The organism is Streptomyces coacervatus (assembly GCF_029223485.1).
In the GTDB taxonomy this organism is placed as follows: domain Bacteria; phylum Actinomycetota; class Actinomycetes; order Streptomycetales; family Streptomycetaceae; genus Streptomyces; species Streptomyces coacervatus.
The window spans coordinates 111,991-169,661 of sequence record NZ_JARHTP010000023.1; the positions used below are offsets into that span (position 1 = coordinate 111,991).

At 69.6% G+C, this 57,671-nt stretch carries 44 protein-coding genes and 6 pseudogenes (1 of these 50 running past the window's edge); 27 read left to right on the forward strand and 23 right to left on the reverse strand.

The window, feature by feature from the left end:
- Window positions 1-4 precede the first annotated feature (4 nt).
- From P2Q00_RS42010 to mctP, 5 genes are all read left to right on the forward strand, one after another.
- Entirely contained in the window at window positions 5-415 is a 411-nt protein-coding gene (locus P2Q00_RS42010) for an OsmC family protein (protein ID WP_275779996.1), read from the forward strand.
- A gap of 34 nt (window positions 416-449) precedes the next feature.
- Window positions 450-2,492 carry an FAD/NAD(P)-binding protein gene (locus P2Q00_RS42015; RefSeq protein WP_275780075.1) on the forward strand — a complete coding sequence of 681 codons (2,043 nt, stop codon included), beginning with the start codon at window positions 450-452 and terminating at the stop codon, window positions 2,490-2,492.
- Window positions 2,492-4,144: a histidine phosphatase family protein gene (locus P2Q00_RS42020; RefSeq protein WP_275779997.1), complete on the forward strand. Its 1,653-nt coding sequence runs from the start codon at window positions 2,492-2,494 to the stop codon at window positions 4,142-4,144. Before P2Q00_RS42015 ends, P2Q00_RS42020 begins: the two co-directional genes overlap by 1 nt.
- Before the next feature lie 17 nt (window positions 4,145-4,161).
- Window positions 4,162-5,538: a cation:proton antiporter gene (locus P2Q00_RS42025; protein ID WP_275779999.1), complete on the forward strand. Its 1,377-nt coding sequence runs from the start codon at window positions 4,162-4,164 to the stop codon at window positions 5,536-5,538.
- Window positions 5,539-5,625: 87 nt separating this feature from the next.
- A complete protein-coding gene (mctP, locus tag P2Q00_RS42030) occupies window positions 5,626-7,248 on the forward strand; it encodes a monocarboxylate uptake permease MctP (protein WP_275780001.1) in 1,623 nt (540 codons plus the stop codon).
- A gap of 19 nt (window positions 7,249-7,267) precedes the next feature.
- Here mctP and P2Q00_RS42035 read toward each other — a convergent pair whose 3' ends face one another.
- Window positions 7,268-7,867 (reverse strand): TetR/AcrR family transcriptional regulator, encoded by a 600-nt coding sequence (locus P2Q00_RS42035; protein ID WP_275780003.1) that lies wholly within the window; start codon window positions 7,865-7,867, stop codon window positions 7,268-7,270.
- A 165-nt stretch (window positions 7,868-8,032) separates the two neighbouring features.
- Between P2Q00_RS42035 and P2Q00_RS42040 the strand changes: the two genes are divergently transcribed.
- The 3 genes from P2Q00_RS42040 to P2Q00_RS42050 all read left to right on the forward strand — a co-directional run bounded on the left by P2Q00_RS42040 (window position 8,033) and on the right by P2Q00_RS42050 (window position 9,678).
- On the forward strand, window positions 8,033-8,179 hold the full coding sequence (locus P2Q00_RS42040; RefSeq protein ID WP_275780004.1) for a hypothetical protein: 147 nt from the start codon (window positions 8,033-8,035) through the stop codon (window positions 8,177-8,179).
- A 109-nt stretch (window positions 8,180-8,288) separates the two neighbouring features.
- Window positions 8,289-8,939, forward strand: coding sequence for a peroxiredoxin-like family protein (locus P2Q00_RS42045; RefSeq protein WP_275780006.1), 651 nt, complete (start codon window positions 8,289-8,291; stop codon window positions 8,937-8,939).
- Between the two features lie 106 nt (window positions 8,940-9,045).
- Window positions 9,046-9,678, forward strand: a complete 633-nt coding sequence (locus P2Q00_RS42050; protein WP_275780008.1) for a maltokinase N-terminal cap-like domain-containing protein — start codon at window positions 9,046-9,048, stop codon at window positions 9,676-9,678.
- Here the strand turns inward: P2Q00_RS42050 and P2Q00_RS42055 are convergent.
- A complete protein-coding gene (locus P2Q00_RS42055; protein WP_275780010.1) occupies window positions 9,672-9,830 on the reverse strand; it encodes a hypothetical protein in 159 nt (52 codons plus the stop codon). The two genes, P2Q00_RS42050 and P2Q00_RS42055, sit on opposite strands and share 7 nt — an antisense overlap.
- Window positions 9,831-9,848: 18 nt before the next feature.
- A pseudogene (locus P2Q00_RS42060) lies at window positions 9,849-10,040 on the reverse strand (MerR family DNA-binding protein); the annotation flags it as partial.
- A 298-nt stretch (window positions 10,041-10,338) separates the two neighbouring features.
- On the opposite strand from P2Q00_RS42060, the pseudogene P2Q00_RS42065 reads away from it, so the two are divergent.
- Window positions 10,339-11,187: pseudogene (locus P2Q00_RS42065) on the forward strand (alkylmercury lyase family protein).
- Window positions 11,188-11,192: 5 nt separating this feature from the next.
- Window positions 11,193-11,465: pseudogene (locus tag P2Q00_RS42070) on the forward strand (DUF5990 family protein); the annotation flags it as partial.
- 282 nt (window positions 11,466-11,747) lie between these two features.
- Here P2Q00_RS42070 and P2Q00_RS42075 read toward each other — a convergent pair.
- The 4 genes and pseudogenes from P2Q00_RS42075 to P2Q00_RS42090 form a co-directional block, all read right to left on the reverse strand.
- Window positions 11,748-11,957, reverse strand: a complete 210-nt coding sequence (locus P2Q00_RS42075; RefSeq protein WP_275780012.1) for a hypothetical protein — start codon at window positions 11,955-11,957, stop codon at window positions 11,748-11,750.
- Window positions 11,958-12,330: 373 nt separating this feature from the next.
- Window positions 12,331-15,003: an ATP/GTP-binding protein gene (locus P2Q00_RS42080; protein WP_275780014.1), complete on the reverse strand. Its 2,673-nt coding sequence runs from the start codon at window positions 15,001-15,003 to the stop codon at window positions 12,331-12,333.
- A gap of 505 nt (window positions 15,004-15,508) precedes the next feature.
- Window positions 15,509-15,676: a hypothetical protein gene (locus P2Q00_RS42085; RefSeq protein ID WP_275780016.1), complete on the reverse strand. Its 168-nt coding sequence runs from the start codon at window positions 15,674-15,676 to the stop codon at window positions 15,509-15,511.
- 127 nt (window positions 15,677-15,803) lie between these two features.
- Window positions 15,804-17,192 (reverse strand): annotated as a pseudogene (locus tag P2Q00_RS42090) (YibE/F family protein).
- A gap of 517 nt (window positions 17,193-17,709) precedes the next feature.
- Between P2Q00_RS42090 and P2Q00_RS42095 the strand changes: the two are divergent.
- A pseudogene (locus P2Q00_RS42095) lies at window positions 17,710-19,780 on the forward strand (putative Ig domain-containing protein).
- A gap of 921 nt (window positions 19,781-20,701) precedes the next feature.
- Window positions 20,702-21,850, forward strand: coding sequence for a PDDEXK family nuclease (locus P2Q00_RS42100; protein WP_275780018.1), 1,149 nt, complete (start codon window positions 20,702-20,704; stop codon window positions 21,848-21,850).
- On the opposite strand, the gene P2Q00_RS42105 is transcribed toward P2Q00_RS42100, so the two are convergent.
- The 3 genes from P2Q00_RS42105 to P2Q00_RS42115 all read right to left on the reverse strand — a co-directional run bounded on the left by P2Q00_RS42105 (window position 21,822) and on the right by P2Q00_RS42115 (window position 23,173).
- A complete protein-coding gene (locus tag P2Q00_RS42105; protein ID WP_275780020.1) occupies window positions 21,822-22,130 on the reverse strand; it encodes a hypothetical protein in 309 nt (102 codons plus the stop codon). The two genes, P2Q00_RS42100 and P2Q00_RS42105, sit on opposite strands and share 29 nt — an antisense overlap.
- A 352-nt stretch (window positions 22,131-22,482) precedes the next feature.
- Entirely contained in the window at window positions 22,483-23,055 is a 573-nt protein-coding gene (locus tag P2Q00_RS42110) for a hypothetical protein (RefSeq protein ID WP_275780022.1), read from the reverse strand.
- Window positions 23,036-23,173: a hypothetical protein gene (locus P2Q00_RS42115; RefSeq protein ID WP_275780023.1), complete on the reverse strand. Its 138-nt coding sequence runs from the start codon at window positions 23,171-23,173 to the stop codon at window positions 23,036-23,038. Before P2Q00_RS42115 ends, P2Q00_RS42110 begins: the two co-directional genes overlap by 20 nt.
- Before the next feature lie 203 nt (window positions 23,174-23,376).
- On the opposite strand from P2Q00_RS42115, the gene P2Q00_RS42120 reads away from it, so the two are divergent.
- Window positions 23,377-23,613, forward strand: a complete 237-nt coding sequence (locus P2Q00_RS42120; RefSeq protein WP_275780025.1) for a hypothetical protein — start codon at window positions 23,377-23,379, stop codon at window positions 23,611-23,613.
- Window positions 23,614-23,721: 108 nt separating this feature from the next.
- Here the strand turns inward: P2Q00_RS42120 and P2Q00_RS42125 are convergent, their stop codons facing one another.
- Genes P2Q00_RS42125 through P2Q00_RS42145 form a run of 5 tightly spaced genes read right to left on the reverse strand, consistent with a single transcriptional unit; the run spans window position 23,722 to window position 29,146 of the window.
- Entirely contained in the window at window positions 23,722-24,450 is a 729-nt protein-coding gene (locus tag P2Q00_RS42125) for a response regulator transcription factor (RefSeq protein ID WP_275780026.1), read from the reverse strand.
- 56 nt (window positions 24,451-24,506) lie between these two features.
- Window positions 24,507-27,155 (reverse strand): FtsX-like permease family protein, encoded by a 2,649-nt coding sequence (locus tag P2Q00_RS42130; RefSeq protein WP_275780029.1) that lies wholly within the window; start codon window positions 27,153-27,155, stop codon window positions 24,507-24,509.
- On the reverse strand, window positions 27,152-27,814 hold the full coding sequence (locus tag P2Q00_RS42135) for an ABC transporter ATP-binding protein (protein ID WP_275780031.1): 663 nt from the start codon (window positions 27,812-27,814) through the stop codon (window positions 27,152-27,154). Before P2Q00_RS42135 ends, P2Q00_RS42130 begins: the two co-directional genes overlap by 4 nt.
- On the reverse strand, window positions 27,801-28,523 hold the full coding sequence (locus P2Q00_RS42140; protein ID WP_275780033.1) for an ABC transporter ATP-binding protein: 723 nt from the start codon (window positions 28,521-28,523) through the stop codon (window positions 27,801-27,803). The genes P2Q00_RS42135 and P2Q00_RS42140 overlap by 14 nt, the downstream gene beginning before the upstream one ends.
- A complete protein-coding gene (locus P2Q00_RS42145) occupies window positions 28,514-29,146 on the reverse strand; it encodes a hypothetical protein (RefSeq protein ID WP_275780035.1) in 633 nt (210 codons plus the stop codon). The genes P2Q00_RS42140 and P2Q00_RS42145 overlap by 10 nt, the downstream gene beginning before the upstream one ends.
- 156 nt (window positions 29,147-29,302) lie before the next feature.
- Here P2Q00_RS42145 and P2Q00_RS42150 point away from each other — a divergent pair, with 156 nt between their 5' ends.
- On the forward strand, window positions 29,303-30,625 hold the full coding sequence (locus P2Q00_RS42150) for a sensor histidine kinase (RefSeq protein WP_275780037.1): 1,323 nt from the start codon (window positions 29,303-29,305) through the stop codon (window positions 30,623-30,625).
- A gap of 40 nt (window positions 30,626-30,665) precedes the next feature.
- On the opposite strand, the gene P2Q00_RS42155 is transcribed toward P2Q00_RS42150, so the two are convergent.
- Window positions 30,666-31,874 (reverse strand): hypothetical protein, encoded by a 1,209-nt coding sequence (locus tag P2Q00_RS42155; protein WP_275780039.1) that lies wholly within the window; start codon window positions 31,872-31,874, stop codon window positions 30,666-30,668.
- Between the two features lie 201 nt (window positions 31,875-32,075).
- Here P2Q00_RS42155 and P2Q00_RS42160 point away from each other — a divergent pair, with 201 nt between their 5' ends.
- Together P2Q00_RS42160 and P2Q00_RS42165 are read left to right on the forward strand one after the other, a co-directional pair.
- Window positions 32,076-33,899, forward strand: a complete 1,824-nt coding sequence (locus P2Q00_RS42160; protein ID WP_425579660.1) for a phosphatidylglycerol lysyltransferase domain-containing protein — start codon at window positions 32,076-32,078, stop codon at window positions 33,897-33,899.
- A gap of 50 nt (window positions 33,900-33,949) precedes the next feature.
- Window positions 33,950-34,264: a hypothetical protein gene (locus tag P2Q00_RS42165; protein WP_275780041.1), complete on the forward strand. Its 315-nt coding sequence runs from the start codon at window positions 33,950-33,952 to the stop codon at window positions 34,262-34,264.
- Between the two features lie 78 nt (window positions 34,265-34,342).
- Here P2Q00_RS42165 and rfbD read toward each other — a convergent pair whose 3' ends face one another.
- The 3 genes from rfbD to P2Q00_RS42180 are packed head-to-tail and all read right to left on the reverse strand — an operon-like array spanning window position 34,343 to window position 37,274.
- Complete coding sequence (gene rfbD, locus P2Q00_RS42170) at window positions 34,343-35,191, reverse strand: dTDP-4-dehydrorhamnose reductase (RefSeq protein ID WP_425579661.1); 849 nt, start codon at window positions 35,189-35,191, stop codon at window positions 34,343-34,345.
- Window positions 35,192-35,223: 32 nt separating this feature from the next.
- A complete protein-coding gene (gene rfbB / locus P2Q00_RS42175) occupies window positions 35,224-36,210 on the reverse strand; it encodes a dTDP-glucose 4,6-dehydratase (RefSeq protein WP_275780045.1) in 987 nt (328 codons plus the stop codon).
- Window positions 36,207-37,274 (reverse strand): glucose-1-phosphate thymidylyltransferase, encoded by a 1,068-nt coding sequence (locus P2Q00_RS42180; RefSeq protein WP_275780046.1) that lies wholly within the window; start codon window positions 37,272-37,274, stop codon window positions 36,207-36,209. The genes rfbB and P2Q00_RS42180 overlap by 4 nt, the downstream gene beginning before the upstream one ends.
- 194 nt (window positions 37,275-37,468) lie before the next feature.
- Here P2Q00_RS42180 and P2Q00_RS42185 point away from each other — a divergent pair, with 194 nt between their 5' ends.
- From P2Q00_RS42185 to P2Q00_RS42195, 3 genes are all read left to right on the forward strand, one after another.
- A complete protein-coding gene (locus P2Q00_RS42185) occupies window positions 37,469-39,478 on the forward strand; it encodes a glycosyltransferase family 2 protein (RefSeq protein WP_275780048.1) in 2,010 nt (669 codons plus the stop codon).
- 27 nt (window positions 39,479-39,505) lie between these two features.
- Window positions 39,506-40,102 (forward strand): dTDP-4-dehydrorhamnose 3,5-epimerase, encoded by a 597-nt coding sequence (gene rfbC / locus P2Q00_RS42190; RefSeq protein ID WP_275780050.1) that lies wholly within the window; start codon window positions 39,506-39,508, stop codon window positions 40,100-40,102.
- A gap of 153 nt (window positions 40,103-40,255) precedes the next feature.
- Entirely contained in the window at window positions 40,256-41,515 is a 1,260-nt protein-coding gene (locus P2Q00_RS42195; protein WP_275780052.1) for an alpha/beta hydrolase, read from the forward strand.
- Between the two features lie 11 nt (window positions 41,516-41,526).
- On the opposite strand, the gene P2Q00_RS42200 is transcribed toward P2Q00_RS42195, so the two are convergent.
- From P2Q00_RS42200 to P2Q00_RS42210, 3 genes and pseudogenes are all read right to left on the reverse strand, one after another.
- Window positions 41,527-43,383, reverse strand: coding sequence for a terpene synthase family protein (locus P2Q00_RS42200; protein WP_338059407.1), 1,857 nt, complete (start codon window positions 43,381-43,383; stop codon window positions 41,527-41,529).
- A 499-nt stretch (window positions 43,384-43,882) separates the two neighbouring features.
- A pseudogene (gene ispG, locus P2Q00_RS42205) lies at window positions 43,883-44,758 on the reverse strand (flavodoxin-dependent (E)-4-hydroxy-3-methylbut-2-enyl-diphosphate synthase); the annotation flags it as partial.
- Window positions 44,755-46,590, reverse strand: coding sequence for a 1-deoxy-D-xylulose-5-phosphate synthase (locus P2Q00_RS42210; protein ID WP_275780054.1), 1,836 nt, complete (start codon window positions 46,588-46,590; stop codon window positions 44,755-44,757). The gene P2Q00_RS42210 and the pseudogene ispG, both read right to left, overlap by 4 nt.
- A 575-nt stretch (window positions 46,591-47,165) precedes the next feature.
- On the opposite strand from P2Q00_RS42210, the gene P2Q00_RS42215 reads away from it, so the two are divergent.
- From P2Q00_RS42215 to P2Q00_RS42235, 5 genes are all read left to right on the forward strand, one after another.
- A complete protein-coding gene (locus P2Q00_RS42215; RefSeq protein WP_275780055.1) occupies window positions 47,166-48,575 on the forward strand; it encodes a family 2B encapsulin nanocompartment shell protein in 1,410 nt (469 codons plus the stop codon).
- A 10-nt stretch (window positions 48,576-48,585) separates the two neighbouring features.
- Window positions 48,586-49,743, forward strand: a complete 1,158-nt coding sequence (locus tag P2Q00_RS42220; RefSeq protein WP_275780056.1) for a family 2 encapsulin nanocompartment cargo protein terpene cyclase — start codon at window positions 48,586-48,588, stop codon at window positions 49,741-49,743.
- Between the two features lie 30 nt (window positions 49,744-49,773).
- Window positions 49,774-50,625, forward strand: coding sequence for a geranyl diphosphate 2-C-methyltransferase (locus P2Q00_RS42225; protein ID WP_275780057.1), 852 nt, complete (start codon window positions 49,774-49,776; stop codon window positions 50,623-50,625).
- 103 nt (window positions 50,626-50,728) lie between these two features.
- A complete protein-coding gene (locus P2Q00_RS50875; protein ID WP_338059405.1) occupies window positions 50,729-50,893 on the forward strand; it encodes a response regulator in 165 nt (54 codons plus the stop codon).
- A gap of 290 nt (window positions 50,894-51,183) precedes the next feature.
- The gene (locus tag P2Q00_RS42235; RefSeq protein ID WP_275780058.1) at window positions 51,184-51,537 is read left to right on the forward strand and encodes a VOC family protein; all 354 of its coding nucleotides are present in this window, start codon (window positions 51,184-51,186) and stop codon (window positions 51,535-51,537) included.
- 218 nt (window positions 51,538-51,755) lie between these two features.
- Here P2Q00_RS42235 and P2Q00_RS42240 read toward each other — a convergent pair whose 3' ends face one another.
- Window positions 51,756-52,523 carry a calcium-binding protein gene (locus tag P2Q00_RS42240; protein WP_275780059.1) on the reverse strand — a complete coding sequence of 256 codons (768 nt, stop codon included), beginning with the start codon at window positions 52,521-52,523 and terminating at the stop codon, window positions 51,756-51,758.
- Window positions 52,524-52,967: 444 nt separating this feature from the next.
- On the opposite strand from P2Q00_RS42240, the gene P2Q00_RS42245 reads away from it, so the two are divergent.
- The 3 genes from P2Q00_RS42245 to P2Q00_RS42255 all read left to right on the forward strand — a co-directional run.
- Window positions 52,968-55,448: an MFS transporter gene (locus tag P2Q00_RS42245; RefSeq protein ID WP_275780060.1), complete on the forward strand. Its 2,481-nt coding sequence runs from the start codon at window positions 52,968-52,970 to the stop codon at window positions 55,446-55,448.
- A gap of 515 nt (window positions 55,449-55,963) precedes the next feature.
- Entirely contained in the window at window positions 55,964-57,382 is a 1,419-nt protein-coding gene (locus tag P2Q00_RS42250) for a DEAD/DEAH box helicase (RefSeq protein ID WP_275780061.1), read from the forward strand.
- 133 nt (window positions 57,383-57,515) lie between these two features.
- Window positions 57,516-57,671, forward strand: partial view of a RodZ domain-containing protein gene (locus P2Q00_RS42255; protein ID WP_275780077.1) — the beginning only. It continues 1,242 nt past the right edge of the window; the window shows 156 of its 1,398 coding nt (coding positions 1-156); its start codon is at window positions 57,516-57,518; the stop codon falls past the right edge of the window.

The window sequence follows — 57,671 nt, forward strand, 5'->3', positions numbered from 1 at the left end:
CGCCATGCCCGAAATAGGTGTGTCCCTACGTCCCGTCGGCGGCAGCGTCGTCGTGGGCCAGGCCAGAGATCACACGGTCACCATCGACCGGCCCAAGGAAAAGGAGGGGACCGACGCCGGTCCCATGGGCGGGGAGCTGCTGCTTCTGGCTCTCGGCGGGTGCTACGTGAGCACCTTCCTAGCGGCGCTGAGGGCAGCGGACTCGCAGGCCGACGCCTCCGAGGTCGGCTTCCAGGTCGACGGAACGCTCGTCAGCGCGCCGGCCCGCTTCTCCGAGATCACCGTGCGTGTGTCGGCACCCGCCGCCCTTCAGCACCTGATCTCCAAGCCTCTGCTCAAGGCCGAGCGGGGCTGCATCGTCCACAACTCGATCCGTGACGCCGTGACGGTCCGCTTCACCCACGAGTGGCGCTGACTCTTCCCCCACCCAAGGAGACAAGACCGTGGAAATGCAGCACAGCACGATGCAGGTCGGCCTCGGCCAGGACAGCGGCGCGTCGGACATGGCGATGCACGCGAGCAGCATGCAGCACGGCTCCATGGACGGTGCGGCTCCGGGCACGCGGCGCGTCACTGTCGTCGGCGCCGGCTTCTCCGGCACGCTCACCGCCATCCGGCTGCTCCACTTCGCCGACACGCCCTTGGAGATATGCCTGATCGAGCGGGAGGAGGGATATCGCTACGGCGGTATCGCCTTCGGTCAGGCGTCCACCAACTGGGAGCACATGCTCAACATCCAGGCCGGCCGCATCACCCTGCGCCGTGAGCGGCCGGAGGACTTCCTGGAGTGGGCCAACGAGGAGGCGGACCGCTCCGAGTGGCCGCAGAAGTGGCAGTACCACACGTTTGGCGTGGCCTGCGTCGTGCCGCGGCGGATCTTTAGGCAGTACCTGGCCGAGCGGCTGCGTGGCGCGGCCGCCGACGCCCACGCCGAGGTGACCCTGCGGGAGCTGACCGGTGAGGTCATCGACGTACGCGGCCAGGGCGGCGGCTACGTCGTCAAGTACGCCGACGCCGGACCCGAAGGTGGCGTACACGACCTGCCGTCGGATCAGGTGATCCTCGCGACCGGTCACCTCTCGCCGGTGCAGGCGCCTTTCTACCACCGCATCAAGGACTCCGACCGCTTCATCGCCGACCCCTATGCCCCCGGTGCCCAGGAGTGGTTCCGGGCGGTCGGCGCCCAGGAGAGCGTCCTCGTCACGGGCTCCGCACTGTCGGCCTTCGACACGGTGATCTCCCTCGTCCATGCCGGTCACCGAGGACAGATCCTGATCTGCTCGCGCGGCGGCCACATGCACGGCACCTACCCCGCCGACCACGAGCACGACATCTGGCAGGCCCGCCGACCGCCCTTCCTGGACGCCGAAAAGCTCACCCCCGAGGCGGTCGTGGAGGGGGTCAAGGCGGAGTACGCGCACCTGCGCGACGAGCAGGGTGTGGAGCCGGGCAGCGCGCTGGAGGCCGTCTTCCCCGAGCGCGTCATGAAGGCGTGGGAGCCGTACGTCATCGAGCTGATCTCCCGTATGGAAGCCCGCGACGTGCGCATGCTGCTCGACCGGTACAAGAGTCTCATCGTCACCAACCGCACCAGCACCGTGCGGGAGATCGGCGGTGTCGTGCGCAGCCGGATGCGGGGATTCAACGGCGCCCCCAAGACCGTCGACGTCCTGCCCGCCGGCATCCAGGACATGCGCCCCGTCGAGGACGGCACGAAGATCCGCGTGATCTTCGCCGACCAGCCGGACATCGTCGTCGACCGCGTCGTCAACTGCCTGGGCAACACGACCGATTACGAGCACGCCGACCACCCCCTGTGGAACGGCCTGGTCAACGCACATGGCTACGCGCAGCCGCAGACCAAGACCCACCGGGGCATCGAGGTCGGCCCGCACGGTCAACTCATCGCTGCCGACGGCGAGATGGCACCGGGCCTCTTCGGCGTCGGCCCGATGCGCCAGGGCGATGAGACCACCCGCCGCGGCCGGCTCGGCGCGTTCGTGTTCAGCATCGGCACCCTGCGCAACCAGTGCTTCGACACGGCGATGGAGGTGCTGCGCGGGGCCAGGTCCGCGAGCGACGAGGAGCAGATGGACATCCCCGACGGCATCCACCACTGCCTGATCCGCAGCAGCGACTGGATCGCCGCCGACCTCACCGCCGAGGAGCCGCAGGCCACCCGCCTGCGGGAACGCCTGCAGGACTACGCCCGCGAGAGCGCCTACCCCAACGCCGTCAACTACCTGCAGGCCCAGGACCGCACTGAGCGCCGCAAGTACCGCGGCATCCTGGACGACGACCTGGCCGACTTCGGCGTGGCCCTGGCCCGCGAGTTCGACCTCACCGCCCAGCAGGCCCGGCGGACCGTCTCACTGCTGTCCACGCTGGTGGAGAAGCACGCGGTCCACAACCTGTGCGACATCACCAAGCTGGCGGGCTGGGACTCCCAGTACGGCGGACAGGTCAAGCACGCCCCGAAGAAGGGTGCGTGATGACCGACGACAGCCAGCAGGAGCTGCTGAGCCGGCTGTTCATGGTCCGGCACGGCGAATCGACCTGCAATTCCGTGCACCGCATCGCGGGACAGCGCGACGCACCCCTGACCTTTCTCGGCCGGATCCAGGCCGAGAAGGTCGCCAAGGGCCACCGCGACCAGCACTTCGACCGCGTGTACGTCTCTCCGCTGACCCGTGCCTACGAGACCGCCGACATCGTCTTCGGTATCGACGACCCCGACGCGCGGGATCCCGAAGTCGTGGTCGACGAGCGCCTGATGGAACGCGACTTCGGCAGCTACACGCTGGAGAGCAAGTCCATCCTCCAGCGCCGCCACGGCATCGCCGAGTACGAGCGCGCCATGAACGCCGACAGCGAAACCATGCACGGTGGCGAGACGTTCCAGCAGTTCAGGGACCGCGTCCACGCCTTCTACGAACAGGAATTGCTGCCCGCGCTGCGCCGCGGCGAGACGGTGTGCGTGGTCTCGCACAAGTACGTCGTCGAGCTGATCTGCCGGTTCATCCTGGACCGGCCGGCCGAGGAGTCGTACGACCTGCGGCTGCCCAACTCCCAGATGCTGCAGGGCGATCGGATCCACAGCTATGTGAAGAACGAGAACGAGACCATGAACATGGTCTACGACTGGATCGTCGTCAACCATCCCGTGGTCTTCTGCGCGGGCCTGGCGGCGGGTCTCCTTGCCAACGTGGCGGGACTGCGCGTGGCCACCTCGCCGTACCTGCTGCTTCTGCTCCTGGTGCTGGCCAGCGTCATCACCATGTGCCGCATCGAACTGGAGAACGCACGAGCGTTTGTGACCGACCGCGGCACGCTCCGGTCCGTCGCCCTGCGCTACCTCGCCCTGCCGATCGTCTTCGCGGCCCTGGTGCGCTGGTCGGACGCGGACAGCACGAGTACGGCGGCGATCGCCGCCGTGTTCCTCGCCACCCCAAGCTCCGTGGTGGCGATGACCGTCAGCCGCTGCCTCGGCGGAATGATCATGCCGACGTTCGCGCAGGTCCTGCTCTCCTCACTGGCCGCGACCGTGTCGTTCTCGGCCGTCCTCGCCCTGACTCTGCGCGAGAACGTGGCACCGGCCGTCGCCATCAGCGCCGCCACCTCCACCGGCGTCGTCACGGCGGTCTACCTCCTGGTCAAGCGCCTGCGGGAGCGGTCTCCCATCCGCACGGCCAAGTACGGCGAGCGCAACGGATATGTGGCGGTGCTGCTGCTCACCGCGTTCATCGTGCTGGTCTGCCTCAAGCTCGACCTGGATGGCTTCACCACCTACGCGCCACCCGCGGCGGGCATCGCCGTCGGCCTGCGACTCGTCGCTGCCCTGCTCAAGCGCCGACGCCACGTACAGACGCTCGACGACTACACCGCCATGACCTACCCGAACGTGTTCGTGGTGGTCATCATCGCCGCGCTCACCGGCAATGGGCCGCTGGAGCAAGTGGCGATCTGGACCCTGCTGCCGATGTTCGTCCTGTCGTTCTTCGACAGTTGGTACTCCCGCTTCCTCGTCGTCGCCCCCGACGACGCGCGCTGGCCGACCGTCCTCAAACTTCCCGCGCACCTGCCCGTGCGTGGCCGACCGGCCACCGAGGATCCGCGCGAGCCCTCCGTCCCCGCCCATTCCTGATGACCACGGGAGCTGTTGTGCACCCCACGCACCCCGCCCACCCTGCCCATCCCACGGCCTATCTGGCCGCGACCACCGACAAGAACCTCGAACTCGTCCTCCACGTCCTGCCCGCGATCGTGGTCATCCTTGCCGCCTCGGCCCTCTGCGGACGCCTCGCCCTCCTGGTGAAGCAGCCGCGGGTGCTGGGGGAGATGGTGGCCGGCGTCCTCCTCGGCCCCACCCTGTTCGGCGCGCTGTTCCCCGCGGCGCAGAAGGCGGTCTTCACCCCCGAGGTGAAGCCCGTCCTCTACGTCCTGAGCACCATCGGCCTGACGGTCTTCATGTTCCTGGTCGGCGCCGGCCTCGACCATGGTGGCGGCAACGGCAAGAAGGACACCAGGAACGCCGCCGTCCTCGCCGTGTCGGGCATCCTCCCGTCCCTCCTGCTCGGTGCCGGAGCCGCGTATCTCCTCTACGACCGGCTCTCCCGCCCCGACGTCTCCCCGTTCGAGTTCGCGCTCTTCATCGGCGGCGCCCTGTCGATCACGGCGTTCCCGATGCTCGCCCGCATCCTCTACGAGCGGGGGCTGCAGAACTCCCCGCTCGGCCGGATGACCCTGCTGGGCGCCTCGATCGACGACGCCGCCGCATGGTGCTTCCTGGCCGTGCTCTCGGCCATGCACACCGGCGCCGGCGCACTCCACGTCCTGCGCACGATCGGCCTCACGGCCCTGTTCGCCGTCGTCATGCTCACCGTGGTCGCCCGGCTGCTGCGGCCGATGGGCGCACGGGTCGAGCGCACCGGCCACTTCGGCTTCGACCAGATGTACATCGTCGTGGCCATCGTCCTGCTGTCGGGACTGTTCACCGACTACATCGGCATCTACTCCGTCTTCGGCGGCTTCATCGCCGGACTCGCCATGCCGCGCAACCCCGCCTTCCGAGCCGCCCTGCACAGCCGCATGATGGACGTCGTCTGCGTCCTGCTCCTGCCGATCTTCTTCGCCTTCTCCGGCCTCAACACGGAACTCGGCGGCATCGCCGGATGGGCCATGATCGGCCCGTTCCTGCTGATCCTGGCGGCGGGCTTCGTCGGCAAGTACGCGGGCTGCGCGACCGCCCTGCGCGCGGTCGGCTTCTCCTGGCGCGAATCCTGGGCGGTCGGCGGCCTCATGAACGCCCGCGGCCTGATGATCCTCATCTTCATCAACATCGGCCTCGCCCAGGGAATGATCACCAAGGACGTCTTCGCCATGCTGGTCCTGGTCGCGGTCGTCACCACCGCCGGCGCCATGCCGCTGTACCGCTGGGCGCTGCCCGAGCGGCTCGAACAGGGGATGTCCCCTCCGGCACCGGATCCCAAGGCCGCCTCCGGACCAGCCCCGGCCGAGGCAGAGCCAGTTCATGCCTGAACCACGGGCCGGCCGGACGCGTGAGCGCCCGGCCGGCCCGCACGTGTTCACCCGCCCGAAGTCCTTCGTCCCCGCACGGGAGCAGTCATGCCCAACGGCGTGAACGGCGTCGCCCTCGCCGTCTTCATCCTCTTCTTCCTGGCCGTCACGGTCATGGGCTTCCTCGCCACACACTGGCGCAAGCCCGAGAACGAGCACAGCCTCGACGAATGGGGCCTGGGCGGACGGTCGTTCGGCACCTGGATCACGTGGTTCCTGCTCGGCGGCGACGTCTACACGGCCTATACGTTCGTGGCGGTCCCGGCGGCGATCTACGCGGCCGGCGCGGCCGGCTTCTTCGCGGTGCCCTACACGATCCTCGTCTACCCGCTGATCTTCACGTTCCTGCCCCGCCTGTGGTCGGTGTGCCACCGCCACGGGTACGTCACCACGGCGGACTTCGTCCGCGGCCGCTTCGGCTCCAAGGGCCTGTCGCTCGCCGTGGCCTTCACCGGCATCCTGGCGACCATGCCGTACATCGCGCTCCAACTGGTCGGCATCCAGGCGGTGCTGGACGTGCTGGGCGTCGGCGGCGGCGAGAACACCAACTGGTTCGTCAAGGATCTCCCCCTTCTGATCGCGTTCGGCGTGCTGGCCGCATACACCTACTCCTCGGGCCTGCGCGCCCCCGCGATGATCGCCTTCGTGAAGGACACGCTGATCTACGTCGTCATCGTGGTCGCGGTCATCTACATCCCGATCAGGCTGGGCGGGTTCGACGACATCTTCGCCGCAGCGGAAAAGAAGTACACGGGGGCCGGTACGGGCGGACTGCTCCCGGCCTCCGCGGGCCAGTGGACGTACGCCACACTGGCGTTGGGCTCCGCGATGGCGATGTTCATGTACCCGCACTCGATCACCGCGACGCTTTCGTCCCGCAGCCGTGAGGTGATCCGCCGCAGTACAACCGTGATGCCCCTCTACACCTTGATGCTCGGGCTGTTGGCCCTGCTGGGCTTCATGGCGATCGCGGCGGGCGTGAAGGTCACCAACGGCCAGCTGGCCATCCCCCAGCTCTTCGAGGACATGTTCCCGAGCTGGTTCGCGGGCGTGGCCTTCGCGGCGATCGGCATCGGCGCGCTCGTCCCGGCGGCCATCATGTCCATCGCGGCGGCGAACCTCTTCACCCGCAACATCTACAAGGACTTCATCAAGCCGGACGCGACACCGGAGCAGGAGACCAGGGTCTCCAAGGTGGTCTCGCTGCTGGTGAAGGCGGGCGCCCTGGTCTTCGTTCTGACGATGGACAAGACGGTCGCCATCAACTTCCAGCTGCTGGGCGGCATCTGGATCCTGCAGACCTTCCCGGCCCTGGTCGGCGGACTGTTCACCCGCTGGTTCCACCGCTGGGCCCTGCTGGCCGGCTGGGCGGTCGGCATGGGCTACGGCACCCTCGCCGCCTACGGGGTCGCCTCTCCCACCCAGCCCCACTTCGGCGGCTCGTCGGCGGCGATCCCCGGCATCGGGGAGACCGGCTACATCGGCCTGACGGCGTTCGTGCTCAACGTGGCCGTAACGGTGGTCCTCACCTGCGTACTGAAGGCGGCCAAGGCTCCCGAGGGCATCGACGTCACATCCCCCGGGGACTACACCGCGGACCCGGCAGAAGCGGGCACGAAGGAAGCTCCCACCCTCCGTCCGGGCACTTCACCCGCCCCCAACCCCAGTTGAGAGCCGGATCCATGGATGCCTACCCCGCCGCCCGGTCGGCGATCGACTCCAGGGCGGCGACCACGGTCCTTTGCAGCGTCGCGGCGTCGGCACCGGCGCGGGAGCGCAGGTTGACCCCGTAGGCGAGCAGCGCCAGCAGATCCGCGGAGGCGTCGGGGTCGGCGCCGGGGGCGAGCTGCCCCTGGTGCTCGGCGGTGACGAGTGCCGCGTACATCGCGTCGCGCAGTTCCCGGTGGTGCTGGTCCAGGACGGCGCGTACCTCGGGATCACTGTTCTCGGCCCCGGCGTGCGCGTTGGAGACCATGCAGCCCCAGCGGGCGTACTCACCCGAGCAGCGGGCCTCGATCAGGCCGCCGAAGAACTCGGAGACGGCCGGCAGGCCCCGCTCGTCCTCGGCCAGGCGCCGGAACATCGGCTGGGATCGCTGCTCCAAGTAGCGGCGCAGCGCGGTGAGATAGAGCTCCTGCTTGCCGCCGAACGTGGCGTACAGGCTGGAACGGTTGAGGCCGGTCGCGGTCACCACGTCCTGGATCCCGGTCGAGGCCACGCCCTGCCGCCAGAACAGTCGCACCACGGTCTCCAGGGTGGCGTCCGGGTCGAAGTGCTTGATGTCCGGCATGTTTCACCCCGCTATCTTGAAATAAGGGTTCCAAGATACTCCCCGTTTACTGCGCCGCAAAGGTGCTGATGAGTGCAGAGCGGGGCGGGCCGCCCACCTGCGCGAAGGCGTCCAGCTTCGTCCACGATCCACCCGAGGCGTACCGCGCGTCGCGACCATGCCCTCATGAATCGCATACCAGCCCTCTGGGCGGCCGCGTACGGGTCGCAGACACCCCGCCTCCGCCGCTTCCTCGCCCGCCGCGCGGTGCATGTTGCCGCCTTCATCAGGGCTCTCGCCCTGGCCGACCACCGTCCGTTCACCAGCCTCTGACCGATTGGCACCTCCGCACGGCTGGCGCGGGGCCGCTCATGCCCTTATCTTGGAACGGTCATTTCAAGATCTGCCTCGCTCCAGCCGTCAGCCAGGAGGAACCAGCGCTATGACCACCCTGAACGCGGAACTGCGCACGTTCTACGAAGCCCGCCAGCAGCAGATCCCCGCCGAGATCCGGGAGATCATGCAGCGGGCCGGCCAGGAACTCGCCGACTCGGGCCAGGCCGACCGCGCCCTGACCGTCGATGCGCAGGCCCCGCGCTTCAGCCTCCCCTCCGCGCCCGGGCAGACCCTGACCCTGGACGACCTGCTCGCCGAAGGCCCGGTCGTCCTGACCTTCTACCGCGGCGCCTGGTGCCCGTACTGCAACATCGCCCTGCGCGCCCTCCAGCAGCACCACGAGGCCATCACCGACCGCGGTGCCCGCCTGGTGGCCGTCTCACCGCAGATCCCCGACGCGTCCCTCACCCTGTCCGAGAAGCACGCCCTCACCTTCGACGTCCTCAGCGACCTCGGCTCCGACACCGCCAAGCAGTACGGCCTCGCCTTCGACCTCCCCGACGACCTCGCCGCCGTCTACGACAAGCTCGGCTTCGACCTCCAGCGCGTCAACGACGGCCACCCGCGCACCCTGCCGCTCCCCGCGACCTACGTCATCGACCGCGACGGCGTCATCCGCTGGGCCTTCGTCGACACCGACTACACCACCCGCGCCGAACCAGCCGACATCATCGCCGCCCTCGATGCCTTGAACTGAGCCGATCGGCGCGATCAGTCCTCGGCGGGAGCGTCGGTCATCGGCACCGAGCCCGGCCCGCCGAGAGGGGACACGCGGCCACTGTCCTTGGGCTGGCGTTCGAGGCATGGCGAAGGTCCACCCAGGCGCAACGCTCGCACCCCATTTCCGCGACTTCCTGCCCGACTGGGTCGCTCGGCAGGAGTGGTATGCCGGAAGCGGCATACCGTCCCTGACGCCAGTCGGGTATTTCCGGTTCGAGGACCCAGCCGGCGAGGTCGGCATCGAGACGCACCTCGTGACCGACGGGACGGCGCTCTATCAGATCCCGATGACGTATCGCGACGCCCCACTGCCGGACACTGCGCCCGGCATCACAGCGCCGCTCATCGCAACCGCGCAGCACAGTGTGCTCGGCAACCGTTGGACATACGACGGGCTGGCCGATCCGGTCTGGAAGAGCGAACTGCTACGCCTGGTCCGCACCAACTCGGTATCCGAGCCGAGCGGTAAGCGAGGTGTGGGCCCGGCCGAGGCCCGTGGGCGCCGACTCCTCCACGGTGACGTGGACGCCGACTCGGTGATCATTGAACTGAAACGCGTGGTCACCGTCGGCGCCCCGGTCGAGGAGCCGGGCTTGCTCGGCGCCTGGCCCCCGGATGGCCCCGGCGCCGTCCAGGTCCACGGCTGTCTTGCTCTGCTGCGCGAGGTGACTCCTGCACATGGCATGCCCGGCGAGGATTGTTCAGCTGATCACTGACTCACCTGGGAAAGGGGCCACGACGTGCCGAACAATCCCGGGGCGCCGATGATGCTGCAGATGTCGACGTCGGTGCAGGTGCTCGGGTCGGTGGCGGCGGCGCGCTCGGCCAGGCCGCGCAGCGCGGTGCGAGTCTTGCGAAGCTCGGCCAAACGCCGTTCGATGTCGGCGAGGTGCTGCTGGATCAGGTCGGTGACGTGGGCGCACGGTGCCGCGCCCGAGTCGCGCAGGGCGAGGACCGAGCAGATCTCAGCGAGCGTGAGACCGGCCGACTGGGCGTCGCGGATGAACGCCAGCCGGGCGCCGGTCTGCGCCGGGTAGTCGCGGTAACCGCCCGCCGTCCGGGGCGGTGCAGGCAGCAGTCCGGCCCGCTCGTAGAAGGCGGATCGTCTTCGGCGTCACGTCGTTCGTGGCGGCCAGTTCTCCGATGCGCATACAGCCGAGGTTACGCCTTGACCTTCCAGTGCACTGGAAGGTCTAACGTCGGTCACAGCCACAGTGACCTGGGAGGACGCGGCCATGCGCATCACACTTCTGACGGTGCCCGACTGCCCCCACGCACCGCTGGCCCGCGAGCGGATCGACCAGGCACTCGACGGCAGGGCCGCCGAGGTGGGCGTGGTCGAAGTGACCGACGAGACGCAGGCCGCACGGCTCGGCATGACCGGTTCTCCTACCGTCCTCATCGACGGCGTCGACCCTTTCCCTGTCCCGGGTACAGCCGCCTCCGTCTCCTGTCGGCTGTACCGCAGCCCCGACGGGCACACCGAGGGGGCGCCAATTGTGGCCGGCCTGCGTCACGCCCTCGATATCGCGGGGGGCGGCTGCGGCTGTGACGAACCGCCCATGGACGCGGCGAGCCGGGGTGGGCAAGGCAGTCCAGCACCCAACGCCGGAGGATTACGCGCCGTAAAGCAAGCCGTCCTGCGGTCCTTCGCACGCACAGGCCGGGCACCCGAAACCGCCGACCTGGAACAGGTATCACGCGACTACGGCCGCGAACCCGGCCAGGTCCTGGCCGAGCTGGCCGCCGAGGACTTCCCCACCGTCGACGACCACGGCCGTATCCAGGCCGCGTACCCCTTCTCCGCCACCTCCACCCCCACCGCCCACCGCCTCCGCCTCGCCGACGGCACCGGGGTGTGGGCGATGTGCGCGATCGACGCGCTCGGCATCCCGGACATGCTCGGCACCGACGCCGTGATCACCTCGGCCGACCCGGTCACCGGCGAGCGCATCACCGTCACCTCCACCGCCGGGCAGATGACATGACAGCCCGCCACGGCCCTGGTCTACGTCGGCCGGCGCACCCGCACCGGCCCCGTCGCCCCCCTCGCCTGCGGCGCCCTGAACTTCTTCACCAGCCACCGCACCGCACGCACCTGGGCCAAGCAACACCCCGACTACACCGGCAAGGTTATCGACCAATCCCGTGCCGAAGCTCTGGGGCGGTCCACCTTCGGCTACTTGCTGCACGCGGAGCAGCGCCTCGAAAAGCGAGGACGATAAGCGGCATGCGCATCCGCATCGACGCCGTCGATCTGCCCGGCCGCACCTGCCCACCCGAAGCGTTCGCCGGCGCCGACGTCCCGGAGTACCGCAACATCAACGTCGCCGTCCAACGCCGGGACCGGCTCGCCGAACTCCCCGACCCACAGCCCGGCGACGCCGCCTCCGCGACCTGGACCCTGGATCGCACCACGGCGGCCACACCGAAGGGCACCGACGTGAAGGGCCCCTACGTACAGGGGCGTCCAGGTGCGAGGCCCATCTACCTGTCTCCTGGTATGGCGCCCGAAGGTGCAGCATCGCACGCCTGTTGACCGTGGTTGACCGGTCTCAAGGGCACGCTATGGGCACGCCGGCGACTCTGAGGCGCTGGGAGGTCCTCAAGGCGGTTGAAGAGCAGGCGACTTCTGGAAGCGAGAGCTGGCCGGAAGGGCGCGATTGCGGGAGCACATGGAAAGCGGTTCAACGGCGGCCGAAGTATTCGGAGCGGAGGCGGGTCGGACGGGCTTGCAATCCGGGCCTGCTTCGGCGATACAACAGACCCAGTTTGCACGCCGTGCCTAGGGCCTGCTCTGTCGTTTCGACGGGCGGCGCCGGTACAGGCCATGCAGGCCGAGGACGACCATCGCGCCTGCCGTCAGCGGCCACCACCACGAGCCCCCGTTCTGGGTCATCTGTATGCCCTTCCACAAGAGAGCAATCGAGAGCAGCAGACCGAGCAGTCCCATGGCGATGTCGAGCGGACCGCCATCCCTGAATGGATTCTGCATCTTCGTGTTCCTCTGCTCTGCGGGCTCGCGCGATCACGGCGCCGGCGAGTGTAGTCACTACCCGCTTGAAGCCATCGTCTGAGTGCAGGTTGAAAAGGGCGCGCATGCGGAGTGACCGCGGGGCAATCCCTCAGTGCCACCGCACCGCTCAACTTCGAAGCCCCGGCTTGACTCGGCGAGGCGTACGCCGTTGCTCAGGAGGCCGCGGCCGAGGGGGTCTCCCCTGAGGTCCCGCTAGCCTGCCTGCGTGAGGGGGGATCCTGAGCTGGCCGATGAGGCCGCAATGGCGAGCTGACGAAGTGTCGAGCGCGACAAGTGGAGGGCCGGGGTAGCCACTCTCCTGGTGGCCGAGCCGTCCTGGCGCGAGCGCGACTCAGCGAGCCGTGCCGAGGTGACCGCGGCGTGTCAGCACTATGGCGCGCCATCGTTCGCGGGTCTGTCGTTCCCCGTCGATCCATCGTGCTCGTACGGTGTTCGGAGGCAGTGGGAGGTCGCCCATGAAGTGCGCGATTTCGACGTAGTAGGCGTAGTAGCCGTTTTGTGTGAGTTCGCCCAAGCGGGCGATGTCAGCCGCGAGGTTGTTCTGGGCATCAAGGACCGCGTGGTGGAAGCACAGAGCCAGTTGCAGTTTGGCCGCGGCGTAGGAGATGCCGGAGACGCCGATTTCTGCGAGCTGGACGGCCGCCCGGTCAGGCAGGTCTGCGGCAAATCCTGCGTCGCGCACGAGTGTGGCGATGTGAGCGGTCATCTCGTTGGAGCGCAGGCTCAGGGGCGACAGCAGCCGGTCCGCGAGGTCGAGTTCGTCATCGGCCCGAAGCGGGTCGACGAAGGAGACGGCGAAGGCGAGATGTGCCTGGACCACGGCGGTCTCGCCGACCACACCGTGTTCTTCGGCCTCGCTCCGGGCCGCCAGATACGCGGCTGCCGCCCGCTCCATGTCTCCCTGCACCCACCACACGTCCCCCAGCACTCGATGGTGCCGTCCTTCCCATCCCAGCCTCTCGGCGGCCTCCACCGCCGCCGGGAAGTCTCCGGACACTCGACTCAGGTGCGCCAGGCCCTGTCGAGCGGCGGAAGCGAGCCGACCGCCGGCGGACGCGACACGCTGCATGCCGCGGCGAGAATCGTCGGTCAGCCCGAGGTCCCGCTGGGCCTTCGCCCGGTAATACGCGGCCAGTTCGACCAGGCCGTCGGGGAGCAGCCCCGATGCAAGGACGGCAGCAAGCCGACTGACGGTGCGTTCACGGTGTTCGTGCTGGCGCCGGGCGATGGCACTGAGCGTTTCCACCAGGGCATCCGCAGCAGTCTGCAGGCCGTCCGACGACGTGGCATCGTCGGCGGGGAGCACCAGCGGTTCCCAGATCGAGTCCCCCACGTACTGGAATGCTGCATCGCCTAGCCAGCCGAGAGCGAGATGGAAGGTCCGTGCGAGGAGCAGCCCTTGCTGGAGGCAGCCGACCAGGACGGTGCGGTCGCGCCGCAGTTCCTGGCGCCACTGCGATTCCAGGGCGTGGAAGGCGCGTTGGGCCGCGCGCTGCCAGTCCTGCTCCGACCAGCGGTCGTCACTGGCGTCGTCCGCGTTGCGAATGGCGGCGCGGATCAGGTCGTGGACATGGAAGGGCCAGACACCGGAGGGGGACTCCCGGATGAAGGGGCGCTCGGTCAACCGCAGGGCGGGCGCATCATGCTGCATGCCGGCGGCTTGGGTGGCCAGGGGCACGGAGAACGCGCTGAGCAGGCTGACCGAGCGGAGTACGTGGCGTTCCTCGGCGGTCAGGTCCCTGAGGGTGCGGGCGATCAGGGCCGGGAAGTCGTGGTCGAAGTCCGTGACCTGCGGCTGTCTGCCGCTGCGCCGCAGCTCCAGGTAGCGCATGACCGACAGGTCCAGGTACAGAGGCAGCCCATGGGAGCGCTCGGCGATGATCCGGCGGACCGGTTCGTCGATCAGCGGCTGCTCGCCGCGGCTGAGCCTGCGGGCCAGGTAGTCCTCGCAGTCTTCGGGGGAGAAGTCGCCGATCAGGATCTGACGGCCGGATGCCCGTGACCGGGTGTGTGCCGTGTCGGGGACGAGGCCGGGCCAGGCGTGCGGCCCGGCCCAGTCGAGTTGGCCTTCCAGACTCGTTTCCGCCCACTGAAGGCGGTTGCGTCCGGTGACGACGAAGAACGCGTTGGGCATGAGCCACACGATGCGCTGGAGCAGGCGTTCGAGGTCGCGGTGCGTGCGGTCGCCGGTGTCCTCGAAGGTATCCAGAAGGATCACCGGTAGTGCGCGCTCGTCAGCCGGGAGATTGGCCAGGTCCCAGGCGAGAAGGTGCGGGTAGAAGCTGAGGGCGTCCAGGTCGGGCTCGGCCTCCAGGAGATCGGCCAGACGGGAGCAGCCGGCGAGGGCGCGTACGGACTGGCGCCGCTCGCGTAACGCCTTGATGAGCGCTCCGGCCCCGTGCCCGAGCGCACTGCCGACGGTGCCGGGCAGCAGCAGGGCCTGGGCGACGTCGCTGAGGGCGGACTGCATCTGCTGCGGCAGGGCAGCAGCGGCGCTGAAGCGGCTCAGCAGCCCGCCCCGGCGCAGGTAGTCCTCGATCGGTTCGCCCGGGTGATTGTGCTCCCAGTAGCGGCGTAGGGCGAGGTCGAAGGCGGGCATCGGCCGGCCGAGCGCGGCGACAGCAACGCGGATGGAGAGGATGACGCGCTCGAAGTCCATGCCCGCGGCACGCGCGAGGTCGATGCGGACCGGCAGAGTCCGCTCCTCGAGGTGGGACGGCGATCCCCATTGCACGGGACGGTGCTCGCTGCTGGCGAGCGACGCCTCGATCTTGCGGGAGAGCGTGGACTTGCCGATCCCGCCCACGCCGTGGAACACGAGGATGTTCCGGCGGGGAGCCTCCAGGTCCTCCACGTCGAAGTCCGCGCGGATCACATGCCGTACGTGCTCGGCGAGGCCGACCGTCACCGCCTGCCACTGTGCCTGCCGGTTCGTGAACGCCTCACTGGCGGCAATGCTCCGGTCGTTCGAGCTGAACAGCGTTCGAAGGTCCCGCCCCGCCACCGCTCCCCCTGACGATCAACTGGAGCCAATCTATGCCCCCTTGATGGCAGGCTGACAAGCGCGCATTCAGGCATGGTCCGCAGGTCGCGCCTGGACCACGTAGTTGAGCACTGGAACCTCATAGCCCAACGCTGTCACGTCGTGCGTGCGCCAGATTCCTCCGGACGAAAAGCGGTCGCTGCCCTTCTGAGGGAGCGGAAATCGGTCAATCCCTGTTCGAGGGATCGCCCAGGCACTTCCCACCCTGGTGGCGGGAACCGTGGTTCAGCACGGCGGTGATGCCCTCGCCGACGCCATTGCCGGATGGCTGAGTTGAGACGTCGAACGCTGCGCATGGTTGGCAGGTGTACAAAGGCTGACGGCCCGGCTCACGACGACGGCGAGCACACCGCACTGACGACACCCCTGCTCCCCAAGACCTGCCCCGTGGCCTTTGCCTACCCGGCGCAGCGCCCGCGGTCCCGGCGGGCAGCCGATCCGACGCCACCCGGGCCTCTATGTTCGTTCAGATCCGGATGCGGGCGGGTGCCTCGACGCCGATTCGGGCGGCAACCATCTGATGGTGGTGCGGGCACTGGGTGGAGCCCTCATGGTCGCAGTCCAGGGCGGACTCGATGATCACAGCGTGGCGCGAGGCCGTCTCGGCGCCGCGGCCCGATGAAGGGACAGGCAAGGGGATCACCATCAAGGCCCGTTCCCGTGGGAAACAAGAAGGCTGTTCCCCGAGGGAACGGACCGCGTGTTCCCTCGGGGAACGGCTCGGAGAGGCAGTGGCCCGGCCCACCTTGAAGGGATCGCTCTCAATGCTTCCGTCGACGCCCGCCCCGGCCTGCAGCCGCTCCGCCAACCGCCACCGCGCCCGCTGTCGCCGTTTCCGCCTGTGGACCGGGCCGGTCGGCCGAGACCACCAGTGACGCGAGCAGTGTCGTGACCGGCACCGAGGCGACCAGGCCGATCGAGCCCACCAGCGTGCGCACGATTTCCTCCGCGACCAGTTGGCTGTTGGCGACCGTGCCCACGCCGCTCTGCGCGATGGAGAAGAGCAGCAGCAGCGGCAGCGCGGCGCCGGCGTAGGCGAGGACGAGGGTGTTGACGACGGAGGCGATGTGGTCGCGGCCGATGCGGATGCCTGCCCGGCACAGTCTTCGCCAGCTCATGGCCGGGTTGGCGTCGTGCAGCTCCCAGACAGCCGATGTCTGGGTCACCGTGACGTCGTCGAGCACGCCGAGGGAGCCGATGATGACGCCCGCGAGCAGCAGACCGCTCATGTCGAGCTTCGGATACAGGCCGTGGATCAGGCCGGTGCTGTCGTCCGTGTTGCCGGTGAGGGCGGCCCAGCCGATGAACACCGAGCCCAGGATGCCGATCAGTGCCAGCGAGAGCGGGGTGCCGAGCACCGCCACCGAGGTGCGGGCCGACGGGCCGTGGCACGTATAGAGGGCGATCAGCATCATGGCGCTCGACCCGATCACCGCCACGAGGAGCGGGTTCGAGCCCTGCAGGACCGTCGGCAGGACGAAGAAGTTCAGCACCAGGAAGCTGATGGCCGGCGCGACCAGCGCCATCACGCCGCGCAGCCTGCCCACAACAACGACGGCGAGTGCGAAGATGCCGGCCAGCAGGCCCATAGGGAAGCGGCGGTTGACGTCGGCGACCGAGTACTGCAGGTCCTTGGGCGCGGAGGGTTCGTACGCGGCGACGACCTTCTCGGCCTGTTGCAGCTGCCGCGACTAGTCGGGCTGCACGATCTCGGTGAAGGTACGGCCCTTGTCCTTGCCGGTGTCGACGCTGATCGTGGCCTTGTGACAGGTGCCGTTCGCCTCCTGCTGTGCCGAGTTGCCCTCGGCGGTGGAGGTGTCGCCGGTCGGGGTCTCGCCGGAGGCGTTCATTGACTTGCAGCTCACCTCGACGACCTTGGTGACCGTCGCCTGCTGGGTCCGCCGGTCGAATCCCACATCGGTGCGCTGGTGCGGCGGGGCTCCGCCCGGCCACAGCACGACGAGCCCCACCACGACCGCGGCGATGAAGGGAATCAGGATCGCCGCGATGACCTTGCGCAGGTGCCGGGAGACCGGTGCGGCGGGCCCATGGCTGTGGGTGTGCGGGTGTCCGTGACCGCCCGCGCCCGCTCCTGGGCCGTGGTCGGGGCCATGTCCGTTGCCAGTCACCGTGGCGTGCCCGTCGCCCATCGCGGGGGTGTGCGCGTGGCCTATTGCCGGGGAGGGGATGTGGCCCGTGCGGGCATCGGGTCCGTAGTCGGGGCGACGAGGTATCGACTCGGGAGGATTCCCGTACTCGTACTCGTGGCCGTACTCGCTCACTCGACCATCGTTGGGGCCCGGCGGGTCGCCGACCCGGTTCCAGTCTCCGGCACTCTGCCGATCAGCGGCGCCCATGCCGTCTCCCTCGCTCACCGCGCCTGGATCACGAGCCCCTTCACCGGCCGCACTCTCCGCACCCCACCTCACCGCTCTCCAATGGAGCGACCAATCCAATCCTATGGAGAGGCAAAGAAATCGCTTGCGGCGCTGCCGGTTCGCGCACTTCAGGCGTACGTTCCTCCCGCACCCTGTCATGTCATGTTCATTCGCCATGTGGGGTGAATGTAATGTCATGCTCATGACTGCGCGGTTCTGCCGCCGCTACGCGCAATCACGGGCCTGCCCATCCAGTGCGAATCCCCACGTCAACCGGAGGCAGTAACCCATGCGTGAGTCACACCCGAGCGGCCGGAGACGGAGTCTGCGAAGTCTCGTCACCGTCGCCTTCCCCGCCCTCGCTCTGACCGTCACCGGATTCACCGCCGCACCGACGGCCGGTGCCCAGCCTGCCGCGACACACCCTCAGACCTCCAAGGTCACGCAGAACAACAAGGCACTGACCGCCCCCCCAGCGGCAGACCTACCACTCCACCGGCAAGGCCGGCCAGAAGGTGCCGACCCAGCACCTGTGCGCCACCGCCGAGCCGGGTCGTGCGTCCTGTTTCGCCCAGCGCCGCACGGACATCAAGCAGCGCCTCGCCAAGGCGCTCGCCGCCGCCGCGCCCTCCGGCCTCTCCCCGGCCAACCTGCACAGCGCCTACAACCTGCCCACCACGGCCGGCTCGGGTCTGACCGTCGGCATCGTGGACGCGTACAACGACCCCAACGCCGAGTCGGACCTGGCCACTTACCGCTCGACGTACGGCCTGTCCTCCTGCACCAAGGCCAACGGCTGCTTCAAGCAGGTCAGCCAGACCGGCTCCACCACCTCGCTGCCGACCAACGACACCGGCTGGGCCGGTGAAGAGATGCTCGACATCGACATGGTCAGCGCGGTCTGCCCGAACTGCAACATCATCCTGGTCGAGGCCAACTCCGCGACCATGGCCGACCTCGGCACCGCCGAGAACGAGGCCGTGACACTCGGCGCCAAGTTCGTGTCCAACAGCTGGGGCGGCTCCGAGTCCTCCTCCCAGACCAGCGACGACACCTCGTACTTCAAGCACCCGGGCGTCGCCATCACCGTCTCCTCCGGTGACTCCGCCTACGGCGCCGAGTACCCGGCAACCTCCCAGTACGTGACCGCCGTCGGCGGCACCGCGCTGACGACCTCCTCCAACTCCCGTGGCTGGAGCGAGTCGGTGTGGCACACCAACACCACGGAGGGCACCGGCTCCGGCTGCTCCGCCTACGACCCGAAGCCGAGCTGGCAGACCGACACCGGCTGCACCAAGCGCATGGAGGCCGACGTCTCCGCAGTCGCCGACCCGGCCACCGGCGTCGCGGTCTACGACACCTATGGCGGCTCCGGTTGGGCGGTCTACGGCGGCACCAGCGCCAGCTCGCCGATCATCGCCTCCGTCTACGCCCTCGCGGGCACTCCGGGCTCGAGCGACTACCCGGCGAAGTACCCCTACAGCCACACCAGCAACCTGTACGACGTGACCAGCGGCAACAACGGCAGCTGCTCCCCGTCGTACTTCTGCACCGCGGGCACCGGTTATGACGGTCCGACCGGCTGGGGGACTCCGAACGGCACAGCCGCCTTCACCTCCGGCTCCAGCACCGGAAACACGGTCACCGTCACCAACCCCGGCAGTCAGTCCACCACCACGGGCAGCTCGGTCAGCCTGCAGATCAAGGCCACCGACAGCGGGGGCGCGGCTCTCACCTACAGCGCGAGCGGCCTGCCGACCGGCCTGTCCATCAACAGCTCCACCGGCCTGATCTCCGGTACGGCGTCCACTGCCGGGACCTATCAGGTCACGGTCACGGCGAAGGACTCCACCGGCGCCTCCGGCTCTACGTCCTTCACCTGGACCGTCGGCTCCGGCGGGGGCGGTTGCACCTCGTCCCAGCTGCTGGCCAATCCCGGCTTCGAGTCGGGCAGTACTGGCTGGAGCGCCACCAGCGGCGTCATCGTCAACGACAGCGGTGAGGCGGCCCACGGTGGCTCGTACTACGCCTGGCTGGACGGCTACGGCTCCTCGCACACCGACACGCTGTCCCAGTCGGTGACGATTCCGGCCGGCTGCAAGGCCACGCTCACCTTCTACCTGCACATCGACACGTCGGAGACCACCAGCAGCACGGCGTACGACAAGGTGACGGTGACCGTCGGGTCGACCACCCTGGCGACGTACTCGAACCTCAACCACAACTCCGGGTACGGGCAGAAGACCTTCGACCTGTCCTCGCTGGCGGGCCAGACGGTCACCCTGAAGTTCAACGGCGTGGAGGACTCCTCCCTCCAGACCAGCTTCGTCGTGGACGACACTGCCCTGACGACCAGCTGACCGTTTGACCGACCGGCACGAGCTGAGCACCTGGTCCCGCACGCGGAAGCCGTCCGCGTGCGGGACGCGCCGTTTCCCACGGCTCCTTCAGGCGCCCGCCATGACTTAGGGGTGCTCCTGTTCGCAGGTTCCTGGGTGCCGGGGCCATGCCCGTCTGGCGGCGCCAGAGGCCGTGCACGGTTGTACCGGACAACGCTTCCGTCCGTCGGCCCTTAAGCAAGGGCGCGATCTAATGTCCTTGGTTCTTCCCCATATCTGCCGCTCTCGGTAGGAGAGAAGCCCGGGGGCTCTAGGTCAAGTTTCTCGGCGCGCTTGACCAGGACTTCTTGGTGCCCATTCAACTCCCCTGTCACCGGATCAAAAAGAAGAGTGAGCTGCACCCCCTGGCCAGTAACCTCAGATAGATCCGGCCGTGATGTTTTCGGCATTTCCGCGCAGGCAGAGTGACGCGACCCGTGTTCCGCCTGACGCGATCAGCACGCCGACGGCCCGAGCACGGTCGTCCGTGTCCGCGACGGGGAGCCCCATGCCTTTGCACAGGATCTCGAGCTCGGTCGCGATGTGGTTGCCGTCGTGACGGTGGGCACCCAAGTGGGAAGCGCTTAACTCCGCCTTGGCGGGAGAGATGCGAACGTAGGAGGAATCCCATCCGACTGTGCGACTAATGTCGCTGAAGGTGACGCATCGTCAACGGGGCGAGCATGTCCAGCTCGTTCAGCAGCCTTCGCAGGGGGTGGAGGCGGGGTGTTCGACAGCCAGGTCGATTGTGCTGGAGGTAGTGCTGGACTTGCTGGGACCCAGATTGGGGGTGGCGGCCGGCCATGGTGAGGGCGTCGGGCCCAATGTCAGTGGCTTGCGGTATCAATCGATGCGGCAAGGACCATTGACCACGGTCGCGGGATCACAAGGGTGGGGTAGCAAGTGACTGATCAGCCTGTATTCGTCCTGGGTAGCGATCTGCAGGCTCTGGAGCCAGCCGCGTTCGAGACCGAGGCAGAGTTCCAAGAGCTTCTCGCGCGCCATCCGCGGGTGCTGGATTTCGGTTCGCTGGCCGGTGGCCAGCCGCTGCGGCTGGTGTTGGTGGCGCGGGAGATGGGTGTTCCGACGAGTGCGGAGAGCGGTCCGGCCTACTGGTTGGACCACCTCTTCGTAGACGCCGACGGGGTACCCACGCTGGTCGAGGTCAAGCGGGCGACGGACACCCGGATCCGTCGCGAGGTGGTTGGTCAGATGCTGGACTATGCGGCGAACGGGGCGCGTTACTGGCCTGGGGCGCTGCTCCAGCGTTCCTTCGAGGAGACCTGTGTCGCGGATGGCCGATCGCTGGAAGAGGCGTACGGGGAACTGCTCGGCGACCGCTCGCCGGAGGAGTTCTGGATGGCGGTCGAGGAACGGCTGGCTGCCGGACAGATGCGGCTGCTGTTCGTCGCGGACCGGATCCCGTTGGAGCTCAGGGCGATTGCCGAGTTCCTGAACCGGCAGATGAGGCAGACCGACGTGTACGCGGTCGAGCTGACCCAGTACCGAGGCGACGGAGACTTCCGCGTCCTCGTCCCGCGCGTTCACGGGGAGGTCGCCACGGCAGCGAAGTCCCCCTCAGGTCGGCGTTCCACGCAGCGGACCACGCGTGACGACATGGACGCGGTGATACGCGATCGCCTCGCGCCGGAACCGCGGCGGATCGCGACGGTACTGCTCGATCACGCGGCGGCCAGGGGACGTTTGGAGGGCGGTACGGCCAAGTACCCCAGTATGTCCGTCTATTATCCCGCCGCCGGTCGGCAGGTGCCGGTCTGGACGCTTTCCCTGTACGACGCTCCTGCGAAGGAAGAACTCGCCTTCAGCTTCGGATCGATCACTCATCACCTCGGCCTTGACGGTGCGACCACGTTCGCGGATTCTCTGCCAGCCGTTGCCGAGTTGGAGAAGAAGCTTGAGGTGCAACGGGAGAAGGGCTACAAAGGCTGGCCGTCGGTCCCTCTGGCCGCTCTTGCCGCCCAACCCGGTGCCGTGGAGGGGATCCTGGCCGCGATCCATCAGCTCATGGACGGCCAGGAAGCCTCCGCTTGATCGCCTCGATGGCGCTGTCGGTCAGCACTGGCTTTGTCATGATCGGCCCCTCCCACACCGTGGCGCCGTCACGGGCGAGGACCAGCTTGTGCCGCCAGGCACGCACGTTGCCGAGCTGGGCGCAACAGTCTCCGTCCGGGTTGATCACGACGTGCGCCGTCGAGACGTCGTCCAAGACTCTCGACCAGTCGATGGAAATCAACGTGTTCGCCGGCGTCACACCGGAGCCATCGCGGTCGACGACGTTGGCCGAGTGGACGCCACACCCGGTTGCAGACAACGAGCCCCCTGCGGGAGAAAGAGGTCCGGCCCAAAACCAGCGGCGAACTCAGGTTAGCTGCAATACCAGTGACTTTGGCGCCCGCGGAGGCCCAGTGGACGACGTTTCCGCACGTCAGTAGGCTCCGCCATGACCCCCGACGGTTCCGAGCCGACAGCGGGGTTGGAACCTACGTCGTCATCCGGGTCCTGCGGCTGGAGCCGACTGAATAGCGTCCGGGCCACGGAGCCTTCGCCTTTGTCGCCCTTCGGGCCGCTTACCTGCGGGAGCAGGTGACGCCCTGCCCCGGCAGCCGGGGCCGGGCGTCACCGGTGGGTTGCGCGGCAGGAAGCATTCATGCCGTCGAGCTCGTTCAGGCCATGTCGAGCCCGAACTTGCAGGCCAGGGTCTGGTGATAGGTCTGACCGGCCTGGGTGTAGTCCGCCTCGCAGCCCGAGATGGGTGCTTTCACCTGTGCGGTGACCTTGAGCCGTACCACCGCGTACTTGTCGCTGAGCGCCCCCGGCTTGATCGTGTACGGGTGCCCGGCGTAGTTCGGGTACTTGTCGAGGTCCACGTCGCCGGCGGTGGGGTGGGCGGTCTCCTGGTAGCCCAGCCGGTAGCCGGGCGTGTCCTTCACCGAGTAGACGGCGTAACCAAGCACTTTGGCGCCCGCCGGGACGTTGAGGAGCTTGACCCCCGTGACGGAGACGGCTTGTTTGGACGTGTTCCTCGTGAGGGGGAAGGCCATGCGGTAGACGTCGCCGACCTTCACGTCCGAGAAGCCGAGGGAACCGGATGTTCCCGGCCCCTCCGCCTGCAGCGCCGTCCCCGCCGTGACCCGGTCCGTGCCGGTGGCACCCGCGCAACCTGTCGCGAAAGCCAGCAGGGCTGTCGCGGCGAGCGCCCAGGCGCGGCCGCGGCCGCTAGTACGAGTAGATGACACCGGGGTTCCCCGAAATCTTGCCCTTGGCGCCCCAGATGTCGTGCTCCGAGCCACCCGACCCCGCGGTGATTTTCTGGAAGTGCGAGGTGCCGTACTCGGTGTCGGGGCTGATCGTCACTCCGAACACCTTAGCGGCGTAGCCGATCGTGATGGAGGTTCCGGAGGTGATGGTCGCGTACTGCTTCTTGCCGAGAACCGCACGATAGGACGGATTGGATTCCGGTACGCCGCCACTCCGTCCTTGTTGCGGACATCGCCGCCGTACCTCGCCACCGCGCCCCCGGCAGGAATGTCGTACTTGACCGGGAGAATGGAGTACGAATGCGTGACCCTGTGGTTGGGGCAGGCGAGCTGATGGTCGACGTCCTGGTATTCGACCGGAATCTGGAATCGCTTGGCCCAGTGCGGCCCTGGTTCGCGATGCCCACGGCGTGGCCGGTGCTGCTCTTGCGCGAGACCTTTCCGGTGATGGACCAGTGCTCGCCGTCGACGCTGGTTGCCACGCCCCAGGTGCTGGACAGGGTGTTGTTGTACTCGAAGGCGGCGGTGGTGTCGTAGTACGCGTGCGCTTCACCGACGGACGTGCTCCCACGCCCGGCACGCCGAATGCGGGCAGCAGGGACCGCGCATTCAGCACGTTGACAGCGAGCTGTGACGCCAGGCGAGTCAGAGTTCCAGCCGGTAGCCGTGCCCCCGCAGGGTGGTGATGCGGGGCAGGCTGCCGGCGTGGGCCGCAGTGTCGGCGGCCTCGGTGAGGCGGCGGCGCAGGCCGGCCATGGTGACGTCGAGGGTCTTGGTGGAGCCGAACCAGTTCTCGTCCCAGACCTCGGCCATCAGGGTTTCCCGGGAGACGGCCTTGCCCGCGTGCTGGGCGAGAACGGCGAGCAGGTCGAACTCCTTGGGGCGGAGCGGGACTTCCTCGTCGTGGAGGGTGCAGCGGCGGGCGGAGACGTCGAGGACGAGGTCGACCAGGCGGACGGGTTCCTGTGGCGGTGCGGCGACAACGCGGCGGCGCAGGTGGGCGCGGAGCCGGGCGAGAAGCACGGAGAGGCTGAAGGGCTTGACGAGGTAGTCGTCGGCTCCCGCGTCCAGCCCGGCGATCACGTCGATGTCGTCGGTGCGGGCCGTGAGGATGACGATCAGCAGGTCGGGATTGCGGGCGCGCAAGGCGCGGGCGACGTCGAGGCCGTCCATGTCGGGCAGGCCCAGATCGAGCAGCAGGACGTCGTACGGCGATCGTGCGGCCTCGGCCAGGGCGGCGGAGCCGGTGCGGCTCCAGGTGGGGGCGTAGTCGTTGCCGCGCAGGCCGGTGTGAAGGTGGCGGCCGATGGTGTCGTCGTCCTCGACGACCAGGACGCGCGGGCGGCTGCGGTCGGCGGTGGCGGGCTTGCGCATGGTCGACAGCCTAGAAGCGGGCGGAGCGGGCGGCTCGCCGGTCCGGTGCGGCGCGGTCACAGGTCGCGCAGTTCCTCGACGGCCGGGCGTCCGGCGCTGCGGATGCCGTTGAGGGCGGCGGCCAGTACGGCGGCCACCGCGGCGCCCGCGGTCAGGACCAGGTAGGCGGACGGCACGGACAGGCTCGCCGGGGGTGGGTCGAAGACACCCGTGAGAACCTTCACCAGCATCTCCGACAGCGCCCAGCCGATGAGCGCGCCGCCCGCCAGCCCGCCCGCGGTCAGCAGCAGGGCCTCGGTGAGGACCATGCCGCGCAGCTGGCCGGGCTTTGCGCCGAGCACGGTGGCGATGGCGAAGGTGCGGCGGCGTTCGGCGAGCCCGAGGGCGAGGACCAGTCCGCCGGCCCCTGCCGACAGGAGGACGGCGAAGGCGAGTTCGATGCGGGTCAGACCGGCCAGGTCGACGGAGGTGAGGCTGGTGCCGACGGTGCCGCGGGTCTGGGTGAGGTCGGTGACGGTGGCGCTGGTGCCGAGGTGCTTCCGCAGGTGGGCGGCGACCTGCTTCTGGTGGGTGCCGCCGGTGTCGAGCAGGAACGCGCCGACGGTGTCGCTGCCGGTCGCCTTGGCGACGTAGGCGGCGTTGGCGACGAAGAAGCTGTCCTTGGGGGCGGTGGGGAACTCCTTGGCGATGCCGGCGTAGTGGAAGGGGACGGTGCGCAGGGCCTTGGTGCGGGCGTCCTGGATGCGCAGGTTGACGGTGTCGCCGGGGGAGAGCTGGAAGTCGTGGACCGTCTCGACGCTGACCAGGAGGTTGTCCGGGCGCTGTGCCAGACGCTGCATGAGCTGGTGGGCGGTGCCGCCGGCGAAGTAGGCGTCCTGGAGCGAGGTGGCCCGGGCGATGGTGTCCGGGCGGACGCCGTAGAGGTCCTGGAGGTCGGAGCCGACGTAGGCGAAGCGGTGCTGGAGCGGTTCGACGTGGCGTACGCCGGGGACCTTCAGCGTGCTCCCAGTGCTGGGCGGGACGTGGGCGCCGGGCGGTTCGGTGACGGTGACGTCGGCGCCGTTGGTGAGCCGGGCGTCGACCTCGGCCTGCTGGTGGTAGGTGGCGTTGAAGACCGCGGTGGAGACGGCGAAGGACACCGCGAGGGCGAGCAGCACCACGGAGCGGGCCAGTGGGCGTCGGCGCCGGGACAGGATGGCCGCCGTGGTGCCGGCGAGGGTGGCGGTGAGCGGGCGGGCCAGGCGGGCCAGGGCCGGGCGGCCGTGGGTGAGGGCGAGCAGGGTCAGCCGCCACACCAGCAGGGCTGCCCCGATCCACAGCAGGGCCGGGCCCAGGAAGGCCCAGTAGGAGACGGAGAGAGTGGGCACGCCCTCGGGGGCGAGGACGAGGGCGTACTGGTTGCCGGAGGAGGCGCGGAAGACCAGCCAGGAGCCGATCAGCAGCCCGAAGTCGAGGCCGCAGCGCATCCACCACGGGGAGCGGGTGGGGCGTACGCCGGTCTCCTTGCGGGTGTCGGCGACGGTGACCGAGCGCAGGTCGCGCAGGGCGGGGACGAGGACGGCCCCGGCCGCCACGGCGGCGCCGAGCACGAAGGCGATGCCGTACCAGATCGCCCAGGTGCCCGCGCTTGCGCCGAAGGAGGCGGCGCCGAAGGCGAGGCGCCCGGTCAGTGCCGCGATGCCGAGACCGGCGAGTCCGCCCACGACACCCACCAGCGCGGCTTCCAGGGCTGCGAGGCCGGTGATCTGACCTGGACGCAGCCCCCGCAGCCGGAGCAACCCCTGTTCCTGGCGGCGCCGTTGGCCGCCCGCCGAGGCGACGGCGGCGGTCAGCGCGGCGGCGAGGACCGCGCCGGGCACGCCGAGGAAGAGGAAGAGGATCTGGGCGTAGAGGGCGTCCTGGCGGGCGGAGTCGAGGGCGGCGCCGAGGTTGTTGCCGACCAGCGCGGCGCCCGACGCCTTGGCTTCGAGGTGGTGGGCGGCGCCGGTGACGGCGGTGAAGGCGGCGGCGGGGTCGGCGGGCAGGCTGGCGTCGCGGGCGACGTGGATCTGGGTGGTGAGGGCGGTCGCGCCGCGGGTGAGGGAGGCGAACCGGTCGGCGGGCAGCAGGATGACGTTGTCGGGAGGTGCGGTCGGCTGGGACTGGGGGGGTGCGCCGACCTTCTGGAACAGGGAGTCGGCCTGGGGCAGGTCGACGACGCCGTCCACACGTACCTGCCGCAGTCCGGCGCCCGGGAGCTGGATGCCGACGGTGTCGCCGGGCGCGGCGTGCAGGTTGGAGGCGGTCTGCTGGGCGAGCAGGACGCCGGTGGGGGAGCCGGAGAGGGGGCGGATCTCGTCGGGGAACAGCCGCCGGTAGCCGGGAGGGAGGCCGAGGGCCATGCCGGGGCCGGTGGTCTGGGTGCTGCCCTGGACGCGGGCGGTGAAGCCGGTGGTGCGGGCGTATCCGACCGGGAGGGCGGCCCGGGTGCCGGGGGCCGTGCGGACCTGCCGCAGCACGGAGTGGGGGTCGGCGCCGGGCTGCACCTCGACCTGCCAGTCCACGGCGACGGAGCGGACGGCGCGCTGGGTCATGGTCGCCTTCGAGGCGGTGAGGAAGGAGCCGAGCGCGGCGATCAGGGCGACGGCGAGCGCGATGCCGGCCAGGGCGGCCAGCAGCCGTCCGGCGCGATGGCGGGCCAGGCCCCGTGCCCACGAGGTGATCATGAGACGTCCTCCTGTGCGAGCAGTCGTCCGTCGTGCATCGCGCGTCGGACGGTGAGCCGGGCGGCGATCGCCGGGTCGTGGGTGGTGACGACCAGGGCGGCGCCCGTGCGGTCCGCCGCCGTCAGCAGGGCGTCCAGGACGCGGGCGCCGGTGGCGTGGTCGAGTCGGCCGGTGGGCTCGTCGGCGAGGATCAGGCGCGGCTGCTGGGCGAGGACGCGGGCCACGGCGACCCGTTGGGCCTGGCCGCCGGAGATCTCCTCGGGCAGCCGGTCGGCCAGGTCGGATGCCCCCACCAGGTCGAGGGCGTCGGCGACCGGCCGGCGGGTCTGCGCCTCGGGCCGGCCGGCGAGGACGAGGGGAAGGGCGGTGTTCTCGGCGACGTCGAGGGCGGGGACCAGACTGTCGGCCTGGAACACCAGCCCGATGCCGGCGCTTGGGTCCAGGCCGGGCCAGGAGACGGTGCCGCTGGTGGGGCGTTCGAGCCCGGCCAGCAGATGCAGCAGCGACGACTTTCCCGACCCGGACGGGCCCACGATCGCCAGCCGGTCGCCGGGCCGGATGCTCAGGTCGGCGCCGTGCACGGCCACCACCGCCGTCGCGCCCCGCCCGAAGGTCAGCGCCGCGTTCTCGCAGACGACGAGGACGTCAGTGCCGGACATCGCTCGCCTCCCGCGTCTCCCGCGCCCGCCCGTCATCCAGGGCGATCACCCGGTCGGCGATCCGGACCGCTTCCGGGCTGTGCGTGACGATCAGCACCGCGCAGCCCTCCGCGGCCCGCTCCCGCACCATCCGCAGCACCAACTGCTCGGTACCGCCGTCGAGTTCACCGGTCGGCTCGTCGGCCAGCAGCACGGCCGGGGAGTTGGCGAGAGCCACCGCCAGTCCCGCGCGCGCCAGTTCACCGCCGGACAGCTGCCGAGGCAGGGAACGTGCCCGCTGTGCGAGCCCCACCTGCTCCAACAGCGCCTCGGCGGCCACGGCGGGACGGCCGCGCACGGCCCGCTGGGCCAGGCGGATGTTGTCGCGGACACTCAGGTGCGGCAGCAGGTTGCGGGTCTGCAGCAGGACGCCGATGTGGCGGGCGCGCAGCCGGGCCCGCTCGGTCTCCGGCCGGTGGCTGATACGGACACCGTCCACCCGGACCTCGCCGCCGGAGGGCTCGTCCAGCCCGGCCAGACACGCCAGCAGGGTGGACTTGCCTGCACCGGAGGGGCCGACCACGGCGACCGTCTCGCCCCGCCGCACCGTCAGCGACACCCCGCGCAGGGCGAGGGTCTCCTCCTCGCCGGCCCGGTAGAAGCGGTACAGCTCGCGGGCGGTGAGCACGTCATCGTCGTACGACCGACTCGGCACGGTGGTCACCGCCATGCGAAGGAGTCGCTGACGATCCGCCACGGGTCGACGTTGTCGGCGTTGACCGGCCCGGACAGCGTCAGGTCGACCTCGTGCCCCTGCCGGTAGAAGGCGTACCGTTCGAACGCGTCCCGCACGACCTTGCCGGTGACCGGGTCCTTGGCGGAGTCGCCCTGATAGGTCAGCCGGACGACGCGTCCGGCGTGCCGGTTCACCACGGTCGCCTTGGGGGCGGCGAATTTCGGTACCTGGGACTTGAGTTGGGGCACTGCGGTACGGGTGACCGAGGCGACCGTGGGCGCCGCGGACGCGGTGGCCGTGATGATCCGCACGGTGTTCAGCTTGTCCGTGAACACGGTCGTGGCGCCCTGCTCGGTACGTGCCCAGCCCTCGGGCACCTTCACCGTGAAGCCGGTGAAGCCGCTGCTGGGCCGATAGGTCACGTACACCTGGTTGTCGGGGATGTCGCCGGGCGGATTCGACTCGGTGGGCGCGGGACTCACCTGGGCGTTGTTGCCCCCGCCCGCCGGGGCAGCGGACGCGGCGGCCCCCGAGTGCGAGCCGGAACCCGAACACCCGGCGGTCACCGCCGCGACCAGCGTCAGCCCAACGGCGGCGGACGTGCGTGCAAGTGCCATGGCCACTGCCCTCCCGGAAAGCCTGCGACCGGAGATCGGTCATGGCACCGACGCTAGGAAGCGGCCGGTTAACCGCCGGCACGCCGACGGTTAGACGACGGCAAAAGCGCGTGGCGCACCGGCGCAGAGCAGGCCGGCGGCCCGCAGGATGAAGGCATGAGACAGCGTGTGGTGCGCGTCGCCCTCACCGCCGCCCTGGTCGCCGTGGTCCTCCTCGCCGTCCCGCTGGCCCTGGCCATCAGGTCGTCCCTGTACGCCGACCAGCGCGACACCCTGGAGCGGGCCGCCCTGTCGGGGGCCGTGCGCGTCAGCCCGGACTACACCACCGGCGACCCGGTCGAACTGCCCGCTCCGCCGAGCGGCGGGCACCTCGGCCTGTACGACACCCAGCTGCGCCTGCGCGCGGGCAGCGGCCCCAGGACCGGCGATGCGGCGGTACGGCAGGCACTCGGCGCGAGGGTGGTGCGCAGCCACTCGGGCGACGACCTCACGGTGACCGTGCCGGTCTCGCACGCGGAGCAGGTCATCGGCGTCGTACGCGCGTCCTCACCCACCGCGGCCGTGCGCAACCGTGTCCTGGCTGTGTGGGCCGTCCTGGCCGGCGCCTGCGCTCTCGCCCTGACCGTGGCGGTCCTGGTCGCCCGCCGCCAGGCGCGGGTGCTGGCCGCCCCGTTGGAGGACCTCTCCCGCCACAGCCGGGCCGTCACCGCCGGCGACCTGAGCGCACGTGCCGCGCCCAGCAGCATCGCCGAGATCGACCAGGTGGCCCGCACCCACAACGAGATGCTGCACAGCCTCACCGAACTCCTGCGCCACGAACGGGACTTCACCGCCAACGCCTCGCACCAGCTGCGCACCCCGCTGACCGGACTGCAGCTCACCCTGGAGGCGGGCCTCGCCCAGGACGACGAAGCGCGGCTGCGCCCCGCGCTGGAGGAGGCGCTGGCCACCACCCGTCGCTTGCATGGCACTGTGGAGGAGGTGCTACGGCTCTCCCGTTCCCCTGGTCTGCCCCGTACCCCGGCCCCGTCCGAGCCGGTCGCACGGCTGTTGGGGGAGACCGAGGAGCACTGGCACGGGTTGTTCGCCCACGACGGCAGGCGACTGCTGTGCACGACGGGTGAGGCACCGGACGACGCCCGCGTGCCCGGTGCGCCGGTCGCCGAGATCCTCGGCATCCTGCTGGACAACGCACGCGTGCACGGCCGCGGCACCGTCCGCCTCACTGTCCGGGACCTCGGCGACGCCCTCGCCTTCGACGTCGCCGACGAGGGCGGCATCGAGACGACCCGGCCCTTCGAGCGCGGCCACACAGGGGACGGCGAGGGCGAGGGCATCGGCCTCGCCCTCGCCCGGGACCTCGCCGTCTCGCTCGGCGGCAGACTCTCCCTGACCGGCCGTCGCCCCACGACCTTCACCGTGCTGGTGCCGGTCCGTCAGGATGAGACAGGGGGTGAGACCGGGGACGCCGGCGGCTGAGGACGCGCTGTGGTCCTGAACCGGGCAGGCCGGCCTCCCGTCACAGGGCCCGATGGGAGACGGTGAGCAGGTCGGTGCCGTAGAAGAGGGAGACGCAGGCCAGGGCGGTGAGCAGGACGACGAGGGTGCGCAGGCGGCTTCGCGCGAGATGCCGGGCGAGCGGGATCAGCAGAGGGAAGGCCGGCAGCAGGAACCTCGGCTTGCTCGTGAAGAAGTGGGTGCCGCCGACGGCCATCACGATGAGGACCGCGCAGTACGCGAGCACTGGCCAGGGCATTCTGTTCAGGACGCAGAAGACGAACAGCAGCAGATAGCCGAGGACGATGGCGGCGGTTGCATACGTGACGAGGTTGTCGTGCCCGACGATCAGATGCTTGAACGTGTGGGCCGCGTAGTGGCCGAAGTCGAACCGTGAGCCCCAGAGACTCTGCACGTGGAAGTAGCCGACGGGGCTGTGTGTCCTGAGCCCCACCCAGCCGATGTAGCCCAGCCATCCGAGGGGAGCCGCGGCGGCGGCCGCCCAGGCGCGCGGGGCGGTGGGCAGACCGGCGCGGCGCAGCTGCCAGAGATGAACGACGGCGCCGGTGACGACGGCGGCCGCCACGGCGAGACCATTGGGGCGGCACAGCCCGGCCAGCACCGCCAGCGTCGTCGCGGTCAGCCAGCGGCGGGTCAGCACGGCGTAGAGCGACCAGGCGGCGAAGGCGGTCATGAGGGGTTCCGTGTACGCCATCGTCAGGATGATCGCGTGCGGCAGCATCGCCCACAGCCCCACGAGGAGGATCCCGACGCGTCGTCCGTGCAGCATCTCGCCGACCGCGTATATGCCCCAGGCCGCCGCCAGAGCGGCAGTCCACGTGATGAGCAGCGCCACGTTGACCGGGCCGATCGGCAGCACCGTGTTCACGGCGCGGATCAGGCCTGGGAAGAGGGGGAAGAACGCCAGGTCGTTGTAGACGGCGTGTCCGTGTTTGGGGTGGGTGATCAGGCCGTAGCCGTACTGGGAGATGTGCCAGTACCAGCGGCCGTCCCACTCCAGGCCGAGCACGGTGCGCGGGTGCCTGCCGAGGTGCAGCGACCACAAGGTCGCCATGATCACACCGGTCAGCCGCACGGAGGCGAACAAGGTCAGTGCCGGCAGTGCCTTCTTGAGTTCGAGACGCCACCGCCGCTGCGTAGGTGGTGGATCGATCCTCGGCGCGAACCGCCGCTTGAGCGCGTCGCTCGCCATCATGGGGCTGTCGCCCATTTGGGCCTCCTTTTCTGCCCTGCAGGAGGGAGCGGCCGGAGGCCAGGTTCCATTGATAGGAAATCTCTTACTTCACGAGAATCAACGACATTCGCGGCTAATACCGCATCACGTGAGTTTCGCCGTGGGGCGCTTCACCCGGTAGAGTGTTCATTACCCTACAAGCTGTAGGGTTGACTCCTCTCGAGGTGAATCCCCACGGTGCCCGCACACCCCTCGCCCCTGAACCTCCGGCAGCACACGCCCGCCACGGACCGTGCTCCCTCCCCGACTGTGCCACCGTGGCTGCGCAAGGGCGCGGCCTCGGCCACGGTCTGGTACCTGCGACTGCTCGCCGTGCTCAACCTGGCCGCGGTGGTCTCGGTGCCGTTCCGCGACGAGGTCCAAGAGCACAACGTCGGCGAGTACTTCACCCCCTATCTGGCCACCGCCGGGCTCATCTCGGCGGCGCTGGCACTCTTCCTCGCCGTGGTGATGCGGCGCCGCAAACGGGCCGCGTGGATCTTCAACCTGCTGCTGTCCGGCGGGCTGTTCACGCTCTACACGCTGGCCATGACCCAGGAGACGTACCGCAGGCACGCCAACAACTGGGGTTCCCTGCTGCTGACCGGCCTGTTCGTGGCCGCGCTGCTCGTCGGGCGCGGTGAGTTCAAGGCTGTGGGGGACCGCTCCAACCCGAAGCTGGCCCTCGCCGCGGGGGCGGGCGGCCTCCTCGTCAGCGGCACGATCGGCACCCTGCTGGTCGCCGCCACCAACAAGCTGCCCGGGGCCACGCTGACCGACGAGATCGCCTACACCCTGCTGCGCGGCATCAGCGTCGGCCCGCTCGCCGACCGCATCGACGCCGTGCACGCTCCCCGCTGGGTCGACGTCCTCATCAACACCCTGATCGCCGCGACCTTCCTCCTCGTCCTGTACGCCTGCTTCCGCGCCCCACGGGGCCGCGCCCTGCTCGGCGACGACGACGAACAGCGGCTGCGCGACCTGCTGGCCCGGCACGGCGGGCGGGACTCCCTCGGCTACTTCGCCCTGCGCCGCGACAAGATCGCCATCTTCTCGCCCAGCGGAAAGGCGGCCGTCACCTACCGGGTGGTCGGCGGCGTCAGCCTCGCCTCCGGCGACCCCATCGGCGACCCCGAAGCCTGGCCCGGCGCCATCGACGCCTGGCTGGACGAGGCCCGCCGGCACGCCTGGACCCCCGCAGTCATGGGCGCGAGCGAGGAGGCCGGCACGATCTACGCCCGGCACGGGCTGGACGCCCTGGAGCTGGGCGACGAGGCCATCGTGGAGATCGCCGACTTCACTCTCGAAGGACGCGCCATGCGGGGCGTACGGCAGGCCCACAACCGGGTGCGCCGGGCCGGATACACGGTACGCATCCGTCGTCACGAGGACATCGCGGACGACGAGATGTCGCTGCTGATCGACAAGGCCGACCACTGGCGCGACGGACCCACCGAACGCGGCTTCTCCATGGCGCTGGGGCGGCTCGGCGAATCCGGCGACGGCCGTTGCGTGATGCTGGAGTGCCGCGACGCCGACGGCGAGCCGCGCGCCCTGCTCAGCTTCGTCCCCTGGGGTGAGCACGGCCTGTCACTGGACCTGATGCGCCGGGAACGCGCCTGCGAGAACGGCCTGATGGAGTTCATGGTCGTCGAACTGCTGTTGCGCGCCGAGGAGTTGGGCGTACGGCGGGTGTCGCTGAACTTCGCGATGTTCCGCTCGGTCTTCGAACGCGGTACACGCCTCGGCGCGGGCCCCGTGCTGCGGCTGTGGCGCTCGCTGCTCACCTTCTTCTCGCGCTGGTGGCAGATCGAGTCCCTCTACCGCGCCAACGCCAAGTACCGGCCCGTGTGGGAGCCCCGCTTCCTGCTGTTCGCCAAGAGCAGCGACATCCCCCGCATCGGCCTGGCCAGCGCCCGCGCCGAAGGCTTCCTCACCCCGCCACCGCTGCCCGCCCTCGGGCGCCGCAGGCGCCCCGCCGCGTCCGAGGCGGAACCGGCCCCGGCGACCAGCCGCTTGTAAGGCGGCTCCGACCAGGTTGATCGGTTCGCGTATCGGGGTATTGAGCGTGCATGGCTCAGATCCTGGTGGAAGAGGACTTCGTGCACATAGACGGCGACGACATGAACGTCGTCCTCGACCTCCTCGACGAGCTGAACCTCGAAGCCGAGCCCACCGCACCACGCGGCGGCGGCAAGGGTCGCCACTGGGAGCTGACCATGTACTGGCAGCCGACGGGATCGATCCCGGGGAGTACCGTGGCGGGACTCCCCGACACGATCGCCAGGATCAGGGACCACTTCGTCACCGCCGGGAAGCGACCGCCATCGAGGGTCGGCGTCTACGGTCGGGACGGATCGGTGCTCTGGACCTTCCAACTGGACTGACGTAGACGAGCGAGGTCGGCCAAATCAGCAACGGATTTGGCCGACCCCGCTCGTTCCAGGGGAACTTCGTGCGCCGGATTACGGCCGCTCGGCCGCAAGGAGTGCCGGAAACGCCTCGTGCAGGGCCTCGCGCCAGTCGCGGATCGGCTCGATTCCGGCGGTTGCCCAGCGGTCGTGGCCGAGGACGCTGTAGGCCGGTCGGGGTGCCGGGCGGACGTAGGCGGCGCTGGTGGTCGGGCGGACCCGCTCGGGGTCCGCGCCGAGCAGCCGGAAGATCTCCCGGGTGAGGCCGAACCAGGTGGTCTCGCCGCCGCTGGTGCCGTGGTAGATCCCGGCCGGGGCGGCACCGGTCAGCGCCAGGTGCCCGAGGCGGACGAGCCGGTCGGCGAGGTCGACGGTCCAGGTGGGCTGGCCGCGCTGGTCGTCGACCACGTCGAGGGTGTCCTTGACGCCCTCAAGCTTGATCATCGTGCGGACGAAGTTGCCGCCGCCCGCGCCGTACAGCCATGCGGTGCGCACCACGTAGCCCGCGTCGGGGAGTGCGGTCAGCACCGCCTGCTCGCCGGCCAGCTTGGTGCGGCCGTAGGCGCTCCTGGGGGCCGTGGGCGCGTCCTCGGGATAGGGAGAAGTGCCGTCGCCCGCGAAGACGTAGTCCGTGGAGACCTGCAGCAGCCTGGCGCCGGTCTTGGCGCAGGCCGCCGCCAGGTGCCGGGGACCCTCGCCGTTGATCCGCAGGGCCTCGGCCTCCTGGGTCTCCGCATCGTCCACGGCCGTCCAGGCGGCGCAGTTGACGACCACATCGGGCCGGTGCTCGGCGACGGCCTCGTGCACCGCCTCCGGGTCCGTGATGTCCAGGTCCCCGCGGGCCAGGCCCACGCTCCGCTCGCCGTCGGCCGCCAGGCGGGCCAGGAGGTCCTTGCCGAGCATGCCGCCCGCACCGGTGATCAGCCAGGTGGATGTCACAGCGCCGCGCGCTCCTTCAGGGGCTCCCACCAGGCGCGGTTGTCCCGGTACCAGGCGACGGTCTCGGCGAGGCCGGTGGCGAAGTCCTTGCGGGGTTCGTAGCCCAGCTCCGTGCGGATCTTGGTGCAGTCCACGGAGTAGCGGCGGTCGTGGCCCTTGCGGTCGGCGACGTACTCGACGCTCTCGTCCCAGTCGGCGCCGCAGGCCTCCAGCAGCAGCCCGGTCAGTTGCTTGTTGGACAGTTCGGTGCCGCCGCCGATGTTGTAGACCTCGCCGGCGCGGCCCTTGGTGCGCACCAGCTCGATGCCCTGGACGTGGTCGTCGATGTGCAGCCAGTCGCGGACGTTGCCGCCGTCGCCGTACAGGGGGACCTTCTTGCCGTCCAGCAGGTTGGTGATGAACAGCGGGATGACCTTCTCGGGGAAGTGGTGGTGGCCGTAGTTGTTGGAGCAGCGGGTCACCCGTACGTCGAGGCCGTGGGTGCGGTGGTAGGACAGGGCGATCAGGTCGCTGGACGCCTTGGCCGAGGAATAGGGCGAGTTGGGCTGCAGCGGGTGGGTCTCGGGCCAGGAGCCGGAGTCGATGGAGCCGTAGACCTCGTCGGTGGAGATGTGCACGAAGGTCTTGATGCCGGCCCGGTGCGCGGCGTCGATCAGGGTGTGGGTGCCGACCACGTTGGTGCGGACGAATTCGGCGCCGCCGTCGATGGAGCGGTCCACGTGGGACTCGGCCGCGAAGTGGACCACCTCGTCGTGTTCGGCCATCAGCTTCCCGACCAGCTCGGGGTCGCAGATGTCGCCCTGGACGAAGGCGAAGCCCGGGTGATCACGCACCTCGTCGAGGTTGGCCGGGTTGCCCGCGTAGGTGAGCTTGTCCAGCACCGTGATCGCCACCTCGCCCGGGCCGGACGGGCCGAGCAGCGTACGGACGTAGTGGGAGCCGATGAAACCGGCGCCGCCGGTCACCAGGATTCTGGTCGTCATGAAGAAATTTGTACCTTGCTGTGGTCGCCGAGGACGAGTCGGTGGGCTGAGGGGTTGCGGGGGGCGGGGGTGACCTGGACGTTGCGGCCGATCAGGGAGGTCTCGATACGCCGTACGCCGGTGATGGAGGATTCGCGCAGGACGATGGAGTACTCGACCTCGCTGTCGTCGATCCGGCAGTCCTCGGAGATGGAGGTGAACGGGCCGATGTACGAGTCGCTGATCACCGAACCGGGGCCGATGATCGCGGGGCCGACGATGCGTGATCCGCGGACCTCGGCACCGGCGTCGATCCTCACCCGGCCGATGATCTCGCTGGAGGCGTCGACGGTGCCCTCGACGACGGGCTCGAGCGTCTCCAGGACGGAGCGGTTGACCTCCAGCATGTCGGCGACGTTCCCGGTGTCCTTCCAGTAGCCGGAGATGGTCGTCGAGCGGACGTCCTTGTGCTGGTCGATCAGCCACTGGATGGCGTGGGTGATCTCCAGCTCGCCGCGCCAGGAGGGCTCGATGCTGCGGACGGCCTCGTGGATCGCGGGGGTGAAGAGGTACACACCCACCAGCGCGAGGTCGCTCTTGGGCTGTTTCGGCTTCTCCTCCAGCCCCTTGACGCGGCCGCTCTCGTCCAGCTCGGCCACACCGAACGACGTCGGGTTGGGCACCCGGGTCAACAGGATCTGCGCGTCGGGGTGTTCCGTACGGAACTCGTCGACGAGGCCGGTGATGCCGCCGACGATGAAGTTGTCGCCGAGGTACATGACGAAGTCGTCGTCGCCCAGGAAGTCGCGCGCGATGAGGACCGCGTGGGCCAGGCCGAGCGGCTGGTCCTGGGGGATGTAGGTGACGTTGATCCCGAGCTTCGAGCCGTCGCCCACGGCTTCCCGGATCTCTTCGGCGGTGTCGCCGACGATGATCCCGACGTCCGTGATGCCGGCGTCGGCGATGGCCTCCAGCCCGTAGAACAACACGGGCTTGTTGGCGACGGGCACCAGCTGCTTGGCCGATGTGTGGGTTATCGGACGCAGGCGGGTGCCCGAGCCACCGGAAAGAACGAGAGCCTTCATCCGCTGCACGCTAGCTTTCGTCAAATCACCTTTCCGTGCGCTAAGCCACAGTTCACCTAATCGTTGCGGGCACTTTGTGATCTGTTTGCACGCAAGGTTGTGATTGGGTGTGAATGCGGTTAATCGAACGTTTACCCAGCGGCCTCGTGCGTATGGTCAGGAGGTTACCCAGTAGCCGAGGCGGAAGAAGAGACGTGCCCATCAAGGTGAGTGTGGTCATCCCGGTCTACAACCCGGGCCAGTACATCGAGGACTGCATCGCCTCTCTTCTGCGTCAGAGCCTGCCCGACGACGAGTACGAAGCGATCTTCGTCGACGACGGCTCCACCGACGAGACGCCCGAGCTTCTGGACCGGCTCGCTGCCGAGCACCCGCACATGCACGTCATTCACCAGGAGGGCTCCGGGTGGTCGGGCAAGCCGCGTAACGTCGGCATGGCCGCCGCCAAGGGGGAGTTCATCCAGTTCGTGGACAACGACGACTGGCTGGGCGACGAAGCCCTGGAACGTATGTACAACTACGGCGTGCAGAACAACGCCGACGTGATCGTGGGCAAGATGGCCGGCAAGGGGCGCCCGGTCCCGCTGGAGCTGTTCCGCAAGAACCGCCCGCACGCGAACGTCGAGAACGCCCCGCTGATCGACAGCCTCACCCCGCACAAGATGTTCCGCAAGGCGTTCCTGGACGAGCACCACCTCCGCTACATGGAGGGGCGCCGGCGCCTGGAGGACCACGTCTTCGTCACCGAGGCCTACCTGCGGGCCGAGAACGTCGCCGTGCTCAGCGACTACCTGTGCTACTACCACGTCAAGCGCGAGGACGCCTCCAACGCCGGCTTCCAGCGCTTCGACCCGGTCGGATACTTCAAGAACCTCCGTGAGGCCCTCGACGTCGTCGAGAAGCTCACCGAGCCCGGCCCGCTGCGCGACCGCCTCTTCCGCCGCTGGCTGCGCAACGAGATGGTCGAGCGGATGCGCGGGCAGCGTCTGCTCAAGCTGCCCGCCGACTACCGCCAGGAGCTGTTCGACGAGATCCACAAGGTGGTCGTCGAGCGCTTCGGACCTGGAGTCGCGGCCGGACTGCAGCCCACTCAGCAGATCGTCGCCGGCCTGATCGCGGCCGACCGGCTCGCCGATGTCGAGGAGTTCGCCCGGTGGGAGTCGGGGATCAAGCCCTCCGGCGTCCTGGAGAGCCTCGGCTGGGAGAACGGCAACCTGTCGATCGGTTTCACCGCCGAGTACAAGTCGGGCGGTGAGCCCATCACCTTCCAGGCCGACGGCGGGAGAGACCTGCTCGTTCCACCGTTGCCCCAGACCAGCCTGGACGCCATCGCCCTGCTCGGCGCGGACACCTCCGCCCCGCTGGCCAAGTCCAAGGTGGACCTCGTCGTGCGCGAGCGCGCGACGGCCGCGGAGTTCTTCCAGCCTGTCGAGCTCACGCGGGAGAAGGTCGCCGTCGAGGGCAGGGAGGGACACTTCCGGCAGGTGCTGCGAGCCACCTCGCAGGTCGACCCGCTGTCGGCGGCAAACGGCGCCGGACTGGATGCGGGCATCTGGGACGTCCTGATCCGCATCAGCTCCTGCGGATGGACCAAGTCGACCCGCCTCGGTTCCGTGCGCAGCGAGGAGGCCGGGCGCGGGCGCGGCGCCGCCGTTGTCGGCTCCCCGGCCCACTTGGTCCTGCCGTACTGGACCGACCCGCACAACAACCTCTCGCTCGACGTCGGCCAGCAGACCAACAAGATCTCGTACGAGTTCGCCGGACTGGCCCCTGCCGACGTCACCATGACAACGGACCCCGAACGCCTCACCGTTGCCATGCCGTTCCACGCCCAGGGCGAGAGCGAGGCAACCCTGAAGCTGACGAACGCTGCGGCCAGGCGCTCGGTCGACCTCCCCGCCACGCTGAGCGCCCGTTCGACCGGCGAGGCCGAGCTGAGCGCCGGCCTTCCGCTCGGTGAGCTGGTGGACGACCAGTGGGGGCTGGAGCTGATCCTGCCCTCGACCGGAGCCGGCAAGCCGGTTGCCCTGCCGCTGGCGCTCGATGTCTCCGCCCGTGGTGGTGCAGTGGTCAAACGCCGCGCTGCCGCTGCCGCCGGCGTGGCGGCCAAGGGCCCCGGGGGGCGCAGCCCTGCCCGTCGCCTCGTAGACTCGACGATCTTCCGCCGCGCGGCGGGCAGGCTCCGCCGGGCTCTGAAGAAGTAACCGAACCACGCGAGCAAGGATCAACACGTGCGACCACTGGGCATTGACGGCGCTTGGATGCTGGAACCCAAGGTCTTCGCCGACGACCGCGGCAGCTTCCACGAGTGGTTCCGCGGCGCCGAGTTCCGCGAGGCGACCGGCCAGGACCTCAACCTGGCGCAGGCCAACTGCTCCGTCTCCAAGCGGGGCACCTTGCGCGGCATCCACTTCGCCGATGTTCCGCCGAGCCAGGCCAAGTACGTCAAGTGTGTGCGCGGTGCGATCATCGACGTCATCGTCGACATCCGCGTCGGCTCACCGACGTACAAGCAGTGGGAGGCCGTCCGGCTCGACGACCGGACCCACCACGCCGTCTACCTGTCCGAGGGCCTCGGCCACGCCTTCTTCGCCCTGACCGACGACGCGACGGTGGGCTACCTCTGCTCCGAGGGCTACGCCCCCGAGCGCGAGCACGGCATCCACCCGCTCGACCCGGACCTGGCCATCGAGTGGCCGGCCGGCATCGAGCCGCTGCTGTCCCCGAAGGACGAGCAGGCGCCGACGCTCGCCGCCGCGGAGGCACAGGGCCTGCTCCCGGCGTACGAGGACTGCGTCGCCTACCGCAGGACCCTTCGCGGCGACTGACAGCCGCACAGGTCTATGCCGGGCCCTTCCGCGGAAACGGGGAAGGGCCCGGCCTTTATCCCTTTAACACCCTTTGGGGAACGCGGAAGGGTCCCCAGCCCTCCTTCTGGGTGACGAAAAAACCGCGGGCAAGGAAATCGAGGACTGAGTGGCATGGGTTTGACCAGCGAGACGACCGTGTACGTGATGGCGGTCCTGGCCGCCATTTGCGTGGCGCTTCTGGTCTGGCTGTGGCCACGGCTCGCCCGGCAGACTCCGTTGCAGGTGCTCGGACGACTGGCGGCCGTCGGAGTGACCCAGGTGGCGCTCATCGCGGCCTTCGCGTGCTGGCTGAACTCGTCGTACCAGTTCTTCGGATCGTGGGGCGAACTCTTCGGCAACGTCGACACCGCCCCCGTCGGTGTGACGCAGGCATCCGCCGACAACGGCGACGGGACGGTGACCGGCGTCTCCGTCAAAGGGGCGTTGATACAGCCCGCCGGCGATGAGCAGTTGAGCCGGGTCAGCGGACTGCCCACCGGCAACCCCGCGGTGAACGGGCGGGTGGAGTCCGTGAAGGTCATCGGCCGCCGCACGGGCGTGGTCGACCCGGCCTTCGTCTACCTGCCGCCGCAGTACTTCCAGAAGGCGTACCACCGGCAGCGCTTCCCGGTGATCGTCGCGCTCAGCGGCTACCCCGGCAGCATCTTCAACCTCGCGCAGTACCTGCGGGTGTCACAGACCGCCGGAGAGCTGCAGAAGAGCGGCCAGATGCAGCCCACCATCATGGTGATGATCCGGCCGACGATCGCTCCGCCGCGCGACACCGAGTGCGTGGACGTCCCGGGCGGACCGCAGACCGAGACCTTCCTGGCCAAGGACCTCCCCGACGCCCTGAAGTCCAGCTACCGGGTGGGCCACGACGCGAGCTCCTGGGGCGTCATGGGCTACTCCTCCGGCGGCACCTGCGCCCTGCAGCTGACGATGCGCAACCCCCACGTGTACACGACGGCCGGCGCCCTCTCGCCCGACTACAAGATCAAGGACGACCCCACGACCGGCAACCTCTTCGGCAGCGGGCTGGCCCGGGTCAACCGGGTCAACGGGCACGACCTGATGTGGCGGCTCAAGCACCTTCCCGCGCCCCAGGTCTCCGTCCTGGTCGCCGACAGCAAGAACGGCGAGAAGGGCTACCCGCAGACACTGGCCTTCATCAAGGCCGTCAAGGCACCCATGCGCGTCGTGTCGATCCTGCCCGACCACGGCAGCCACAACTTCCCGACCTGGGTACGGGAGATGCCGGCCACCCTGAAGTGGATGAACCAGCAGCTGACCTTCCCCCAGGACGTCGTACCCCGCCACCACAAACCGGGCCGCACCACGGTACGTGCCTCGGGCCCCGAGCCCTCGGAGCCCGCCACCAGGCGCAGGTGACGGTCGGCAGGTCATCCATAACGCCCCACGCGGACGTGGAAGTCGGTGGAGGAGACGAGCTGTGCCATGGCATCGGCCCAGGCGCGTACCTCGTGGTCGGGTGAGCGAGCCAGGCGGCTGATGAGGCGGTGGGCCACTGCTGCTTCGTCGTCGCACATGCGGGTGACGCGTCCGAGAGCCTCGTCGGTCGTGACATCCGTGTGGCGCATCAGGAGATCTGGGAGCGAGAAGGGGTTCGACTGTGGCGCACCGCGAGCCCCGTGCTCGTAGGAGAAGGAACAGAGATCGTTGATCCAGCCGACCAAGTTGTGGACGGCAGTTTCCAATCGGTGCATGTCCGGCGTGAGGAGTGCGTGACTCGGGCGCGGAACAAGTGCCGTGATGATCGTGGCGAACACCGTGTGGCGTCGCATGGTCATGTACTCGTCCATGGGGACGGGTTCGTCGCCCCAGAGCCTGTGAGCCTCCCAGAGCAGGGAGAAGAAGATGCTGCGCAGTGCGGAGTCGAACCGGGTGAGACAGCTGCGGGGAAGCAGACGTTCGGCGCGGGCGGTGAGTTCGGCGAGGGCTGCGGGAAAACCGTCACCGCAGGCGCGGTGGTTGCCCTGCACCGCGCCGGTCCGGTCGAGGATCCGAGTGAAGTCGGCCAGTGTTCGCGCGAGTTGGCGGGGATCGGCACGACCGACGGCTTCCGCGTGCATGTCGTCGAAGGCGGTGAGCCACGTGAAGGCGTCTGCGGCCAGAGTGAGCATGTCGTGCGACGAGTGGGGAAAGGCCCTTGCGGTTTCGCGTCCGACGCATGTGCGGTCCAGGCGTTTTCGTCGGATCGGATCCGGGACCAGGCCGTGACGGTCGCGCCAGGCGCGGGTGTGTGCTTCGACGCTGTCGGCGTGGGGGCTCACTTGCTGAGGGAAGCGTGTCCAGAAGAGCGGACGGGGAGGATCTTCTGCGCCCTGTGCTGCCCGGTGAGCGACCGTGAAACCGGCCAGGACGGCCGCCCGTACGACCGTCGTGGGAGCGTACAGGGCTTTGCCGATCCAGAGTTCGGGATGGGACACGTCGTCGAGTCGGCTGCCCAGCCAGTCGCGGGGACGTAGCTGGACCTCCTGCGGAGCCGGTCCGTGGCGCTGTTCCAGTGCGGCCAGGGTCAACACCGCGTACGAGGTCTCTTCGGCTGTGCCGTCGCCATAGCCCCAGGAGCCGTTCGCGTGCTGGGAGCCGAGTAGCCAGTCATAGGTGGTCCGCAGTTCGCAGGACATCGCCGAGCCGAGGGCGAAGACGGCCTGGGCAGTGGCGTAGTACGGCGAGATATGCCACTTGTCGTGCCAGCAGCCCAGGTCGGAGCGAGTGGCGAGAAGGAAGTCGGTGGCCTTGCGCCGCTGTGGGCCGAAACGGTCGGGTGCGGTTGAAAGAGCTTCCAGCACACGGGCGTTGGCACTCACCGCGGGACCGCGCTCGTGAGGGAAACCGTAGAAGTGATCCGGCCCTTCGAAAGCCAACAGGGCAGAGAGAAGGTCGGCGCCCTCTGCGTCCAGACGATGGAGCACGATGGCCGCCATGGCGGTGTCGTCGGAGTCGGACACGGGGAAGTCCGCATCGACTCCCAGACCGCGGCCCCCGGTTGACAGTGCCGTCCGCTGCAAACGCCCGACGAGCGCCGCGGCCTCGGAGCCGGGAGGCAGGATTCCGGCGCGGTCGAGCAGGTAGAGCACCCAGGCGTCCTCGAAAAACGCCGATCGGAAAGCACTCGGGGAATCCGCCGTCACCCGTGGAGGCGGCGGCACGAGACAAGTAGTCGAGCGCTGCGCCGGAGCGGGTGTGCCGGTACAGGGCCGCGGTCGCGGCGACACTGTTGGCCAGCGAACCATTGGGCGACGTGAACGTCTCGACGCTCTTGGCCTTGTCGCCGTACGGGGCGCCGAGCGCTTCCAGCGAGTACAGCAGGGTGGTCGGCCGGGTGGTGAACAGGTCCGGTGAAATGAGACCGAGCTTCGCCGCGCCGAGCTGCTCCAACCCGGCAAAGTCCTCGTAGGGGAGCGGCTGACCTGTCCGACGCGACTGATCGAGGAGGTGGGGGACCGTGACCTCGAACGCGATCAGTTCGTCCGCGGACTCCTGCCAGCGCGGTGCTTGTCGGCGGACATGGGCCAGCCCTGCGGCGCATGCCGTGGTGGCCCATTCCTCCTGGACCTCCGACAGCGTCACGATCGCTGCCAGTGTGGAGACCAGCCGGTCCTGGACATGGTGAACCGTGCCTCCCCAAGAACCGTCAAGATGCTGCCGGCGCCGAAGCCAGTCCAGAGCTCCCTGCCGTAGCGGTCCGTCGGGCAGCAGACGAGCCACCTGGGCCGTCGTGTAGGCATGACTCGCGAGCCGGTGGATGTCGACCTGGAGGCGGCCGCAGCCGGGGCAGGAGACGATCTCCAGCCTGCGGGGGCGCAGGCCCAGGGACTGCAGGATGTGGCAGCCGGCCTTGACCTGCTCGACGGGGTCGGTGGAGAGGGAGACGCGGATGGTGTCGCCGATGCCCTCGGCGAGCAGTACGCCGAAGGCGACGGCGGACTTGATGGCGCCCTGGAAGGCGGGGCCCGCCTCCGTGACCCCCAAGTGCAGGGGATAGTCGCAGCGTTGGGCCAGCAGCCGGTTCGCGGCGATCATCGTGAGCGGGTCGTGATGCTTGACCGCGATCTTCAGGTCGCGGAAGCCGTGCTCCTCGAACAGCGAGCACTCCCACAGTGCGGACTCCACCAGGGCCTGTGGGGTCGCCCTGCCGTACTTGGCGAGCAGACGGGGGTCCAGGGAGCCGGCGTTCACCCCGATCCGGATCGGCACTCCGGCCTGCGCGGCGGCTCGGGCGATCTCGCCCACTCGGTCGTCGAACTTCTTGATGTTGCCCGGGTTCACCCGTACGCCGGCACAGCCGGCGTCGATGGCGGCGAACACATAGCGGGGCTGGAAGTGGATGTCGGCGATCACCGGGATCGGCGACCTGGCCACCAGACGGGGCAGCGCCTCCGCGTCGTCCGCGGACGGGACGGCGACCCGGACGATGTCGCAGCCCGCCGCCGTCACCTGCGCGATCTGCTGGAGGGTGGCGTTCACGTCCGCGGTCACCGTGGTCGTCATGGTCTGCACGCTGATCGGTGCGCTGCCGCCGACGGGTACCCGGCCGACATGGATCTGCCGGGTGCGGCGGCGCACCGAGATCGGGGGAATGCCCGGCACAGGAAGGTCCACGCTCATCCCGCCCTCCTGGCGACCGCGGCCGGACGGGACGGCATGTCCAGGGCGTTCAGCACCGCACCGGCGATTCCGGCGGAGTCCAGCCCCGCCTCGGCCAGCAGTTGCTCACGCGAGCCGTGGGCGACGAACGCGCGGTCCAGGCCCAGAGTGAGCTGACGGGCCCTGGAGCCCGTCTCCCGGCAGGCCTGCGCCATGGCCGAACCGGCGCCTCCCGCAAGGGAGTTGTCCTCTACGGTGACCCACATCCGATGCCGGGCGGCGAGCGAGGCAAGTGCGGGGTTCACGGGCAGGACCCAGCAGGGGTCGGCCACCGTGACGCCGAGCCCTTGCGCCTCCAGCCGCTCGGCGGCTTCCAGCGCGGCGGGCGCCAGCGGCCCGATCGGGATCAGCAGGACGTCGAGGGCGCCCGCCGGGGTGCGGCGCAGGATGTCCAGACCGCTCATACGGGCCACGGCCGGGATCTCGGCGAGTGCGGTGCCTTTCGGGAGCCGTACGGCGGTCGGTCCGTCCTGCATCGCGATCGCGGCCCGCAACTGGGCCCGCAGCCGTACGCGATCCCGTGGAGCCGCCACCCGCATACCCGGCACCATCGACAGCAGCGACAGATCCCACATGCCGTGGTGCGAGGGCCCGTCGGGGCCGGTGAGGCCCGCTCGGTCCAGGACGAACGTCACCGACAACCGGTGCAGGGCCACGTCCATCAGCAGCTGGTCGAAGGCCCGGTTGAGGAAGGTGGCGTAGACGGCGACCACGGGATGGAAGCCGCCCATCGCCAGCCCGGCCGCCGAGGTGACGGCATGCTGCTCGGCGATGCCGACGTCGAAGACCCGCTCGGGGAACCGTTCGGCCATCGCCGTCAGCCCGGTCGGGCCCGGCATCGCCGCCGTGATCGCGACGATGTCCTCGTGGGTGGCCGCCAGCTTCAGCAGCTCCTCGCCGAAGACGCCGGTCCACGACTTGGCCGCCGTGCCGAGTGGCCGTCCCGTGGCCGGGTCCAGCACACCGACGGCGTGCAGCCGCTCCGCCGTGTCCAGCTCCGCAGGCGCGTACCCTCGACCCTTGCTTGTGACGACGTGCACCACCACCGCACGGCGCAGGTCACGGGCCCGGTGGAGTACGGATTCGACCGCGACGGCGTCATGACCGTCCACGGGACCGAAGTAGCCGAAGCCGAGGTCGGTGAAGAGGTTGCGGCAGACCGCCGCCCCCTCGCCGCGTCTGAGCAGGTCCAGCTGCGCGGCCACCGCGCCCACGGTCGGCGCGTACGACCGGCCGTTGTCGTTGACCACCACGATCACGGGACGATCCGCCGCCGCCCCGAGGTTGTTGAGCGCCTCCCAGGCCATCCCACCGGTCAGCGCGCCGTCTCCGACGACGGCGACCACCGCGCGGTCCCGCTCCCCGTTGAGGGCACGGGACTTGACCAACCCGTCCGCGTAGGACAGCGCGGTCGACGCGTGCGAGTTCTCCACGAGGTCGTGCACCGACTCGGCCCGGGACGGATAACCGGACAGGCCTTGTCTGCTCCGCAGTGAATCGAAGCGGTGCCGGCGGCCGGTGAGCAGCTTGTGCACGTAGGCCTGGTGCCCGGTGTCGAACACGATCGCGTCCCGGGGGGAATCGAAGACCCGGTGCAGCGCGAGGGTGAGCTCCACCACCCCCAGATTCGGGCCCAGATGCCCGCCGCTCGCGCACACCTTCTCGATCAGGAAACCTCTGATTTCGTCGGCCAGTTGGGGCAGCAGGTCCGGTGGGAGGCGTTGCAGATCGTGGGGGTCGGCGAGGGTCTCCAGCAGCGGACGGGTGGCGGACAACTCCGCGTTCTGTGCCATGCGGCACACTCCCTCCGGTCGCCGGGCGGGGGTGGGTGTCCCGCTCTTCACCGTTCAGGAAGTACGGAATGGGACGGCGGCCTGCAGGAGAAGCGTTTCCTCATTCACCAGGTTTGCAAAGGCGCATCCGGCGGGCGCTTGAAGTGCACATGTGGCGAGAAAACGCCCTGATCGACTACGAAGACGCGGCGGCGCACTTGGGTGGGAGGGGAGCGTCCCATGTGCGCGTCGCACTACTGCTATCGGCCACCTCGCTCGCGAAGCCGCTCGGGCATCAGGGCTCGTGCGCGACCCCGGATGCGCCTTCTCGGAATGCGGTCCTCGCGCGGTTATCGCGACACAGCGGGCATATCGGCCGCCCCTGACCCGTCAAAGAAGCCGGGTGGGCAGGGTGTGCTCCCTGTGCATCCGGTGGCGCAAACATGTCGATCATTCCCCCGGCCGTCTCGACCAACATCATTTGACTTTGATTCACTTGCGCCGCAGGAGCCTCACGGGCCGACCGGCCCGGTGCGGGCTCCTTCTTGATGCACGCGCCCATAAGCCCATACGAAGGCCCATACGAAGGGACCAGGATGTCGCAGCCGGAGCAGCCCGACCAATCACCAGGCCGGGCACAGCTCAGTCTTGGGATCGCCGCCGCTCGGAACCTGACGACCACCACCAAGACCGTGCCGCAGATGCAGGGCATCAGCTCGCGGTGGCTGCTGCGGATGCTGCCCTGGGTGGAGGTGAAGGGCGGCACGTACCGGGTCAACCGGCGGCTGGTGTACGAGATAGGGGACGGCCGGGTGACGTTCGTCCAGGAGGGCGCCGCGGTCAAGGTCGTCCCCGCCGAGCTGGGCGAACTGCCGTTGCTGCGCGGCTTCGGCGACGAGGCGGTGCTGCGGGCCCTGGCCGAGCGGTGCGAGCAGCAGGAGTACGAGCCCGGCCAGGTGATCGCCCGGCAGGGCCGGGCCGTCGACCACGTCTACCTGATCGCGCACGGCAAGGTCGAGAAACTCGCGCCCGGCCAGTACGGCGAGGAGACCCGGCGCGGCGTGCTGGCCGACGGCGGGTTCCTCGGCGGGCAGATGGTCGCCGAGCAGCCGGGCACATGGGAGTTCACGGCTCGCACGCTGACGGCGTGCACGGTGCTGGCGCTGCCCCGGGAGGCGTACGAGGAGGTGGCGGCCCGGCACGAGGGGCTGCGGGCCCACGTCCGGCGGAACCAGGCCGAAGGGGCACGGCCGCGGAACAAGAAGGGCGAGGCGGCCATCGGCCTCGCCTCCGGTCACTCCGGCGAGCCGGTGCTGCCGGGCACGTTCGTGGACTACGAACTCCGGCCCCGTGAGTACGAGTTGAGCGTCGCGCAGACCGTCCTCAGGGTGCACAGCCGGGTCGCGGACCTCTACAACGACCCGATGGACCAGGTCGAGCAGCAGCTGCGGCTGACCGTCGAGGCCCTGCGCGAGCGCCAGGAGTCCGAGCTGGTCAACAACCCCGACTTCGGGCTGCTGCACAACGCCGACCACAGCCAGCGCATCTCCACCCACTCCGGCCCGCCCACCCCGGACGACATGGACGAGCTGCTCAGCATGCGGCGCGGGACGAAAGCCTTCTTCGCCCACCCGAAGGCGATCTCCGCGTTCGGCCGCGAGTGCAACAAGCGGGGTCTCGCGTTCGACACCGCCGAGGTCGGCGGGCACCCCGTACCGGCCTGGCGCGGCGTCCCCCTCATTCCCTGCGGCAAGATCCCGGTCTCCGGGCAGGGCACCTCCGCGATCCTCGCGATGCGGCTGGGCGAGGGGGAGCAGGGCGTCGTCGGCCTGCGGCAGACCGGGATCCCGGACGAGTACGAGCCGGGCCTGAACGTACGGTTCATGGGCATCAACGAGCAGGCGATCATCTCCTACCTGGTCAGCACCTACTACTCGGCGGCCGTCCTCGTGCCCGACGCGCTCGGCGTTCTGGAGAACGTCGAGGTCTTCGGCGCGCCGTCGTAAGGAGAAGTCCGTGTCACTGCTGTCCCGGATCGCGGCGCCCACGGCCCGTCACGACGTGGCGCGGCTCGTGTCCGAGCTGCTCGCCGAGCACCCCGGTGCCCGCCCCGAGGGGCCGGCGAAAAGAACCGCCCTGCCCACCGGACCCACGGGTCTGGGCACGTCGGCCGCCCGGATCACGGCCAGGCGCAAGGACGTCGAGGGCACCGGGGTCCCCGAGCTGTACTGCCCGCCCCCGCTGCGCGACGACCCGGCGCTCGCCGAGGAGGTCAACGCCCGTCTGCTGGCATGGGCCGAGGAGATCGGCCTCTACGCCGGCCGCCTCGACCGCGTCCGCGCGGCGGACTTCGGGCGCCTGATGATGCTGGCGCACCCCGACACCGACGACCCGGACCGCCTGCTGGCGGCCGGCAAGTGCGCCCTGGCGGAGTGGGCCACCGACGACTACTACTGCGACGACGAGACGATGGGTTCCGCGCCGGCGCTGCTCGGCGCGCAGCTCGGCGTCGCCTACGCGGCCATCGACCCCGCCCACCCTCCGCTCCGCTACGTTCCCGCCGTGGAGAAGGCCATGCAGGACGACCCGGTGCGGACCGCACTGCGCTCGGCCTTCGCACACATGGCCCGGTACGCGGACTGGTCCCAACTGGCCCGGCTGCGCCACGAGGTCGCGGTGCTGTTCGTGGGCTACGGGCAGGAGGGGTCCTGGCGCTCCCAGGGCCGGATGCCCGCCGTCTGGGAGTACCTGGCGCACCGTCAGATCAACAGTTTCGTCCCATGCGTGGCCATGACCGACATGGTGGGCGGCTATGTACTGCCCGCCGCCGAGTACGCCGATCCGCGCGTCCGCCGTGCCGTGACCATGGCGTCCACGGCCGCCACGCTCGTCAACGACCTCTACTCGATGGCGAAGGAACACCACTCGGACAGCGTGGAGTTCAACCTGCCGACCGTGATCGCCGCCGAGGAGCGCTGCACTCCGCGCGAGGCGATCGAGCGCAGCGCGGCCATCCACGACGAACTGGTCCGCACCTTCGAGACCGAAGCGGCCGCCCTGGCCCTGACCGGCTCACCTCAGCTGCGCCGCTTCCTCACCGGGGTGTGGGCCTGGCTGGGCGGCAACCGCGCATGGCACAGCGGCAGCCGCCGCTACGCCTCCACCACTTCCTGACTTCCGCACACCGCAAGGAGATCCACCCTCATGACCACCACCCCTGCCCCCGTCCTGCGCACCGCATACCAGAAGTCCGTGGCGGACTACTGGAACGCCGAGAAGAACCCTGTCAACCTGCGCCTGGGCGACGTGGACGGTCTCTACCACCACCACTACGGCATCGGCGACTACGACCCCTCCGCCCTGGCCGGCCCCGAGGACACCCGGGACCAGCGCATCATCGCCGAACTCCACCGCCTGGAGTCGGCCCAGGCCGACGTCCTGCTCGACCACCTCGGCCCCATCGCCCCCGGCCAGCGCCTGCTGGACGCCGGATGCGGCCGCGGCGGCACCAGCATCATGGCCAACGCCCGCTTCGGCTGCCAGGTCGACGGCGTCTCCATCTCCGAGGCCCAGGTCGAGTTCGCGAACGCCCAGGCCCGCAAGCGGGGTGTGGACGACAAGGTGCGCTACCACTTCCGCAACATGCTGGACACCGGCCTGCCGACCGGCGCGTTCCAGGGCATCTGGAACAACGAGTCCACCATGTACGTCGACCTGTTCGACCTCTTCGCCGAGCACGCCCGCCAACTGGCCTTCGGCGGCCGCTACGTAGTCATCACGGGCTGCTACAACGACGTGACGGGCGGCCGCTCCAAGGCCGTCAGCCGCATCGACGAGCACTACACCTGCAACATCCACCCGCGCAGCGCCTACTTCAAGGCCATGGCCGCGAACGGCCTGGTCCCGATGAATGTCGTCGACCTCACGGACGCGACCATCCCCTACTGGGAGCTGCGCGCCAAGTCCTCGCTGGTCACGGGCGTCGAGGACCCCTTCCTCACGGCCTACAAGGAGGGCAGCTTCCACTACCTGCTGATCGCGGCGGACCGAATCTGAGGGATGCAGGCTGTCCCATCGGGCCCGGCCAACAGCACAGCCATACGCCTCACTCGCTGTTGTCCCACCGCGTTGTCCCACCGCTCCCGGCGGCCGGACGAGCATGCGCGCGAGCGCTGACCGCGACATGCTCGTCCGGCCTCCTCACCAGGCGCTGGACGTCACCCTGACCCGCCTCGACGGGGTCAGCCTGGTGCGCCGCATCCGGGAGACCAGCCGGGTGCCGGTGCTAAGGATCTCCGGGCGGCCTCACCGTGGACACCGGTGATCGAGATCGTGCGCTGCTTCGGCCACAAGCTGGTGACCGTGCCGACGGCGCCCGATCGCTCCTGACCGCCATGGAACCGCGTCAGCGACGCCCGTCCCTTCCGCGATTCCGGCCAGCTCACCGGTGGATTTCGTTGCGAGTGAAAGTGCCAGGCCAGGTTGCTGGATTTTGCTTTTCCGACGAACGGTCGGGGAAAGCGCAACTGGGCGAGGGCTACGCACCGACTGCGCGCCCCCACCGCCGCAGAGTGGTGCCCGCCTGCCCGATCGCCGTCCTGGCAAGATGGCGGTATGGAACGTGTTCTTGGAATCGGTGGTTACTTCATGCGGGCAGCCGATCCGGCGGCCCTGAGCGCGTGGTATCGCGATTGCCTGGGCCTGGACGCCGATGCGAACGGACTGTGGCGTCAGGGCGTCGGGCCGACGGTGTTCGCGACGTTCGAGTCCGAGACCGACTACTTCGGGTCCCCCGCCCAGCAGACCATGCTCAACTTCCGGGTCCGCGACCTGGATGCGATGCTCGCGCAATTGCGCGCCAAGGGGGCGGACGTGGCCAAGGAGACGCAGGACATGGAGGGAGTCGGTCGATTCGGCTGGGTCACCGATCCTGAGGGCAATCGGGTCGAGCTGTGGCAGCCCGCCTGACCGCGTCTTCACTCAGGTAGTGACGCGCTGGTGGACCACTGGGTTGTCGAGGTGTGCACCTTGGTCGGGCCCCCACGGCCATGCCCTATAGCCCCATCGCATCGCGACGAACGCGTCGAGGCCTCGGCGCGACAAGCGCTATCGCCGGGTTCGGGTGGGCGAGGCTGACCCTGGGGTCGGTCAGCCACCCCCTGCCGTCGGCTGCGTCGAAAAGGGCCCTACTTCAGCGCGACCCCGTCCCCCGCCGCGGTCGCCGAGCTGGTCGTCCCCGTTCCCGCGAAGTGCCAGCGCCAGGTGCCGGAGGCGTTCGCTGTGGTCGTCGTCTTCAGCTTGCCCGTGCTGTCGGTGGTCACCGTCTTGACGGTGGTGTACGTCGAGGCACCGGACTTCTTGAACTGGAGGGCGACCTTCTGGGCGGCAAAGCCGGTGTAGGTGTTGGTGTTCCAGTCGGCTCGGGTCAGGGCACCGGTCACCGTCAGCGTTCCGCCCTTGGCGACCGGTTCGGGTGTCGCCTGGGCCGTCGCCAGCTTGGCGTAGCGCTTGATCTTCATCGTGGCGCTGCTGTCGAGCGTGTAGTAGTCGCCGTCGTAGGCAGCGGCCTCCATGTCGAGGTGCCAGGTGCCGGCCGAGCTGTTGCGGAGGTCGGCGTAGTCGGTGCGGTCGGGCTCCAGGCTGTACGACCAGATGCACTTCATGGTCGTCGACGTGGGGCGCGTGCAGGTCACCGACTTCGCGTACTGGATGCGGCTGTCGGAGCTCACCAGCTTGAGGCCGGCCATCATCCTGATGCCGGAATCGTCCTTGGCGGTGGCCGTGACGGTCAGCGTCTGGGGCCGGCTGATGCCGACGTTGACGGTGGTCCTGCTGAAGGTCACCGAGGTGAAGACGGTGTCGCCCTTGTGGTCGTCCGCCTGCGCGGCGGGCGCGAGGAGGCTGAGCAGCGCCAGGCTGCCGACGGTGGCGGCCGCGGCCGTACGGATGTGCATGGTTCTCCAGGGACGGTCGGCCGGACCTCCGCTTTTGGAGTCCGGGCGTGCAGAAGACCATCCACCTGGGGGATTGGTTGTACGCGCACCTCAGGGTCACGCGGCCCGGCCGGTCCATCTCGCCTGGTGCTGCACTGCCGCGTCGTCGATTCTGGCCGGCCGGTGATCCAGCGGTCCCCCAGACCGTTCGTGAGCACCTTGACGATCCAGAAGACCGCGGTGATTGCGGAAGCCTTGGCATAGGGGAGACCCGTGCGGTGAGCATGAGGCGTGGTTCGGCCACGGGTGGTGACTCCGAGGGTCGTCGGAAATACCTCGCAGGCCTGCTCCCGATGTCGGTTTTCCTGGTTTTCGAGGCTGTGGCTGGAGCGCGGGGCAGGACCGGGCGGAGGGTGACGTTCTGCAAGCGGAGTGCGGCATCGCCGCGCCACAAGGGAGATTTCCGTGAACGTCACACCACCGGTGAACAAGCCCCGAGAACGGCAAGTGGCCACGCTGGTCATGGCCTGTCTCGGCATGTTCGTCGCCTATCTGCCAGTGACCACCGTCTCGGTGAGCCTGCCCACCATTCAGGCCGCCCTGCATGCGTCGTCCTCCGAACTGACCTGGGTCCAGTCGGCGTTCCAGCTCCCCATGGCCGCTTTCATCCTGACCGCCGGCGTCTTCGGCGACGTACACGGCCGCAAGAAGGTGTACCTGGCAGGCCTCGCCTTCGCGGCCGTGGGGGCCGCCATCGCGCTGTCGGCCCAGTCGGTCGAGGTGCTGTGGGTCGGGCAGGCGTTCGCCGGTCTGGGCGCGGCCGCGCTGCTGCCCTCCACGCTGGCACTGATCAGCCACGCCGTGCCCGACCCGCGCAAGCGCGCCACGTTCGTCGGGCTGTGGGCGGCGTCCCTGATGGCCGCGCTGGCCGTCGGCCCCATGACCGCCGGTGTGATCCTCGACCACACCACCTGGCGCTGGATCTATCTGCCGGCCATACCGGTCGCGGTCCTCACCCTCGCCGTCGCGGCACCGCTGGTGACCGACTCCCGCGCCCCCGGAGAGCGCCGGCTGGACTGGCCCGGCCAGATCACCGCGGCAGTGGCCATCACCGCGCTGGTCTACGGCGTCATCGAGGGCGGCGCAGCCTCGTTCACCGAGGGACGGGTGATCGCGGCCCTTTCGCTGGCTGCGGTCAGTGCCGTCGCCTTCGTCCTCGCCGAGCGGCGCAGCCCCAGCCCGATGCTCGATCTGTCGCTCTTCCGCAGCCCGGCCTTCAGCGCGACGACCCTGATCGCGATGATCACGTTCCTGGGGCTGATCGGCTTCTTCTACGTCCTCAGTCTCTACTTCGGTCTGGTGCAGCGCCTCGACACCCTGCATGCCGGCTACCGGCTGCTGGTCGTGTGTCTCACCTCCCTGGTCGTGGGCCCGCTGGCCGGACGCCTGATGCACAAGATCCCACCGCGAGTGATGATCACCACCGGCCTGTTGGTCACCACGGGTGCGCTGTTCTCCCTGACGTCGCTCGACGCCACGACCGGCTTCGGGCCGCTGGCCTGGCGGCTGGGCCTGCTCGGCCTGGGACTTGGCATCGTGATCACCCCGATGACCGCCACCGCCGTCGCATCCGTGCCGCATCACCTGGCCGGTATGGCATCGGCGGGCAACAACGCCTTCCGGCAGGTCGGCGGCGTACTCGGCCCGGCCATCCTGGGCACCCTGCTGACGACCAGGAGCACCAACGCCCTGTCCGGCCACCTGCGCGACGTCGGCCTCACCGGACCGGCGGCACACCGGATCACCGACGTCGCGAACGCCGACGGCCTCGGAGCGGTGGCCGGGATGAACCTCGGCAAGGACACCGGCCGGGCCATGGGCGCGCTGTCCGAGTCGTTCCTCGACGGCATCCACCTCTGCCTGATCGTGGCCGCGTGCCTGGCGTTGCTCGCGGCGCTCGTGGGTGCCGTACTGCTGCGGACGCCGCAGCGCACCACCACGCCGACTGCCTCCGGCGCCGCGGAGCGGACGGCGTCCGATGAGCCCGAGCCGTTCGCCGAAGTCGAGTCGGAGGAGGTGCTGGTCGGCGCCCAGGCGCGAGGGCGCTCGGAGTGGCCGGGGCCCCGGGTGGGCGCCTTCAGCGCCGGGACTGGCGGTGACACGTTCGTCCCTGACGATGGTTCGGGCGCCATGCTGTACGGCCGAGTGCGCGACGCGGCAGGAACAACCGTCGAGGGAGCCACGCTGACACTGATCTCCCTGGCCGGACGCCAGTTGGGCCGGGCCGTGGCGCATTCCGAAGGCCGATACCGGATGGATGCGCCGAGTGCGGGTTCGTACGTGCTGATCGCGGCCGCGGAGGGTCACCAACCGCAGGCGTCCACCGTGGTGGTGGGCGACGAACCGCTGGCCCACGACGTCCTGCTGTCCGCGAATCGCAGGTTGGTGGGCACGGTGATCACGGCCGGAGAGGGCACGCCCGTGGCGGGTGCGACCGTGGCCGTCACCGACATCCGTGGAGAGGCACTGGCCGCCGACACGACCGACGCATCGGGCGCGTTCGCCTTCGGTGACCTGCCGGAAGGTGATCTCACGGTGGTGGTGAACGCAGCCGGATTCCGGCCCGCCGCACTCCCGGTACGGATCTTCGGCCCCCAACTCGCCCACTTGGACGTGGCGTTGTGGCCAGGAGCGGTTCTCCGGGGGACCGTTCGGGCGGGCGCCGACCGCCGGCCGCTCGACGACGCGCGGATCACGCTGGTGGACAAGGCGGGCAATGTGATCGGCACGGCCACCACGGGACCGGACGGTGAGTACGCCTTCACCGACCTGGACGCCGGCGACTACTCGGTGATCGCCAGCGGCTATCCGCCGGTTGCCACGCCGGTCGCCGTGGACGGCCCGGGAATCGAGTTCGACCTGGAGCTGACTCATCCGGAGCGCTGACGGAACACCCGATCAGCGAAACCCCGCTTGAGGAGGCAAGAGAGCTGCCGGACCGGATCGCGCAGGGCTTGGAGCGGTCGGAACGGTAGGGGCGCGTCCGTGGGGACGGGAGCGCGCCCGCGCGTGGTCCGGGACACCCCGACTCCCCCGGGGGCCCGGACCACGCCGTGACAACGCCGCAGGAACGCCTGCAGCGGTCAGCGGCCGGGTTCAGAGGTGAGCTGCTTCACCTGGCGCCGGGGGTGCTGCCGGGGCACTGACCGCGTCGTCGCTCAGGGCCTTGCCATGGCTCCCCGAGGCAGGGGACGGTCGAGCCTGCGACACCGCGCCACCGGTGTCGTGCCGAGGTATCACCGGCTGAGCGGCGCGATCACGGCAGTCCCCGGCAGCGCGCCCCGTGCTAACGTTGTGCGTTTGCGGCGTCGCTGTGTTGGTGCTCCGATCGGTGTCTCTGGCCGGTGGCCGCGTCCCTGCCGCGCCTTCCTCGGTTCGGTCCCTTCGGAGGAAGGCTCTCTGTGAGCGAATCAGCACGTGCCGATGCCCGGCAGCAGGACGATACGTCCGAGGCGGCGGACGCCATTTCGGCAGCGCCCACGGCGGCGTCCTTCGCGCAGCTGGGGCTGCCGGCCGAGGTTCTGCGGGCGCTCGATGAGCACGGTGTGACCGTGCCCTTCCCCATCCAGGCGGCGGCGCTGCCGAACGCGCTCGCGGGACGGGACGTCCTGGGCCGGGGCCGCACAGGATCCGGCAAGACGCTCGCCTTCGGCCTGGGGATGCTCGCCCGGACGGCCGGGCAGCGCGCGCAGCCGAAAGAGCCGCTGGCGCTCGTTCTGGTGCCCACCAGGGAGCTGGCGCAGCAGGTCGGTGAGGCGCTCACCCCGTACGCCGAGGCGCTGCGGCTGCGGCTGGCGACCGTGGTGGGCGGAGTGTCCATCGGACGGCAGGCCGCCGTGCTGCGGGACGGCGCCGAGATCGTCGTCGCCACGCCCGGCCGACTGCACGACCTCATCGAGCGCAAGGGCTGCCGACTGGGACGGGTGCGCATCACGGTCCTGGACGAGGCCGACCAGATGTGTGACATGGGGTTCCTGCCGCAGGTCACCGAGATCTTGGACCAGGTGCGTCCCGACGGGCAGCGGATGCTGTTCTCCGCCACCCTCGACCGCGACGTCGACCAGCTGGTGCGGGACTATCTGCGCGACCCCGCCGTCCACTCCGTCGACCCCTCGTCGAGCGCGGTCCCCGCTATCGAGCACCACGTCTTCGTCGTGCATGGCCCCGACCGGTACGCCGTGACCACGGAGATCGCCGCCCGGGACGGCCGCGTCCTGCTGTTCCTGGACACCAAGCACGGCGTCGACCAGCTCACGCGGCATCTGCGCGCCAGCGGCGTGGCCGCCGCCGCCCTGCACAGCGGGAAGTCCCAGCCGCAGCGCACCCGAACCCTGGCCCAGTTCAAGAACGGGCAGGTCACCGCGCTGATAGCGACGAACGTCGCCGCACGCGGCCTGCACATCGACGACCTCGACCTCGTGGTCAACGTCGACCCGGCCACCGACCCCAAGGACTATCTGCACCGCGCGGGCCGCACGGCCCGGGCGGGCCGCTCCGGCACCGTCGTGACACTCGTCCTGTCGGGACAGCGCCGCGAGACGAGCCAGGTCATGGCGGACGCCGACGTCGCCCCCAAGGTCACCAAAGTGCGGTCCGGCGAGGCGGAGTTGAGCCGGATCACCGGCGCCAGGGCCCCCTCCGGAAAGCCTCTCGACGGCGGGCCGGCCGCGCGCCCCAAGAACCACAACGCCCCGTTCCGCGGCCTGGGCAGCACCAAGGACACGAAGGGCGGCTCCGGCGGCAGGCCGTCCCGCAAGAGCAGCGAGGCCGGCAAGCTCGCGGAGGCCCGCAAGGCGGCCCGGGTACGGCGCGGCGGCTGAGACCGGCTTCCCGGACTGCCGGGCGATGTCGTCCTCTACGCTGCTTGACGGATACGCGGGACCGAAGATCGGCCGGGGTGCACCGGACGGCGTCACGTACGGGTGACCGTGCGCAGGGGGAGGCGTGCAGGCGATGGAGAACGGCGGGGACCTGCCACGGCGGATCGGTGTCTACACCGTCGAGCGGGAGCTGGGCGCAGGCGGCATGGGCACGGTCTACCTCGCCCGGTCACGGGGCGGTCGGGCCGTCGCGGTCAAGGTGGCCCGCCCCGAACTGGCGGCCGACCCG

Excerpts from the sequence above, each read along its gene's own strand:
- P2Q00_RS42010 (WP_275779996.1), top strand. The coding sequence starts at position 5 with ATGCCCGAAATAGGTGTGTCCCTACGTCCCGTCGGCGGCAGCGTCGTC.
- P2Q00_RS42200 (WP_338059407.1), bottom strand. The coding sequence starts at position 43,383 with ATGGTTCGCTGGCCAACAGTGTCGCCGCGACCGCGGCCCTGTACCGGC.
- P2Q00_RS42015 (WP_275780075.1), top strand. The coding sequence starts at position 450 with ATGCAGCACAGCACGATGCAGGTCGGCCTCGGCCAGGACAGCGGCGCG.
- P2Q00_RS42130 (WP_275780029.1), bottom strand. The coding sequence starts at position 27,155 with ATGATCACCTCGTGGGCACGGGGCCTGGCCCGCCATCGCGCCGGACGG.
- P2Q00_RS42215 (WP_275780055.1), top strand. The coding sequence starts at position 47,166 with ATGTCGCAGCCGGAGCAGCCCGACCAATCACCAGGCCGGGCACAGCTC.
- P2Q00_RS42020 (WP_275779997.1), top strand. The coding sequence starts at position 2,492 with ATGACCGACGACAGCCAGCAGGAGCTGCTGAGCCGGCTGTTCATGGTC.
- P2Q00_RS42235 (WP_275780058.1), top strand. The coding sequence starts at position 51,184 with ATGGAACGTGTTCTTGGAATCGGTGGTTACTTCATGCGGGCAGCCGAT.
- rfbD (WP_425579661.1), bottom strand. The coding sequence starts at position 35,191 with ATGCTCGGCAAGGACCTCCTGGCCCGCCTGGCGGCCGACGGCGAGCGG.
- P2Q00_RS42135 (WP_275780031.1), bottom strand. The coding sequence starts at position 27,814 with ATGTCCGGCACTGACGTCCTCGTCGTCTGCGAGAACGCGGCGCTGACC.
- P2Q00_RS42075 (WP_275780012.1), bottom strand. The coding sequence starts at position 11,957 with ATGCAGAATCCATTCAGGGATGGCGGTCCGCTCGACATCGCCATGGGA.
- P2Q00_RS42180 (WP_275780046.1), bottom strand. The coding sequence starts at position 37,274 with ATGAAGGCTCTCGTTCTTTCCGGTGGCTCGGGCACCCGCCTGCGTCCG.
- P2Q00_RS42155 (WP_275780039.1), bottom strand. The coding sequence starts at position 31,874 with ATGGGCGACAGCCCCATGATGGCGAGCGACGCGCTCAAGCGGCGGTTC.
- P2Q00_RS42210 (WP_275780054.1), bottom strand. The coding sequence starts at position 46,590 with ATGGCACAGAACGCGGAGTTGTCCGCCACCCGTCCGCTGCTGGAGACC.
- P2Q00_RS42120 (WP_275780025.1), top strand. The coding sequence starts at position 23,377 with ATGCGTGACCCTGTGGTTGGGGCAGGCGAGCTGATGGTCGACGTCCTG.
- mctP (WP_275780001.1), top strand. The coding sequence starts at position 5,626 with ATGCCCAACGGCGTGAACGGCGTCGCCCTCGCCGTCTTCATCCTCTTC.
- P2Q00_RS42240 (WP_275780059.1), bottom strand. The coding sequence starts at position 52,523 with ATGCACATCCGTACGGCCGCGGCCGCCACCGTCGGCAGCCTGGCGCTG.
- P2Q00_RS50875 (WP_338059405.1), top strand. The coding sequence starts at position 50,729 with ATGCGCGCGAGCGCTGACCGCGACATGCTCGTCCGGCCTCCTCACCAG.
- P2Q00_RS42165 (WP_275780041.1), top strand. The coding sequence starts at position 33,950 with ATGGCTCAGATCCTGGTGGAAGAGGACTTCGTGCACATAGACGGCGAC.
- P2Q00_RS42225 (WP_275780057.1), top strand. The coding sequence starts at position 49,774 with ATGACCACCACCCCTGCCCCCGTCCTGCGCACCGCATACCAGAAGTCC.
- P2Q00_RS42045 (WP_275780006.1), top strand. The coding sequence starts at position 8,289 with ATGACCACCCTGAACGCGGAACTGCGCACGTTCTACGAAGCCCGCCAG.
- P2Q00_RS42150 (WP_275780037.1), top strand. The coding sequence starts at position 29,303 with ATGAGACAGCGTGTGGTGCGCGTCGCCCTCACCGCCGCCCTGGTCGCC.
- P2Q00_RS42050 (WP_275780008.1), top strand. The coding sequence starts at position 9,046 with ATGGCGAAGGTCCACCCAGGCGCAACGCTCGCACCCCATTTCCGCGAC.
- P2Q00_RS42140 (WP_275780033.1), bottom strand. The coding sequence starts at position 28,523 with ATGGCGGTGACCACCGTGCCGAGTCGGTCGTACGACGATGACGTGCTC.
- P2Q00_RS42040 (WP_275780004.1), top strand. The coding sequence starts at position 8,033 with ATGAATCGCATACCAGCCCTCTGGGCGGCCGCGTACGGGTCGCAGACA.
- P2Q00_RS42145 (WP_275780035.1), bottom strand. The coding sequence starts at position 29,146 with ATGGCACTTGCACGCACGTCCGCCGCCGTTGGGCTGACGCTGGTCGCG.
- P2Q00_RS42035 (WP_275780003.1), bottom strand. The coding sequence starts at position 7,867 with ATGCCGGACATCAAGCACTTCGACCCGGACGCCACCCTGGAGACCGTG.
- P2Q00_RS42195 (WP_275780052.1), top strand. The coding sequence starts at position 40,256 with ATGGGTTTGACCAGCGAGACGACCGTGTACGTGATGGCGGTCCTGGCC.
- P2Q00_RS42125 (WP_275780026.1), bottom strand. The coding sequence starts at position 24,450 with ATGCGCAAGCCCGCCACCGCCGACCGCAGCCGCCCGCGCGTCCTGGTC.
- rfbB (WP_275780045.1), bottom strand. The coding sequence starts at position 36,210 with ATGACGACCAGAATCCTGGTGACCGGCGGCGCCGGTTTCATCGGCTCC.